Annotated in this window: 61 protein-coding genes and 1 pseudogene (2 of these 62 cut by a window edge); 20 read left to right on the top strand and 42 right to left on the bottom strand. The window is 27.3% G+C overall.

Annotated features, from left to right (window positions below; translation table 11 throughout):
* The 6 genes in view from AC5LG6_RS07210 to nadA are tightly spaced (at most 4 nt apart) and all read right to left on the bottom strand, a layout consistent with a single transcriptional unit that may run on beyond the window.
* On the bottom strand, positions 1-185 hold the 5' end (the start) of the coding sequence (locus tag AC5LG6_RS07210) for a hypothetical protein (protein WP_066221703.1). 268 nt of this gene lie to the left of the window's left edge; 185 of the gene's 453 nt are visible here — the first part of the coding sequence; the start codon lies at positions 183-185; the stop codon falls past the left edge of the window.
* Positions 186-189: 4 nt separating this feature from the next.
* Entirely contained in the window at positions 190-1,101 is a 912-nt protein-coding gene (gene lpxC / locus AC5LG6_RS07205) for a UDP-3-O-acyl-N-acetylglucosamine deacetylase (protein WP_066347820.1), read from the bottom strand.
* Positions 1,098-2,483 (bottom strand): M23 family metallopeptidase, encoded by a 1,386-nt coding sequence (locus AC5LG6_RS07200; protein ID WP_498586093.1) that lies wholly within the window; start codon positions 2,481-2,483, stop codon positions 1,098-1,100. The genes lpxC and AC5LG6_RS07200 overlap by 4 nt, the downstream gene beginning before the upstream one ends.
* The gene (locus AC5LG6_RS07195) at positions 2,476-3,462 is read right to left on the bottom strand and encodes a DHH family phosphoesterase (protein WP_498586092.1); all 987 of its coding nucleotides are present in this window, start codon (positions 3,460-3,462) and stop codon (positions 2,476-2,478) included. Before AC5LG6_RS07195 ends, AC5LG6_RS07200 begins: the two co-directional genes overlap by 8 nt.
* Before the next feature lie 2 nt (positions 3,463-3,464).
* Positions 3,465-4,286 carry a carboxylating nicotinate-nucleotide diphosphorylase gene (gene nadC, locus AC5LG6_RS07190; protein WP_434259127.1) on the bottom strand — a complete coding sequence of 274 codons (822 nt, stop codon included), beginning with the start codon at positions 4,284-4,286 and terminating at the stop codon, positions 3,465-3,467.
* Positions 4,283-5,272: a quinolinate synthase NadA gene (gene nadA, locus AC5LG6_RS07185; RefSeq protein ID WP_120985714.1), complete on the bottom strand. Its 990-nt coding sequence runs from the start codon at positions 5,270-5,272 to the stop codon at positions 4,283-4,285. Before nadA ends, nadC begins: the two co-directional genes overlap by 4 nt.
* A gap of 91 nt (positions 5,273-5,363) precedes the next feature.
* On the opposite strand from nadA, the gene plsY reads away from it, so the two are divergent.
* From plsY to prfB, 4 genes are all read left to right on the top strand, one after another.
* Entirely contained in the window at positions 5,364-5,990 is a 627-nt protein-coding gene (gene plsY, locus AC5LG6_RS07180; RefSeq protein ID WP_148624087.1) for a glycerol-3-phosphate 1-O-acyltransferase PlsY, read from the top strand.
* On the top strand, positions 5,987-6,298 hold the full coding sequence (locus tag AC5LG6_RS07175) for a dihydroneopterin aldolase (protein ID WP_105908967.1): 312 nt from the start codon (positions 5,987-5,989) through the stop codon (positions 6,296-6,298). The genes plsY and AC5LG6_RS07175 overlap by 4 nt, the downstream gene beginning before the upstream one ends.
* 55 nt (positions 6,299-6,353) lie before the next feature.
* Entirely contained in the window at positions 6,354-6,968 is a 615-nt protein-coding gene (locus AC5LG6_RS07170) for a c-type cytochrome (RefSeq protein WP_228280860.1), read from the top strand.
* 94 nt (positions 6,969-7,062) lie between these two features.
* Positions 7,063-8,160 (top strand): peptide chain release factor 2, encoded by a 1,098-nt coding sequence (prfB, locus tag AC5LG6_RS07165; RefSeq protein WP_498586091.1) that lies wholly within the window; start codon positions 7,063-7,065, stop codon positions 8,158-8,160.
* Between the two features lie 73 nt (positions 8,161-8,233).
* Here prfB and rpsR read toward each other — a convergent pair whose 3' ends face one another.
* The 4 genes from rpsR to holA form a co-directional block, all read right to left on the bottom strand.
* Positions 8,234-8,500, bottom strand: coding sequence for a 30S ribosomal protein S18 (gene rpsR, locus AC5LG6_RS07160; protein ID WP_066156531.1), 267 nt, complete (start codon positions 8,498-8,500; stop codon positions 8,234-8,236).
* Between the two features lie 17 nt (positions 8,501-8,517).
* Positions 8,518-9,009, bottom strand: coding sequence for a single-stranded DNA-binding protein (ssb, locus tag AC5LG6_RS07155; RefSeq protein ID WP_066156534.1), 492 nt, complete (start codon positions 9,007-9,009; stop codon positions 8,518-8,520).
* Positions 9,010-9,032: 23 nt separating this feature from the next.
* Complete coding sequence (rpsF, locus tag AC5LG6_RS07150; RefSeq protein WP_066156537.1) at positions 9,033-9,389, bottom strand: 30S ribosomal protein S6; 357 nt, start codon at positions 9,387-9,389, stop codon at positions 9,033-9,035.
* 81 nt (positions 9,390-9,470) lie between these two features.
* Positions 9,471-10,451, bottom strand: coding sequence for a DNA polymerase III subunit delta (gene holA, locus AC5LG6_RS07145; protein ID WP_066156539.1), 981 nt, complete (start codon positions 10,449-10,451; stop codon positions 9,471-9,473).
* Positions 10,452-10,520: 69 nt separating this feature from the next.
* Between holA and fliW the strand changes: the two genes are divergently transcribed.
* Positions 10,521-10,895, top strand: coding sequence for a flagellar assembly protein FliW (gene fliW / locus AC5LG6_RS07140; protein WP_148624095.1), 375 nt, complete (start codon positions 10,521-10,523; stop codon positions 10,893-10,895).
* Here fliW and AC5LG6_RS07135 read toward each other — a convergent pair.
* Entirely contained in the window at positions 10,890-12,746 is a 1,857-nt protein-coding gene (locus AC5LG6_RS07135; protein WP_498586090.1) for an RNB domain-containing ribonuclease, read from the bottom strand. The two genes, fliW and AC5LG6_RS07135, sit on opposite strands and share 6 nt — an antisense overlap.
* A gap of 107 nt (positions 12,747-12,853) precedes the next feature.
* On the opposite strand from AC5LG6_RS07135, the gene ilvC reads away from it, so the two are divergent.
* The 3 genes from ilvC (at position 12,854) to AC5LG6_RS07120 (ending at position 15,913) form a co-directional block, all read left to right on the top strand.
* Positions 12,854-13,876 carry a ketol-acid reductoisomerase gene (ilvC, locus tag AC5LG6_RS07130; protein WP_066156545.1) on the top strand — a complete coding sequence of 341 codons (1,023 nt, stop codon included), beginning with the start codon at positions 12,854-12,856 and terminating at the stop codon, positions 13,874-13,876.
* A gap of 171 nt (positions 13,877-14,047) precedes the next feature.
* Entirely contained in the window at positions 14,048-15,088 is a 1,041-nt protein-coding gene (locus tag AC5LG6_RS07125; RefSeq protein ID WP_498586089.1) for a divergent polysaccharide deacetylase family protein, read from the top strand.
* 42 nt (positions 15,089-15,130) lie between these two features.
* Positions 15,131-15,913: a DNA-processing protein DprA gene (locus AC5LG6_RS07120; RefSeq protein ID WP_498586088.1), complete on the top strand. Its 783-nt coding sequence runs from the start codon at positions 15,131-15,133 to the stop codon at positions 15,911-15,913.
* A gap of 30 nt (positions 15,914-15,943) precedes the next feature.
* On the opposite strand, the gene murC is transcribed toward AC5LG6_RS07120, so the two are convergent.
* From murC to AC5LG6_RS07105, 3 genes are read right to left on the bottom strand one after another with little or no spacing between them, the layout of a single operon-like run.
* Entirely contained in the window at positions 15,944-17,248 is a 1,305-nt protein-coding gene (murC, locus tag AC5LG6_RS07115) for a UDP-N-acetylmuramate--L-alanine ligase (protein ID WP_498586087.1), read from the bottom strand.
* A 1-nt stretch (position 17,249) separates the two neighbouring features.
* Positions 17,250-17,837 (bottom strand): hypothetical protein, encoded by a 588-nt coding sequence (locus tag AC5LG6_RS07110; RefSeq protein ID WP_066360732.1) that lies wholly within the window; start codon positions 17,835-17,837, stop codon positions 17,250-17,252.
* Entirely contained in the window at positions 17,834-19,273 is a 1,440-nt protein-coding gene (locus AC5LG6_RS07105; RefSeq protein WP_066156560.1) for a COG3400 family protein, read from the bottom strand. The genes AC5LG6_RS07110 and AC5LG6_RS07105 overlap by 4 nt, the downstream gene beginning before the upstream one ends.
* 81 nt (positions 19,274-19,354) lie before the next feature.
* Between AC5LG6_RS07105 and tgt the strand changes: the two genes are divergently transcribed.
* The 3 genes from tgt to AC5LG6_RS07090 all read left to right on the top strand — a co-directional run bounded on the left by tgt (position 19,355) and on the right by AC5LG6_RS07090 (position 21,270).
* Positions 19,355-20,476 carry a tRNA guanosine(34) transglycosylase Tgt gene (tgt, locus tag AC5LG6_RS07100; protein ID WP_148570500.1) on the top strand — a complete coding sequence of 374 codons (1,122 nt, stop codon included), beginning with the start codon at positions 19,355-19,357 and terminating at the stop codon, positions 20,474-20,476.
* Positions 20,477-20,633: 157 nt separating this feature from the next.
* A complete protein-coding gene (gene gatC / locus AC5LG6_RS07095; protein ID WP_066168445.1) occupies positions 20,634-20,924 on the top strand; it encodes an Asp-tRNA(Asn)/Glu-tRNA(Gln) amidotransferase subunit GatC in 291 nt (96 codons plus the stop codon).
* 4 nt (positions 20,925-20,928) lie between these two features.
* Positions 20,929-21,270 carry an arsenate reductase family protein gene (locus AC5LG6_RS07090; RefSeq protein WP_066168260.1) on the top strand — a complete coding sequence of 114 codons (342 nt, stop codon included), beginning with the start codon at positions 20,929-20,931 and terminating at the stop codon, positions 21,268-21,270.
* Positions 21,271-21,317: 47 nt separating this feature from the next.
* On the opposite strand, the gene AC5LG6_RS07085 is transcribed toward AC5LG6_RS07090, so the two are convergent.
* From AC5LG6_RS07085 to nusA, 5 genes and pseudogenes are all read right to left on the bottom strand, one after another.
* A complete protein-coding gene (locus tag AC5LG6_RS07085) occupies positions 21,318-22,133 on the bottom strand; it encodes an SH3 domain-containing protein (RefSeq protein ID WP_498586086.1) in 816 nt (271 codons plus the stop codon).
* On the bottom strand, positions 22,123-22,347 hold the full coding sequence (locus AC5LG6_RS07080) for a type IIL restriction-modification enzyme MmeI (protein WP_498586094.1): 225 nt from the start codon (positions 22,345-22,347) through the stop codon (positions 22,123-22,125). The genes AC5LG6_RS07085 and AC5LG6_RS07080 overlap by 11 nt, the downstream gene beginning before the upstream one ends.
* A gap of 39 nt (positions 22,348-22,386) precedes the next feature.
* Positions 22,387-24,822: pseudogene (locus AC5LG6_RS07075) on the bottom strand (class I SAM-dependent DNA methyltransferase); the annotation flags it as partial.
* Between the two features lie 59 nt (positions 24,823-24,881).
* On the bottom strand, positions 24,882-26,285 hold the full coding sequence (cysS, locus tag AC5LG6_RS07070; RefSeq protein ID WP_498586085.1) for a cysteine--tRNA ligase: 1,404 nt from the start codon (positions 26,283-26,285) through the stop codon (positions 24,882-24,884).
* Between the two features lies 1 nt (position 26,286).
* The gene (gene nusA / locus AC5LG6_RS07065; RefSeq protein WP_434253076.1) at positions 26,287-27,456 is read right to left on the bottom strand and encodes a transcription termination factor NusA; all 1,170 of its coding nucleotides are present in this window, start codon (positions 27,454-27,456) and stop codon (positions 26,287-26,289) included.
* Between the two features lie 152 nt (positions 27,457-27,608).
* Between nusA and AC5LG6_RS07060 the strand changes: the two genes are divergently transcribed.
* Genes AC5LG6_RS07060 through AC5LG6_RS07045 form a run of 4 tightly spaced genes read left to right on the top strand, consistent with a single transcriptional unit; the run spans position 27,609 to position 31,376 of the window.
* Positions 27,609-27,851: an HP0268 family nuclease gene (locus AC5LG6_RS07060; protein ID WP_066156580.1), complete on the top strand. Its 243-nt coding sequence runs from the start codon at positions 27,609-27,611 to the stop codon at positions 27,849-27,851.
* 21 nt (positions 27,852-27,872) lie between these two features.
* Positions 27,873-29,177 (top strand): tRNA (N6-isopentenyl adenosine(37)-C2)-methylthiotransferase MiaB, encoded by a 1,305-nt coding sequence (gene miaB / locus AC5LG6_RS07055; RefSeq protein WP_498586084.1) that lies wholly within the window; start codon positions 27,873-27,875, stop codon positions 29,175-29,177.
* A gap of 35 nt (positions 29,178-29,212) precedes the next feature.
* Positions 29,213-29,788 carry a lysophospholipid acyltransferase family protein gene (locus AC5LG6_RS07050; RefSeq protein ID WP_498586083.1) on the top strand — a complete coding sequence of 192 codons (576 nt, stop codon included), beginning with the start codon at positions 29,213-29,215 and terminating at the stop codon, positions 29,786-29,788.
* Positions 29,789-29,801: 13 nt separating this feature from the next.
* Positions 29,802-31,376 (top strand): DUF8569 domain-containing protein, encoded by a 1,575-nt coding sequence (locus AC5LG6_RS07045; RefSeq protein ID WP_498586082.1) that lies wholly within the window; start codon positions 29,802-29,804, stop codon positions 31,374-31,376.
* A gap of 42 nt (positions 31,377-31,418) precedes the next feature.
* Here AC5LG6_RS07045 and mltA read toward each other — a convergent pair whose 3' ends face one another.
* From mltA to AC5LG6_RS06965, 16 genes are all read right to left on the bottom strand, one after another.
* The gene (mltA, locus tag AC5LG6_RS07040; protein ID WP_498586081.1) at positions 31,419-32,546 is read right to left on the bottom strand and encodes a murein transglycosylase A; all 1,128 of its coding nucleotides are present in this window, start codon (positions 32,544-32,546) and stop codon (positions 31,419-31,421) included.
* Positions 32,543-32,845, bottom strand: coding sequence for a hypothetical protein (locus AC5LG6_RS07035; RefSeq protein WP_066168245.1), 303 nt, complete (start codon positions 32,843-32,845; stop codon positions 32,543-32,545). The genes mltA and AC5LG6_RS07035 overlap by 4 nt, the downstream gene beginning before the upstream one ends.
* 11 nt (positions 32,846-32,856) lie before the next feature.
* Positions 32,857-34,740: a molecular chaperone DnaK gene (dnaK, locus tag AC5LG6_RS07030; protein WP_066221484.1), complete on the bottom strand. Its 1,884-nt coding sequence runs from the start codon at positions 34,738-34,740 to the stop codon at positions 32,857-32,859.
* 81 nt (positions 34,741-34,821) lie between these two features.
* On the bottom strand, positions 34,822-35,397 hold the full coding sequence (gene grpE / locus AC5LG6_RS07025) for a nucleotide exchange factor GrpE (RefSeq protein WP_186984777.1): 576 nt from the start codon (positions 35,395-35,397) through the stop codon (positions 34,822-34,824).
* Positions 35,398-35,406: 9 nt separating this feature from the next.
* Entirely contained in the window at positions 35,407-36,198 is a 792-nt protein-coding gene (locus AC5LG6_RS07020) for a heat-shock protein (protein WP_066221478.1), read from the bottom strand.
* 116 nt (positions 36,199-36,314) lie between these two features.
* Positions 36,315-36,965, bottom strand: a complete 651-nt coding sequence (locus AC5LG6_RS07015) for a transglutaminase-like cysteine peptidase (RefSeq protein ID WP_260931494.1) — start codon at positions 36,963-36,965, stop codon at positions 36,315-36,317.
* Positions 36,962-37,687 (bottom strand): tRNA pseudouridine(38-40) synthase TruA, encoded by a 726-nt coding sequence (gene truA / locus AC5LG6_RS07010; protein ID WP_498586080.1) that lies wholly within the window; start codon positions 37,685-37,687, stop codon positions 36,962-36,964. Before truA ends, AC5LG6_RS07015 begins: the two co-directional genes overlap by 4 nt.
* A gap of 2 nt (positions 37,688-37,689) precedes the next feature.
* Complete coding sequence (locus tag AC5LG6_RS07005) at positions 37,690-38,706, bottom strand: LptF/LptG family permease (protein WP_498586079.1); 1,017 nt, start codon at positions 38,704-38,706, stop codon at positions 37,690-37,692.
* Positions 38,703-39,167, bottom strand: coding sequence for a prepilin peptidase (locus tag AC5LG6_RS07000; protein WP_272899959.1), 465 nt, complete (start codon positions 39,165-39,167; stop codon positions 38,703-38,705). The genes AC5LG6_RS07005 and AC5LG6_RS07000 overlap by 4 nt, the downstream gene beginning before the upstream one ends.
* 31 nt (positions 39,168-39,198) lie before the next feature.
* On the bottom strand, positions 39,199-39,885 hold the full coding sequence (locus AC5LG6_RS06995; protein WP_260925308.1) for a di-trans,poly-cis-decaprenylcistransferase: 687 nt from the start codon (positions 39,883-39,885) through the stop codon (positions 39,199-39,201).
* Positions 39,878-41,092: a bifunctional phosphopantothenoylcysteine decarboxylase/phosphopantothenate--cysteine ligase CoaBC gene (gene coaBC, locus AC5LG6_RS06990; protein WP_498586078.1), complete on the bottom strand. Its 1,215-nt coding sequence runs from the start codon at positions 41,090-41,092 to the stop codon at positions 39,878-39,880. The genes AC5LG6_RS06995 and coaBC overlap by 8 nt, the downstream gene beginning before the upstream one ends.
* Positions 41,089-42,393, bottom strand: a complete 1,305-nt coding sequence (gene glmU, locus AC5LG6_RS06985) for a bifunctional UDP-N-acetylglucosamine diphosphorylase/glucosamine-1-phosphate N-acetyltransferase GlmU (protein WP_498586077.1) — start codon at positions 42,391-42,393, stop codon at positions 41,089-41,091. Before glmU ends, coaBC begins: the two co-directional genes overlap by 4 nt.
* 12 nt (positions 42,394-42,405) lie before the next feature.
* A complete protein-coding gene (locus AC5LG6_RS06980) occupies positions 42,406-44,349 on the bottom strand; it encodes an ankyrin repeat domain-containing protein (RefSeq protein ID WP_498586076.1) in 1,944 nt (647 codons plus the stop codon).
* 72 nt (positions 44,350-44,421) lie between these two features.
* Positions 44,422-45,978: a helicase-related protein gene (locus tag AC5LG6_RS06975; protein ID WP_498586075.1), complete on the bottom strand. Its 1,557-nt coding sequence runs from the start codon at positions 45,976-45,978 to the stop codon at positions 44,422-44,424.
* Between the two features lies 1 nt (position 45,979).
* Complete coding sequence (locus tag AC5LG6_RS06970; RefSeq protein WP_066221451.1) at positions 45,980-46,225, bottom strand: type II toxin-antitoxin system RelE family toxin; 246 nt, start codon at positions 46,223-46,225, stop codon at positions 45,980-45,982.
* Positions 46,209-46,403 (bottom strand): hypothetical protein, encoded by a 195-nt coding sequence (locus AC5LG6_RS06965; protein ID WP_081560924.1) that lies wholly within the window; start codon positions 46,401-46,403, stop codon positions 46,209-46,211. Before AC5LG6_RS06965 ends, AC5LG6_RS06970 begins: the two co-directional genes overlap by 17 nt.
* 88 nt (positions 46,404-46,491) lie before the next feature.
* On the opposite strand from AC5LG6_RS06965, the gene trmA reads away from it, so the two are divergent.
* The 5 genes from trmA to AC5LG6_RS06940 all read left to right on the top strand — a co-directional run bounded on the left by trmA (position 46,492) and on the right by AC5LG6_RS06940 (position 50,328).
* A complete protein-coding gene (gene trmA, locus AC5LG6_RS06960; protein WP_498586074.1) occupies positions 46,492-47,622 on the top strand; it encodes a tRNA (uridine(54)-C5)-methyltransferase TrmA in 1,131 nt (376 codons plus the stop codon).
* Positions 47,623-47,682: 60 nt separating this feature from the next.
* Entirely contained in the window at positions 47,683-47,919 is a 237-nt protein-coding gene (locus AC5LG6_RS06955; protein ID WP_081560926.1) for a ribbon-helix-helix protein, CopG family, read from the top strand.
* A complete protein-coding gene (locus tag AC5LG6_RS06950) occupies positions 47,912-48,163 on the top strand; it encodes a type II toxin-antitoxin system RelE family toxin (RefSeq protein WP_260889259.1) in 252 nt (83 codons plus the stop codon). Before AC5LG6_RS06955 ends, AC5LG6_RS06950 begins: the two co-directional genes overlap by 8 nt.
* A gap of 218 nt (positions 48,164-48,381) precedes the next feature.
* Complete coding sequence (locus AC5LG6_RS06945; RefSeq protein WP_498586073.1) at positions 48,382-49,281, top strand: flagellin N-terminal helical domain-containing protein; 900 nt, start codon at positions 48,382-48,384, stop codon at positions 49,279-49,281.
* A 159-nt stretch (positions 49,282-49,440) separates the two neighbouring features.
* Complete coding sequence (locus tag AC5LG6_RS06940; protein ID WP_498586072.1) at positions 49,441-50,328, top strand: flagellin N-terminal helical domain-containing protein; 888 nt, start codon at positions 49,441-49,443, stop codon at positions 50,326-50,328.
* Between the two features lie 55 nt (positions 50,329-50,383).
* Here the strand turns inward: AC5LG6_RS06940 and AC5LG6_RS06935 are convergent, their stop codons facing one another.
* The 7 genes in view from AC5LG6_RS06935 to neuB are tightly spaced (at most 2 nt apart) and all read right to left on the bottom strand, a layout consistent with a single transcriptional unit that may run on beyond the window.
* On the bottom strand, positions 50,384-52,426 hold the full coding sequence (locus tag AC5LG6_RS06935; RefSeq protein ID WP_498586071.1) for a motility associated factor glycosyltransferase family protein: 2,043 nt from the start codon (positions 52,424-52,426) through the stop codon (positions 50,384-50,386).
* A 2-nt stretch (positions 52,427-52,428) separates the two neighbouring features.
* The gene (locus tag AC5LG6_RS06930) at positions 52,429-53,118 is read right to left on the bottom strand and encodes an acylneuraminate cytidylyltransferase family protein (protein WP_498586070.1); all 690 of its coding nucleotides are present in this window, start codon (positions 53,116-53,118) and stop codon (positions 52,429-52,431) included.
* Positions 53,108-54,163, bottom strand: coding sequence for a nucleotidyltransferase family protein (locus AC5LG6_RS06925; protein ID WP_498586069.1), 1,056 nt, complete (start codon positions 54,161-54,163; stop codon positions 53,108-53,110). Before AC5LG6_RS06925 ends, AC5LG6_RS06930 begins: the two co-directional genes overlap by 11 nt.
* 1 nt (position 54,164) lies before the next feature.
* On the bottom strand, positions 54,165-55,181 hold the full coding sequence (locus AC5LG6_RS06920) for a PDDEXK nuclease domain-containing protein (RefSeq protein ID WP_498586068.1): 1,017 nt from the start codon (positions 55,179-55,181) through the stop codon (positions 54,165-54,167).
* Positions 55,178-56,344 (bottom strand): UDP-N-acetylglucosamine 2-epimerase, encoded by a 1,167-nt coding sequence (gene neuC / locus AC5LG6_RS06915; RefSeq protein ID WP_498586067.1) that lies wholly within the window; start codon positions 56,342-56,344, stop codon positions 55,178-55,180. Before neuC ends, AC5LG6_RS06920 begins: the two co-directional genes overlap by 4 nt.
* Positions 56,341-57,390, bottom strand: coding sequence for a PDDEXK nuclease domain-containing protein (locus tag AC5LG6_RS06910; protein ID WP_109158234.1), 1,050 nt, complete (start codon positions 57,388-57,390; stop codon positions 56,341-56,343). The genes neuC and AC5LG6_RS06910 overlap by 4 nt, the downstream gene beginning before the upstream one ends.
* On the bottom strand, positions 57,387-57,671 hold the final stretch of the coding sequence (gene neuB / locus AC5LG6_RS06905) for an N-acetylneuraminate synthase (protein ID WP_498586066.1). 717 nt of this gene lie beyond the right edge of the window; the window shows 285 of its 1,002 coding nt (coding positions 718-1,002); its start codon lies off the right edge, out of view — the gene reads right to left on this strand; the stop codon is at positions 57,387-57,389. The genes AC5LG6_RS06910 and neuB overlap by 4 nt, the downstream gene beginning before the upstream one ends.

Genomic DNA, 57,671 nt, shown 5'->3' with positions numbered 1-57,671 from the left:
AATGAACCAGGTGTATTTACATAAATTATAGTTTTTACATCAAACTCTTCTAATAAATCTTTAAATAAAATTGGCAACTCATCAGATGTTAAACCATTTTGTTCTATTTTTCTTAAAAGTTGTTTATCTTTATAAACACCAATTAAGAGTGGTTTTGAAATAGTTATAACTAAAATTTCTATCAAATTTTTACTCTGCACTCAACTGTTTTGCAAATGCAAGTTCAAAAACTTCAGCTTCACTACTTGCCTCTTCTAAATCAATTATTTCATAATTTTCTTTATCTTCATAAAGTTTTTTTGTCAAAAGATGATTTAAATGGTGACTTCCAGCAACAGCCTCATACTCACCAATCATTGTATACTCTAAAAGCGCCATATCTCCAATTGCATCAAGGATTTTATGTCTTACAAACTCATCTTCATATCTTAAACCCTCTGGATTTAGAATTTTTGTTTCATCCAAAACTATAGCATTTTCCATACTTCCACCAAGTGCTAAACCAATACTTCTTAAATATTGAACTTCATGTAAAAATCCAAATGTTCTAGCTTTTGCAATACTCTCTTTATACTCCTCTATTGAGTAATCAAAATGAAATTTTTGTTGCCCAATTGCAGGATGATTAAATTTAATCTCAAAGTCATACACAATTCTATTTGATGGTTTTAAACTTACTCTTTTTCCATCTTCTGTTGTAACAACAACCTCTTTTTTAATTTTTATTGCTTTTTTTGACTCTTCTTGCTCTTGTATTCCAGCCTCTTCAATTAGCATACAATATCCAGAAGCACTTCCATCTAAAATTGGAATTTCGTCATTATCTAAAACAACTCTTAAATTATCAATTCCATAAGCATAAATTGCAGATAAAAGATGTTCAATAGTAGAAACTACTACTCCATCTTTTCCTAAAACTGTTGCCATTTTTGTATCAACAACATACTCTTTTTTTAAAGGAATAGTAACAGCAGCATCGCTTCTATATATTACTATTCCACTATTTGATGGTAGGGGTTCTAATCTCATTCTCACAGGAACCCCTTTATGAAGTCCTATTCCAACAATTTCGATATCACTCTTTATTGTTCTTTGTTTCATTTTTTATTTCCATCTATAATTTTTATTGCACTATTTATTGTATTTGTAAGATTTAATTTCATCCAATTTGAATCTAACCACTCATTTGGATTTGCTTCAATTCCTTGAATTAAAATTCCAAAGTGTAAATGATCTCCAAATACAGCTCCAGTAGATCCTGTATTTCCAATTTCTTGTCCAGCAACAACCATATCTCCAACATCAACACTTTGAGAACTTGTATGTGCATAAAGAGATGCTATTCCTAAACCATGGTCAATAATAATACTCTCACCATAAATTCCTAAATAACCTCTGAATATAACTTTTCCAGGATTAGTTGTAACAATACTTGCTCTTTTTACACTAGCCCAATCCATTCCTAAATGCCATGCTTCATCTATTTTTTCATTATTATAAAAATAGTGTCTTCGCTCTCCAAACATTGCAAATGTTTTTGCATTTGTCATCCTTATAAAAGTCTTAACATCAAAAGGCATATTTTGACTATCTGCAAAATTCTTGATTACAACATTTCTCATAGTTGCTAGATTTTTCGCTCTTAAATCTTTATTTGCTTTTACAAAGATCTCAGCAGGATTTGTAGGAACCTCCATATTACTAAGTTCTAAAACATTTTTACTAACACTATAAATAAAATCATCACTAATATTTAAATTATCAACTTTTTCTTTAAATCTATCATAATAAAAAGGAACTTTAGCAGAAGCTTTGTTTCCTGCCATATCAATTGCAACAACCTTAACACCTTTAAACTCTTTTAAATCTATTGGCCATGTAATAATAGAGATATAAAAATTCTTTTTGTGAAATGGAAAAAGTTCAAAAATAACTTCATCATTGAATGTAACATAATAATCTTTTAAATTTTCATCATTTATTTCAACAATTAAAATTCCACTACCACCTTGTTTTATCATATATGAATTTGAAATAACACTAGCTTGTGGAGATCTTCTATCAATTATTAAATTTGTATCTTTAATAGCTTCATTTCCATCAAAAAAATTCCAACTACTACTATCTTTAGCTTTTACTCTTAAAATTGCATTTGTAGCTTTAAATCCATCTGTTGCTTTAAAAGGTTTTATTTCAAAAGTCAAAATTCCACTATTTGAATCTTCATTTACTAACTCATTTTCTAAAACATACTCTTTTTGATCAGCTATTAAGATTGTTTCAAAAGATTTTAATTTACTTTTATCTGCAACTTCAACTCTTATTGGAGTTTGTAAATTCCAATAAATATCTTTTTGATTAACTTCTGTTTGAACATAAATATTTGGTTCTTCTCTATCCAGAGTTAAAATAACACCTAGAACAATAACCACAACAACCATAACTGAAATACTTATATATAATAATCCACTTTTTTTATCCATAATATTTTATAACTTCCTTTAATACTAAATTTTTTGCAACTTCAACATCTTTTGTATCTATTGTACATCCTGATGCATTAAAATGCCCACCACCATCAAAAATAGAAGCTATTTTTGAGACATCAAGTTCATTTTTAGACCGCAAAGATACTCTACAAGCTCCATTTGTAAATCGTATAAAAAATGCGACTTGTACTATTTGCATACTCATAATCATATCAAGAGCATCTTCACAATCTCTAGCGTGTGCACCAGTAGTTTTAAACCACTCTTCAAGAGCATAAATAGTAGCTATTTCTCCATCTTTGTGAAGCTCCAAACTATCTAAAACTTTTGGAATGATTCTGTATTTTGCCAAACTATCTCTTCTTAAAAGCTTATTTGCAATAAATGATGGACTAGCACCACACTCAACCAAAAAGTTAACTTTTTTAAAAGTCTCTTCATCACATCTTCCTAAAGAAAATGCTAAGGTATCATCATATATACCGCAATAAAGTGACTGCGCACTATATTTTGATATGTTTAATCCATTATGTTTAAAAAACTCAAAAACAATCTCTGCTGTACTGCTTTTATATGGATCTACTATATTGATTGTGCCAAAATTATTATTTGAAGCATGATGGTCAAAATTTATAAGTGGTACATCTTTTGCTAAATCAAATCCAAGCCTTTTGTAAGTTCCACAATCAACACAAATTGCTAAATCATAAAAAGGTGGTAAAATATTCGTAATTTTATCAAATCTATTTAAAAAATCTAAATTTTTTGGTAAATCAGAACTAATATTAAAAACTTTATGTTTTATTTTGTTCTCTGAAAATAAATTTGATAAAGCCAAAGCACTTCCTATGGAATCTGGATCTGGATTTACATGAGTTATTATTAAAATGTATCTACTTTTTTCTATTAATTCTAAAGCTTTTGGATACAAACTCATATCTATTTTATTGCTCAAAATAAAATCTTTTTTCAAAATCAATCAACTCTCATTGAAAAGTCAAGCCAAGTTGCTTGATGAATTATACTTCCGCTACTAACAGCATCAACTCCTGTTTTTGCATATTCTTGTATAGTATCAAGATTTATATTTCCACTAGCTTCTACTAAAATATGGGGGTATTTTTCATCTCTATATTTTACAACTTCTTTTATTTGTTGGAATGTCATATTATCACACATTATAATATCAGCTCCAGCTTCCATAGCTGTTTCAACTTGAGAAAAAGTTTCACACTCAATTTCTATTTTTGTAACCCAAGATATTCTTTTTCTTGCTATTTTTACAAATTCTGCTAGATTTTCAATAGTTCTAAGGTGAGTATCTTTAAGCATCAAACAATCATCAAGACCCAACCTATGATTTATAGCTCCACCAACTCTTGAAGCATATTTTTCAAAATCTCTCAAATGTGGTCGTGTTTTTCTAGTATCTAATAAAACAACATCAAAACCATCTAGTTTTTCAACAAATTTGCTAGCCATCGTAGCTATTCCACTTGCGTGTTGAAGCATATTCAAAAAAGTTCTCTCGCTTGAAAGTAGTTTTGAAGCTTTTCCTTCTAGTTTAGCTAAAATATCTCCAGCTTGTATTTTATCACCATCTTTTTTTAGAAAATCAACTTTTATTTTCTCTGTTTGAGCCAAAGTTTCAGCATATTTAACACCAGCTAATATTCCATTACTTTTTGAAACAATTTTTGCTGTAAATTTTCCATCAGGAGCAATATCGTAGAATAAATCTCCTCTTCCGTTGTCTTCTGTTATTGCTTGCTTTACAAACCTTTTAATATGAATCATATTTCAAACATCCTTTCAAGAGCTATTTTTGCCCAATATCTTGTCTTTTCATCTACTTTTATCTCTGATAATTCGCTTATTTTATTCTCTTTTATAGATTTTAAAGTTAAATAAACATGCTCTAAAGTTGTCTCATTCATCGTAGGGCACTCTGGTTTTGTTGAGCTTAAAATATATGTATTTTTCTCTCTTAATCTATTAACCATATTAAACTCTGTTCCAACAACAACTTTTTGATCCTCTGGTAGCTCTTTTATAAATTTTATTAATTGTGAAGTTGAACCAACAAAATCAGCTTTATCGCAAACAGATGGATCACACTCTGGATGAACAGCTACAATAATACCTGGATATTTTTCTCTATAAAAATCTATATCATCAATATTAAATTGTTGATGAACACTACAAAAACCGTTATAGCAAATAATATCAGCTTCTTTTAAATTTGTTCCATCCCCAATAACTGCTGATTTCAATCCTAAGCTTTTTGCAAAATTTTGTCCTAAACATCTATCAGGTACAAAAAATATTTTTTTACCAGATTTCAGACCTTTTTCAATTATTTTGTAAGCATTTGAAGATGTACAAACCATTCCACCCATCTCTCCAACTCTAGCTTTTACACTTGCACTTGAATTGATATAAGTAATTGGTAAAATATCGTCATTTGATATTCCAGCTTCATTCATCTTTTTTAAATTTTCTAAAAAATAACCTTCATCAATCATTCTAGCCATTGCACAACAAGCAATTCTTGGCATTAGAACTCTTTTTTGTGGATTTAAAATTTTTGCACTCTCTCCCATAAATCCAACACCACAAAATACAACAAACTCTTTGTCGCTTTCCATAACTTTTTTTGCTAATTCAAGGCTATCACCAGTTATATCAGCTAATTCAAATACTTCATCTCTTTGATAAAAGTGAGCTACAAGTACAACATCTAGCTCTTTTTTTAGTTTTAAAATCTCTTCTTTATAATTCAATAATATTACCTTTTAAAAATTTTATTAAGTGAGAATATATCAAAAATTTAGTTATAATCTCATTTAATTTTAAAAACAACAAAGGTTATTGATGGATTTTTTTACAAATGAAAATATAATTTTTTATCTTTTAGCATATTTAATAGGTTCTATTCCTTTTGGTTTAATACTAGCAAAAACTTTTGCTGGTGTTGATATAAAAAATGATGGAAGTAGAAGTATTGGTGCAACAAATGTTTTAAGAGTAGTAAAAAAAACAAACCCTAGTTTAGCAAAAAAATTAGGTATTGCAACAGTTATTTTAGATGCTTTAAAAGGTACAATTTTACTTTTAGTTGGTATGTTTATTTTTAATTTAAGTGAGCAAACTCTTTGGGCAATGGCAGTATTAAGTGTTTTAGGGCACTGCTACTCTATTTATTTAGGGCTTGAAGGCGGAAAAGGTGTAGCAACAGGACTTGGAGTTTATATTGTTCTAATTCCAATTTCTACACTAATTGGTGCAATTGTTTGGTTTATTTGTGCAAAAGTTTTAAAAATATCATCTTTATCTTCACTTTTGGCACTAATTGCAGTAATTATTAGCTCTATTTTTATAAACGATGGTTTAAATATAGGTTCGAATGCTCCTATGTATTTGATTGCATTTATTATCATATACAAACATATTCCAAATATTATAAGACTTTTAAAAGGTGAAGAGAAAAAAGTGATATGAAAATAGAGATTGAACAACTTACTTTTAAATGTATTATTGGAATTCTTGATTTTGAAAGAGTAAAAAAACAAAAAGTTATAATCAACCTTAGCTTTGATTATGATTTTAGTAAAGATAATTTTATAGACTATTCAGAAGTTGCAAATCTTGTAAAAAAAAGTATGAAAAAGAATAAATTTGAACTTCTAGAAGATGCAGTAAAAACAATAAAAAAAGTTCTAGAAGATAGTTACACAATTAAAAATCTCAAATTAAAAATCTCAAAACCAAATATTTTAAAAGATTGTATAGTAAGTATTTCTTCTTAAAAAAATTTAGTAAAATTATGGTAAAATCTTGCATTTTTAAAAAAAGGATTTTATCTTGAAAAAAATTATTGCTTCTTGTGCGCTATTGTGTGGAGCTTCTCTTTTAGCTGACACTACTATGTGCTTTAAAGAAAACCACCCATCTATGGCAACTATTGAAACTGTTCCTCTAAATGGTGGAGCTTGTGGAGGAAAATACTCTATTAATGATATGAAAAAGAAGGGTTGGGTAGTTGATGATATTAAAATAAATGGTTCTAGTTATATTTATATCTTAAAAACTCAAGATCATGGAAAAACTATGGCTGGCGTTGCACCATCTGGAATTAGCCAAGAACAAATGGAAGCAAATATTCTTGCTAAGCTTGAAGCTAAACAAGAAGCTGAAGAGCAAGCTGCTATTGAAAAAGCTAATGAAACAATGTTAGCTGATGCAAAAGTTTTATACATAAATCAATGTCAAAGCTGTCATGGAGAAAAAGGTGATAAAACAAAAGGTAATTCAAAACTTAAAAATATAAGCCAAAAAGATATGGAACAAGCTCTAAGAGATTATGAATTAGGAATTAGTGAAGAGAAAAGAAGTTCTATTTATGGACCTGCTCATATTAATTTCTTAAATAACTCAAGCATAAAAGGTATAAAAGCTTATTTAGATAGTATTCAATAATTTTAAAGAGCTTATTGCTCTTTAAATGATATTTTATTTACTCACAACATATTTTAAAAAACCTCAAAATAGAAAAACTAAAGGATAAAGCTGTATGGATGCCTATGAATATTCAGAACTTCTAAAACTACTAAATACAAAACTAAACAATATAAAAGGGATTTTGAAGCCTGACTTACTAAATCAAAGATTACAAGAGATTATCGAACTTGAATCAAATCAAGATTTTTGGAATGATATTGACAATGCCACAAAAATTGGAATAGAAAAAAATAGAATTTTAGGAAAATTAAATAAGTTTAATAAAGCTTATGAGTCATTAAATGGTACAAATGAACTTTATGAGATGGCAAATAGTGAAAAAGATGAAGATACTTTAGAACTTTTATATGAAGAAGCTAATGATTTAGAAGATTTAATAAAATCAACTGAAATATCTGTAATGCTTTCAAATCCAGATGATACACTAAATGCGATTGTTACAATTCATCCAGGAGCTGGTGGAACAGAGTCTCAAGATTGGGCAAGTATATTGTATAGAATGTATCTTAGATGGGCAGAAAGAAATGATTTTAAAGTTGAAGTACTTGATTATCAAGCTGGAGATGAGGCTGGAATAAAAGATGTAAGTTTTGTAATACGTGGTGAAAACGCTTATGGTTATATGAAAACAGAAAATGGAATTCATAGGTTAGTGCGAATATCTCCTTTTGACTCAAATGCAAAAAGACATACATCTTTCTCATCTGTTATGGTGAGTCCTGAAATAGATGATAATATTGATATTGTAATAGAAGATAAAGATATTAGAATTGATACATATAGAGCAAGTGGTGCTGGTGGTCAGCACGTAAACAAGACTGAAAGTGCTATTAGAATTACTCATATTGCTACAAATATTGTTGTTCAGTGTCAAAATGACAGAAGTCAACATAAAAATAAAGCAAGTGCTATGAAAATGCTTAAATCAAGACTTTATGAACTTGAGCTTGAAAAACAAAGAGCATCAAAAGATACTGGTGATAAGAGTGAAAATGGTTGGGGACATCAAATTAGATCATATGTTTTACAACCTTATCAACAAGTAAAAGATAGTAGAAGTAATATTGGATATTCAAATGTAGAAGCAATTTTAGATGGAGATATTACAAAAATTATGGAAGATGTTTTAATAGCTACTAGCTCAAACTAATCTTCTTATTAAAAATAAATAAAAAAGGCTAGAAGAAAATCTTCTAGCCTTTTTATATTTTTAAAACAAAATCTTATAAAAATGATTTTGAATATGCACTATCAGATACATTTTGAGTATCTACGATATATGGAACAAGTGCCATATGTCTTGCTCTTTTGATTGCTTTTTCTACCATCTCTTGAGAATTTTTAGAATTTCCTGTAAGTCTTCTAGGCATAATTTTACCTCTTTCACTCATAGAAATTTTTAAAAGCTCAATATTTTTATAATCAATAAAATCTACTTTCATTTCAGTATATTTACAAGATTTTTTTCCGTATTTTCTTCTTTCAGCCATTGTTAACTCCTTATTTTCTAAAACGGTATTTCGTCGTCGATATCGATTTCAGGAATATTTTGCTCAACTCTTGATTGAGCTACTCTTCCTGCGCCTTGATTCGGATTGTACGAAGGTTCATTATATTGCTCTTTTGGAACTTGATTATAAGAGTTGTTTCCGTAAGAACTACCCTCATTTGAACCTTTACTATCCAACATTTTCATCTCTTCAACTCTTAAAGAGTGTCTGCTTCTAGAACTTCCATCTTGTGCAGTCCACTGTTCAAGAACCAATCTTCCTTCTAATAAAACTTTAGAACCTTTTTTTAAGTATTGGTTAGCAACTTCAGCACTTCTTCCAAACATATTAAACTCTAGAAAACAAACTTCTTCTTTTTGCTCTCCTGTTTGAGATTTATATCTGTAAGATGAAGCAATTGAACTTTTAGCAACTGCTGAACCACTAGGTAGATATTTTAATTCAATATCTCTAGTGAGATTTCCAACCATAATTGTCTTATTATACATAAAAGGCTCCTTATTTTAAAGCGTTACTTTGAAGCTCTTTTTATAGCTTCTTCACTCATTTTAGTCCATGAAGAAATCTCTTTTTTAGTTTCATATTTAATAAACATAAATCTAATAAGCTCTTCATTGTTTCTATAATTTCTTTCAATCTCTGCGATTGAATTTGCTGGCGCTTTAAAATAGATTACATAATAGTAACCTCTTTTACATTTTTCGATTTCGTATGCTAACTCTTTAATACCAATATTTTCAGTTGCAACTATCTCTGCACCATTTTTTTCAAATAGAGCCTTAACTCCATCAAGTTGTGCTACTGTCTCTTCTTCAGTTAAAGTAGGCTTTAAAATAAACATTGTTTCATAATGTTTTAATTTTGACATTCGTTCTCCTTATAGATTGTGCCGATTTTCTTTACATTCCCATTTCATCAGCAAGGATATTTTTTTGTAAAGTTTCGGATTTTATCTAAACAAAACTATAAATTTTCTTAAACTTGCTTGTAAATATAAATTTATATTATCAATTTTCTCTGTTTTTATACTCAATTCCAAATTTAAAATATAATCTAACATCTCTAAAAATTGTTTTGGTTTTATATTTATTGCTAGTTTTGATTTTTTTTCCCAAATATTTTTTGGGGGATTATAACCTAAAACTTCAATAGGATTTACAACTGCATAAATTCTAGCATGTGAACTAATCATAAAAAGTTGTTGAATAAATGAACTAATTTGATTTAAAATAAAAACCTCATTTAACCCCTCTTCTAAAAGAAGTGATAAATCATTTGATATATCTTTTGAAGCTATCAAATCGTGTAAAAAATCATCAAAATTTACACTTCCTACACCAAAACAGTGCAAATCTACTAATTTTGTAGTTACTCTTTCATTTAGAAGTGCTAATTTACTTAAATCATTTGTGCTAAGACTAATATTTTGTCTGTGCATAAAATATAGATGACTCAAAGCATTTTCATCATAATCGATTTTTAATCTTTTTGCCTCATTTTGTAAAAAACCTATAGCTTCATTTGGCATTAATGCAAAAAATCTAACTGCACAAGCATTTTGTTTAGCAGTAAAACTACTCTCCATAGATTTAAAATCAGCATCTCCAATACAAGCTAATATAAGTGTGCTATCTTTGTTTATATTTGCAGATTCAACAAGAGCATCTAACTCTTTTTTTGGAATTTTTTTATCTATTTTTATCAAAACTACATTGTTTGATGAGAATAAAGATGACTGAAGAAGTCTATCTTTGGCATATTTAAAATTATACTCTTCAAAATATAGTTTTTCTATCTCTTCATCTTTTGCTATTATTTTTGAGACTAAATAGGCATATTGCTCAACCAAAAACGTTGATTGACCATAAAACATATAAGAACTAAATCTTTTGTTTGCTTTTAAATATTTATCAAATTCACTTTTATACATGGTTAAAATATTACCCTAAGTTTACTTTTATTATAATTTTTCTTATTTTAATTACATAAGGGGTTTATCATGTATAAAGTTGTTCTTCCTATCTTAGGATTTGAAAGTTTTTCAAAAATAGAAGTAGAGAAATTAGACGAGTTCGTTTCTTTTTTAAAGTTTGAAGATGGTTCTAAAATATCTATTATAAATATAAATGTTTTAAACAAAGTTTCATTTGATTTTAAAATCGATGATAAAGCTTTAGAAGCTTTAAAAATAAAATCAAAAGATGATTTCTCTACTTATTTCATTTTGGTTTCTCAAGAACCAGTTGAACACTCAATCATTAACTTAGTTGCCCCAATTTTCATAAATGAAAAAGAGAAACTAGTTGGTCAATATGTTACAAGCGAAAAAGTTGAACCATATTTAGCATCTTTAAATAAGTGTGTAAACTTATAATAATTTAGCAACTATTAATTTAGTTGCTAAATTACTAGAAACTATTTTTACTTTATGTTTTGAAAATAGTTTTTGTCCTTTATAATTTTCTATAGTTAATTTTAATCCAATCATATTTTCATAACAAACACCCTTTGCTCTTTCCATATCAACTATTTTTACTTTTATTTCACCACCAATATTATCTTTTGCCCATCTAGCATATTTTCTATCTTCAAAATCCCAGACAAGTTTATCTATTTTTCTCTCTTGTTCTGAAATATGAGTACAAATATCATCTATATTTTTTGGTAATTTTTTGGTCTTTAAAATTCTATGAAGAACTAAATCAGAGTATCTTCTTATAGGACTTGTAAAGTGTGAATATGATTTAAACCCCAAACCAAAGTGCCCTAAATTTTTTGAGCTATATTTTGCTTGAGTTAAACTTTGAATAACAAGTTCATCTATCTCATCTCTTAAAAATAGTTTATTTGATTCTTCTTGAATATGAGAAATTGTTTCATGTACATTATCTTTTAATTTTGCCTTTACTCCCAAAATATTAACATCATCAATTAATTTTGATATAGCCTTAAAATTTGGCTCTTCATGAATTCTAAAAATTCCCAAAGCTCCAACTTTTTTACTAGCTTCAATATTTGCTAAAAGCATACACTCTTCTATTAATTGATGAGAAGCTGTTGATTTTTCTACTTCAATATTTTCTAATAAACTATTTTTTAATTTAAGTCTATTCTCAGATGTTCTAAAGTCATAACCTTTTTTTAATCTATCTTCTCTAAATTTTTTTGTAATTTCATAAAGAGGAAGAAGATAATCAAAAATTCTCTTTTCATTTTCATTATATTGGTCAAGTTTATTTTCTAAAACTCTATCAATTCTTCCATATGAAAAATTTCTATGATTTTTTATAGTTGCACAAAATAGTTCACTATGTTGCACTTTTAGATTTTTTATGTCTAACTTTAGCTTAAAAACATAAGCATATCTATCTTCATTCTCTTTAAGTGAACACAAATTTTCACTTAAAATTGAAGGAAGCATCGGCAATGTTCTACTTGGTAAATATATTGTTGAAGATTTTTTAAAAGCCAAAATATCAAGTTTACTTCCCTCTTTTACAAAATGAGAAACATCTGCAATTGCTACAAAAAGAGTGCTATTTTCTTTGTCAAAAAAGATAGCATCATCATGGTCTTTTGCACTATTTGGATCAATCGTACAAAATGGTAAATCTCTTAGATCAACTCTTTCTTCTTTTTTAGACTCATCTTCAACAACCTCATCCAGTTCAATTTTCTCTTCATCCCTATAAAGCTCTTCATAAATATACAAACTTATAAATTCATCTATTTTTGCATCATTCAAATTTCCAATAAACTTAATCTCTTTAAACTCTTTGTTATCTATGATTAAAACATCTCCATTTTCATAAGTTTTTGTGTTTTTACTAGGTAATTCTATATTCTCTTTTAATGTAAAAAAAGAGCCATCTTCAACATATACTAAGATTTCAGCTTTTTTTCCTTCAAGTACTTTTATAACTTTAGCTTTGATTTTACTTCTTGGATTAAAAACTCTTTTTGCTAAAATTAAATCATTATTAAATGCTCCATTTAATGCATCCAATTCTAATTTAATATTTTTTATTGGATTTACTAAATCTTCTAAAATAGCAAAATTCTTCTCTATTTTTAAAACTCCAATTTTATATTTTGAATTTATCTCAAAATCTTCACCATTTTTTACTATTATCTCATCTTTTATATAATCTTCTATTATATTTTTTTCATCTTGCGAAAAATTAAATATCTTGTTTTCAATTTTTGTAAATATATTTTTTAGCAATTCTTATCCTTTTATTTGCACTATTATATAGTTTTTCTTTTAAATCTAATATTTATATATATTTTTGTATAATCTTGCTAAATTTTTAAAAAATAGAGGGTAGATAAATGGCAATAAATGTATTCTATGACAAAGATTGTAATATAGAGTTAATAAAATCAAAAAAAGTTGCAATGATTGGATTTGGTTCACAAGGACATGCACACGCTGAAAATTTAAGAGATAGTGGTGTAGAAGTTGTTGTTGGATTAAGAAAAGATGGTAGTTCTTGGAAAAAAGCTGAAGCTAAAGGTTTCAAAGTTTTAACAGTTGCTGAAGCTACAAAAATTGCTGATGTTGTTATGATACTTTTACCAGATGAGAGTCAATCTGAAATTTATGAAAAAGAGATTAAACCAAATCTAAAAGATGGTGCTTATTTAGCATTTGGACATGGATTTAATATTCACTATAAAAGAATTATTCCTTGTAAAAAAATGAATGTTATGATGGTTGCTCCAAAAGCTCCAGGTCATACAGTTAGAAGCGAATTTACAAAAGGTGGAGGAATTCCAGATTTAATTGCAGTTCATCAAGATGCATCTGGTGATACAAAACAAGTTGCTCTTGCTTATGCTAGCGCAATTGGTGGAGGAAGAACTGGAATTATTGAAACTACTTTCAAAGATGAAACTGAAACAGACCTATTTGGTGAGCAAGCAGTTCTTTGTGGTGGAGCAACGGCTTTAGTTCAAGCTGGATTTGAAGTATTAACAGAGGCTGGTTATGAACCAGAAATGGCATACTTTGAGTGTTTACATGAGTTAAAACTAATTGTTGACTTAATGTATGAAGGTGGGATTGCTGATATGAGATACTCTATTTCAAATACAGCTGAATATGGAGATTATGTTTCTGGACCTAGAGTTATCAATGATGAGTCTAAAAAAGCTATGAGACAAATCTTAAAAGAGATTCAAAATGGAGTATTTGCTAAAGATTTCATACTTGAAGGACAAGCTGGATACCCAAGAATGAATGCTGAAAGAGCATATACAAGAGCTTCTTTACTTGAGCAAACAGGTGTTAAATTAAGAAATATGATGCCTTGGATTGCTTCTAAAAAAATAGTAAATCAAGAGACTAACTAATTATTTTAAGAGGTTTTCCTCTTAAAATAAAAATATCTTATGGCAAAAAGAACAAGAAAAAAAAGAAAAATTTCACCTATAAAAAAAACCTTAAGGAAAAGAAATCTTGCAAGAAATTTTATAGTACTTTTATCTCTTATTTTTATACTTCTACTATTTGCTTATTTTTTCTTGAGTAAAAATAATCAAGCAGTAAACTCCTCTTCTAACAATAACATCTTAGAATCTCAAAAACTATATACAAATGATGAAATTATGGAAGAAATTATTCAAAATCTAAATCCTGATATAAAAAATAATATTTTAGAAAAAGATTTAGAAGAAGAAAAAACAAAAAAAGAGAGTTTTGAAGAAGAGCTAAAAAAAGATATTTCCAAAGAGGTTTTTGAAAGACAAAAAGAGATTGAAAAATCAAAAATTGAACAAAAAATCGAAACAAAACAGTCAAAAGAGATAGAAGATGAGATAATTGAAGAAAAATCTCAAATAGAAAAGCCTATAACAAAACAAAAAAAAGATTTAATAACAAAAAAAGATAACTACAAATATGATTTAAAAACTAAACCAAAACTAGTGATTATAATCGATGATGTTGTATCAAAAACACAAAAAGATAAAATCTTAAATATTGGATATCCTATAACTATGGCATTTTTACCACCTAATAGTGGTCATAAAGAATCTGCAATTATTGCCCAAAATTTACCTTTTCATATGATACACTTTCCAATGCAAGCTTCTAAGAACTTTAAAAATATTGAAGTTAATACTTTAAATATATCTGATAGTTATGAAACAATAGAAGCAAGAGTAAAACAACTTAGAGTTTTATATCCAAATGCTACTTATACAAATAACCATACAGGTTCAGTTTTTACAGAAAATTATGAAGCTATGGACAAACTTTTTCGTGCATTAAAAAAATATAATTTTATATTTGTAGATAGTAGAACAACTCCAAACTCTGTAGCAAAAGAGTTATCTATAAAGTACCAAATGCCTTATATTGTAAGAGATACTTTTTTGGACAATGATAGAAGCTTTACAGCTATTCAAAATCAGCTAAAAGATGCAATAAGAGTTGCCAAAAAACAAGGTTTTGCAATAGCTATTGGACACCCTTATGAAGTTACTTTCCAAGTTTTAAAAGAGTCAAAACATCTTTTAAATGATGTTGAGCCAATATTTTTAAACAAACTTCCATATTTATAAAAATTTAGTTAAAATAAATATAAAAATTATCAAGGGGTGATTATGATAAATCAATTTGATTTTAAAATCAAAGAGCTTGAAAATATGAAAAAATACCCGAAAGAACTATATTTTATAGGAAATACTCAACTTTTAAAAAGAAAAAAAATCTCTATCGTAGGCACAAGAAGACCTTCAAATTATACAAAAGAGTTTACATATAAACTAGCTTCAAAACTATCTCAAAATGGAATTTGTATAGTAAGTGGTGCTGCCATGGGAGTTGATAGCATTGCACATAGTGGGGCTGGATTAAACAACACTATAGCGGTTGTAGCAAATGGTTTGGATATAAGATATCCTAGTGTAAATAAAAATCAAATTATTGAGATTGAAAAAAATGGCTTAATTATCTCAAGTTTTAAAGAGGGTGAAAAAGCAAGATTATATAGCTTTGTACAAAGAAATGAGATAGTTGTAGCTTTAGGTGATAAATTAATAGTTACTCAAGCTGATTTAAACTCTGGAAGTATGACATCTGTAGAGTTTGCAATTAAACAAAACAAAGAGATTTTTGTTTTACCACATAGAATAAATGAGAGTTTAGCTACAAACGAACTAATCAAAAAAGGCTTAGCAAAAGCAATTTACGATATTGATGAGTTTATAGAAGATATTGTTGGGGTTGGCCTTTTTGGATTTGAAAATAGTTTTGATGAGATTTTAGAGTATTGCAAAAGTAACCCAATTTATGATCAAGTACTTCTAAAATATCCAGATAAAATATTAGAGTATGAGCTAGATGGTAAAATAGCTATCAAAGATGGAAAAGTTTTTGTGCTTTAGTATAAATATTAATAGATATAAATCTATCTATTAATATCTTAATTGATAAGTTATATCTCCAGCTCCAACACCTAAAAATATACCCTCATCATAAGTTTTTATGATTTTATCATCTTTTATAAGCTCTATTTTACCTTTGTATGAAACTACTCTATCAGCAAAAATTGGATCATAAGAGGCAAACTCTTTTTCAAAATCAATATCTATTTTTTTCTCACCAGCAACTGTCCAAAGTGGAAGAATAATTAACTCATCACATCTTCTAAAACACTTTTTAAAACCTTCAAGATTATCACTTGTTCTACTATATTTATGTGGTTGCCAAAGAACTATTCTATTGTTAAAGTTTGTAAGATTATCATATAACTCAACTGATTTCATAGTTGCTTCAATCTCTGTTGGATGATGTGCATAATCATCAATTACCACAAATTTTTCATTTGATTGAACAATATCAAATCTCTTTTTAATACCTTTATAGTTTAAAAGATTTTTTCTAATAGTCTCAATATCAAGTTCGTTTAAAGCGGCCATTATTGCCAAAGAAGCATTTGATGCTATATGAAAACCAAATCCCCAAACTTCAAAAGTACCATAATCTTTTAAATCAAATTTTGTGCAAGGTTGCCCATCTTTTAAAGTGTAACAAAGATTTTTTATATCTTTTGATGGATACAGATATGTTGCATCCTCAATTTTTAATTTTTGAATATCTTTATCTTCACCATTTACAACTCTCTTTTTTGCCAAACTTAAAAAAGTTTCATACGACTCATAAAATTTATCATAATCATAGTGATAATATTCCATATGCTCAGGCTCAGCATTTGTAACTATTGCACAATATGGATTTGAAAGTAAAAAAGATGCATCGCTTTCATCAGCTTCAAAGGCAACTGTTTTATCTACATATCTAAAATTACTTCCAAACTCTTTTGAAATAGCACCAATTAATGCACTACTTTGTAAAATAGTTGCTAATATTGCTGTTGTAGTAGATTTTCCGTGAGCACCTGCAACACAATAATTTTTCTTATCTCCTAAAATTATAGGTAGTGCCTCTTTTCTTGAAAGAGTTCTGATTTGTTTAAGTCTTGCTTCTATTAACTCAGGATTCTCATCTGTAACTGCTGCTGAATAAATTACTAAATCTAAATCATCACTTATATTTTTTGCCTCTTGCGGACAAGATACTTTTATTCCCTCTTTTTCTAACTCTTTTGTAATTGAAGAACTTTTCATATCGCTTCCACTTACGCTATGCCCATCAAAATTCAAAAATCTAGCTAGTGCAGAAAGCCCTATTCCTCCAATTCCTATAAAATGAACTCTCAAATTATTTCCTTTTTTCGATTAAATGTTTTAAATTTTCATACTCTTTTTGTAAAAACTCTTGGTGATTTTTCAAAAAATCATCTACATCAAAATTAAAAGTTGTAATAAAATACCCATACTCTTCTTTAGATTCAAGCTCATCTTTATCAACAAACTCTTCATAAAAATCTTCAAAATCAAGCTCTTTTGATAAATTTACAATTAAAACTTCCATATTTTTTTTCAAAAAATCATCATTAATACTATTTGCAAGAGTAAAAAAAAGTGCTTTTGCTAATTCAAAATCACTATTTGACCATTTCTCAATAGCAAGTTCATAAAAAGCTCTGATAGTTAAAAAATCAATATTTTCTAGTTTTAATAACTCATTTTTTTCTAATTTTTCTTCAAGATTAAGAGTAGCAACTTTTAAAATCTCTTCATAAATTTTGTTTGTTTTTTCTTCTTCTAAATCTAAAACTAGCATAGTGTCTAAAATTTCATACATCATCTCTATATTTTGATTTTTTATTGAATTTTGCATTGCTGCTTCTAAATATATTAAAAAATCTGGATTTGTTCTAGCTTCGTTTAAATCGTTTTTATTCATTTTTGTACCTGTTCTTCAGAAATTGGAATTAAGATTTGATTAAATTTATTCATATCAAAAGCAACTAAATCACTATTTGTATAGAAGAACTTAATAAATGACCTTTTTTTAAACATTTTTTGTTTTAGAGGTAAGATTTGTAACATCTCTTTTTGTTTTTTTAACTCTCGTATTGGATTTTCAACACCTTTTATAATCTCTAGTTTTTCATTAAAGATTTTTGCCAAATTTTCATAGTGGTCTAGTAAACTTACTTGATTATCTTTTTGTCCTATTGGATCATAATCAAATATTTTTGTTTTTAATTTTAACTGAGTAGCAACATCAAAAACTATTGGAGAAATCTGTTCATAACTTCCACTATCATTTAAAACAACTCCAACATTTTTTGAAGCTTTTAAACTCTCTTCTCCCATTTTAAAAATTGGAATTTTTAGCTCTAAAAGAAAATTTAATTTATATAAATCTTTGAACATAGATTTTGTCAAAATAAGCAAACCAATATTATATTTCCTGCTATCTTCTTTAATTATCTCTTTAAATCCTAAATTCGCATAATCTATTTGCAAAATTATTGTAGGAAAATATTTTAATTCATTTTTGATAAGTTCCATAATTGCTACAGTTGTAGGTCTTGTAACTTTTACAATAAGTAAAGAGTTTTTTAATTTTTCATTTAGATATTTTGCTTCATCAAGAGCTTTTTTTACACTCTTTTCATCTTCTAAATATAGATCCAAATATAAGTAAATTTTACTTCCAAATGGCATAGGAAATTGACCTTGAGTTTTTCCTATAACATTATAAATATTCATCAAAACAGTTGGTTTTCCAATAACCAAAATCAAATCATTTGGTTTTAAAACTAAAGATGATTTTAGATTCATTAATTTTTGATTTCTATAAAGACCAAAAATTCTCCAATCTTTTTGTTCAATAGAGTCAATAGAACGATAAGCATAAGAGCTTCCAAATGGAATTTTTATCTCCATTATTTCACCTTGCTTTAATCCAATATTTTGAGCTAAAACAGGTACATTTGGTAATCTTTCAACCATTCCATTTGCTAAAACATCAATTCCTTTGTAAATACTAACCATTGGGTCTTTTATATTTATTCCCCAATAATCTAAAATAGTAATTTGAAGATTTTTTTTGTATTCTCTAATATTTTTAATAACACTCATCATCTCATCTTTTGAACTAAGTGCCATTAAAACTTCACTATGGATATTTTTGTCAAGAACCATTGATAGTTTTGAATTTGAAGTAGGATCAAATTTATAGAATGTAAAATTTGATGGCTTTTGAATAGGTAAAATCACATCATTCATATATACAACATCATAGTTGTTATCACCTGTATTTGACTCTACAATTCTTTGCAAAAGCTTCTTTGCAACTATTCCATCAAGTATAATTAATATCTTTTTCATGGGCGAAATTATATCTTAAAAAGTTTAATAGTAGATTTTAGATAGAATATAATCTTAATTAAAAAAAGGTTTATAATATTTATGGAATTTCAAATTAACGCAACTTCACAAGGGGCTAGAGCCTGTACAATTAAAACAGCACATAGCACTATTTTAACTCCTGTTTTTATGCCTGTTGGTACTCAAGGAACTGTAAAAGCTCTTGATGCAAACGATATGTTAGAAATGGGTGCAAAGATTATTTTAGGAAATACTTATCACTTATATTTAAGACCAGGAAGCAAACTAATAAAAAAGTTTGGTGGACTTCATGGTTTTTCAAAATTTCCAAACTCATTTTTAACAGATAGTGGAGGTTTTCAAGCCTTTTCACTAAGTGATAATAGTAAACCAGATGAAAATGGGATTATGTTTAAATCTCATATAGATGGAAGCAAACACTACTTTACACCAAAAAGTGTTTTAGATACTCAATATGATTTGGGTAGTGATATTATGATGATTTTGGATGATTTAGTTGCCTTGCCAAATACAAAAGAGAGAATTGCTAAATCAATTGAAAGAACTACAAAATGGGCCAAAGAAGCTATTGAATATCACATGGAACAAAAATCAAAAGGTATTGGGGTAAATCAAAATATCTTTGCAATTATTCAAGGTGGCACAGATAAAGAGTTTAGAAAACTAAGTGCCGAACAACTTTGTGCAATGAGTGATTATGATGGTTTTGCAATTGGTGGATTAAGTGTTGGTGAACCAAATGCTGATATGTACGAAACTGTAGAGTGGACTACACAATTTATGCCAAAAGATAAACCTAGATATTTAATGGGTGTTGGAACACCTGAAGATTTGATAGAAAATATTGAACGTGGTGTTGATATGTTTGATTGTGTAATGCCTACAAGAAATGCAAGAAATGGAACACTTTTTACAAGTTTTGGAAGATTGAATATCAAAAAAGCAGAGTTTAAAGAAGATATTAAACCAATAGATGAAACTTGCTCTTGTTATACTTGTAAAAATTTTACACGAGCTTACTTAAATCATCTTTTAAGAGCTGGTGAGATAACTTATTTTAGATTGGCTTCTATACACAATATATATTACTATTTAGATTTAATGAAACAAGCTAGAGAGGCTATTTTAAAAGATAATTGGATTGAGTTTAAAAAAGATTTTTATGCTAAAAGAGGCAAATAAATCTTTTTTTTGATAAAATAGGCAAAAAATTTAAGAGCAACTCGTTGCTTTCTTTAGGATTTTGCTACTTTTAGTTAAATTTATTTAACGCTAAAAAGTAGTATTTAAATATTTTGGTTACCTTTAAAAGGGTAACCTTTTAAAGGAAAAATTTATGATAACTGTAGATGATAATTTAATAGCAAAATTAGAAAAACTTTCAAGTTTGAAAATAGAAGATGATAAAAAAGAGAAAATAAAAAGTGATATTTCTCAAATGCTTGAGTTTGTAAACAACTTAAATGAAGTTGATGTTTCAAATGTTGAAGCAATAGCAAGTACAGTAAAAGGTGGAACTCCTTTTAGAGAAGATATTGCCGTTTCAAGCAAAGAGATTTCTGATGCAATTTTAAAAAATGCACCAAAGAGTGAAGATAACTACTTTGTAGTTCCAAAAATTATAGAGTAAAAATATGATAAAAGTTTACGGTATAAAAACTTGCGGAAGTGTACGAAATGCTTTGAAGTTTTTCAAAGACCACAATATAGAAGTTGATTTTGTAGATTTTAAAACTACAAAAGTAGATTTAGAAACTGTTAAAAAATGGTCACAAAAAGTTGATATAAATATACTTTTTAACTCAAAAGGTACTAAATACAAAACGATGAATTTAAAAGAGTTAAATCTTGATGAACAAGGTAAAAAAGAGTATCTTGCAAATGAACCTATGCTTTTTAAAAGACCAGTTATAGAGTATGGTGATAATTTAATAGTTGCTTGGGATGAAGAAGAGTATAAGAAGATTTTTTTATAAATCTTTTTTGAGTTGTCAAGTAATACTTGACAACTCAAATTTATTATTTAATTTAGTTTTTTTGTAGATTTCTTAGCAATCCATCCAATTACAGTTTCTTTTCGTTTTTCATCAAAATATTCAACTTGTAACCAATAAGCTTTATTTTCTATTATTAAAAGTTTTTGATTAGGATAAACCTCAGCTATTTTTTTTGATTTTGTATTAGATTGTTCTCTTACTTCTGCATTTTTAGTAACTTCGTAATATTGCTCTTGCTTTAATAATTTAGAAAATTTATTATCTAGCTCTTTTATCATTTCTTGAGTTTTAATATATTCTGAATTATCAGGGAATGAATAAATATACAATGCAAATAATAAACTAATTATTGAAATTATTCTATCAAATGTTATTAAATCTTTTTTAGTAAAATCTTTTTTTTGTTCTATTTTCTTATTTATTTCTTCAATATCTTCATATTTTATATCAAAAGTAAACTTATCATCAATTTTAAGTTTTTTTGAAAAATTATTTAGATCTTCAATAAAATCTTTATCTACTTCAAAATTTTCTTTTAATTGTTTATATGTTTCTCCTAATTCTAAAAAAGTTGAATTATTAAATACTCTTTGAAAAGTTTTTATATTTTCTAAAATAGACTTATCAATTTTAGGTAAATTTATTAAAAATTTATTTTGTTGCATTATATTAGACAATTCCATTTGCTGTTTGATTATTGGAGCAAAAGTATCATTTAAATTTTTAGAAATTTCTAATTGTTTTTTAAAGACTTCATTTAAATCACTATTATTTAGAATTTGAGCTAATGGACTTAATTGTTGACTAATTTCTCCTAAAATTTTAAAAATTCTATTGTTCATTTACATACTCTTCATACAATCCAAATAAAAACTCAATTCTCTCTTTATCGTTTTTAAATAATTTTGAGCCATAGCAGTTATCAACAGCTTTATCTAACTCTTGATGAGCTTTTTTTAGATTTGGTGGCATAGAAAGCGGGTCGTAAAGGTCAGCTAAACTACAATCACTAAATTGTGAACGAATATTTAAAACATTTTGTGCTTTCTCTTCCACAGCTTTTTTTTGTTTTTCACTTACATTTTTTGGAAATGGATAGTTGTTGTAAACCAAATCTTTTGAATATCTATAATCACTTTTTAACCTTCCACAAGTATATTTAACCCATGCCATGTGCATAAGCGAAGTAAGTTGTCCAAATAAAAATAAATCTCCGTTCGGTATAGATAAACAAGTATCACTAACAATATAATTTCTATCAAAAAATCCCATTGGAATATACAATCTTCTTTCAGAAGAAACTCTTGGAACCACAATAAATGTATTTGGTCTATTTCTATCCCTAAATAATGTTGGAGTTAAAGCGTGTTTTTGAGTAGATACAGCAGGACTACTTTCTCTAAAAATTTTAACTTTTTCAACTCTTTCCAAAACAGTTGGCATATTTCTAAGTTCTTTTGGACTTATATTTTCAAGCCATAAACACCATCTTTTTTTATTGTTAAGAAATTCTCTTGCACTTATTAATGATAAAATATAATTTTTTGCATTTGGTTCTTTTTTGAGAAATTCTTCTAATTCTTTATCTTCTATAATTAGATTTCCTCCATCAAGTGGCATATTTCCAAAGTTCATTTTTGGAATTTTACACATTGGATTATTTCTTGATTCTATGATTAAATCATCTCCTTCTACTAAATAAGGATTGATATTTTTTACACTTTTTTCAAGTGCATCACTTTTGATATTTTCATATTCAAATATTTTTTTATTTGTTGTATCAAAAGAGGCAAATCCTACAATTACAACATGTACAGCTGCATTTGATTTTGCTTCATTACTCCAATTGAAAGTTTGGTGTGCAAAGTGGATTTTTATTCCATAGTTTGAAAATAACTCTTTCCACAAAATACCAACTTGCTCACCTTGAACTATTGAATTTGTAGATACAAAAGCCACTTTTATTTTTCTATTTTGAATATATTTTGAAGCTTTTAAATACCAAGCAGCTACATAATCTAAAACTTTTCCATTTTTTACATTTGAAAAAATAGTTTCCATTTCTTTTCGTTGATTTGAATTTAAAAGTTTTGAACCTATAAAAGGTGGATTACCCAAAATATAAGTTAGTTTTTCTTTACTTATTACATCTTCTCAAGATATTTGAAGTGAGTTTGCATGAACTATATTTGCTGATTTTTTCAAAGGAAGTCTTACAAAATATTGCCCAAAATGTTCACTAATAATCATATTCATTTGATGATCAATTAACCACATTGCAACTTGAGCTATTTGAGCTGGAAACTCTTCAACTTCAATTCCGTGAAATTGATCAACATCACACCAAACAATTGAAGATATATCAAGTACATTTTCACTATAAAGAATTTTTAGTATCTCAAGCTCTAAAATTCTTAATTCTCTATAAGCAATAATTAGGAAATTTCCACTTCCACAAGCTGGGTCTAAAAAGTGTAGAGTTGATAACTCTTTGTGAAATTCAGCTAGTTGTTTTTTATTCTTTTTTACTTTTTCAAACTTTTCATAAAGTTCATCTAAAAATAAAGGACGAATTAGTTTTAAAATATTTGCTTCACTTGTATAGTGAGCTCCCAAATTTCTTCTATGCTCTTTGTCCATAATTGATTGAAAAAGTGAGCCAAAAATAGCTGGAGATATTTTGCTCCAATCAAGATAACAGCACTCAAGAAGTATATCTCTCATTTTACTATCAAATGATGGAATAGGTAAAAACTCCTCAAAAAGTTTTCCATTTACATAAGGAAAAGTTGCCAAGCTCTCATCAAGATTTTTTAATCTTTTTTCAAAAGGAGTATTTAAAACTTGAAAAAGTTCTGTTAGTTTACTTCCTAAATCACTTCCATCTTCGCTAGTTTTATTTTCCAAAAATTCAAGAAATGCTCTTTTTTCAAAAATAGATGTATCTTCGGCAAATCCTAAAAATAGAAGTCTTACTAAAAAAAGTTCCAAAGGATGTCCATCGTATCCAACATCTTTTAACTTATCGTGAAGTTTTCCCATCATTTGGGCAGCTTGTATATTTATAGGGTCTTCTGCAACTACTTTATGCTTTGTGTAACCTGCAATAAAGCCAAAAAGATGAACATTTTTATAGAGTTCATTTAGTGTAAATTCATAGTTTTTATCCTCTTCCAAATCATAAAGTTTGAAAGTTTCAAAATCAGAGATAAGTATATATTTTGGAAGTTCAGCTTCTTTAAGTCCTGGAAAATAATCCATTGCTTGAGTATAAGCTTTTGCTAAATCTTTACCTCTTGATTTATGCTCAACTAAAAGTGTACCTTTCCAAAAAAGGTCAATTCTTCCTCTTTGTTCACCTAATTTTTTAACTGGCTCTTCAAAAGATGCTACTCTTTTTCTACTAATTCCAAAAATATTAAAAAAATCATTCCAAAAGCTTTGAGATTCTGCATGTTCTCTTTGCTCTTTTTCCCACTCTTTTGAAAAATTTATTGCCCTATTTTTTATCTCATTCCAACTTAATGCCATTTTGTAACCTTGTGTATATTATGCGTTTTGTTGATAACAAAAAATTTAAACCTAAAAAATTATCTATACTCCCAAACAACTCCCAAAGCTGTATCCATAATTGATATATTCATAGCAGATAACTCATCTCTTATACTATCTGCTTTTGCAAAATCTTTATTTTTTTTCGCCTCTGCTCTTTTTGAAATCAAATCTTCTATGCGTTTTTTTAGCTCTAAACTAACTCCAAATTGGAAATAAGAGAAAGCATCACTTCCACCAAAACCTAGAACTTTTTCAATAAACTCAATATTTGCAACTATCTCTTGTTTTAGACTCTTATCTTTTGGATTTTTATCCAAACTATCATTTGAACTATTTATAAACTCATCAATAAAGCTAAGTGCCAATGATGTATTTAAATCATCATTTAGTGCTTCCAAAAGAGTGTTTTCAAACTTTTCATTCACTTTTGAAGCAGTTACTTCATAAACTCTTTTTTTAACTCTATAAAGTTTATCAAGTCTTTTTTTACTTGCAAGTAAATCCTCTTCGTTAAAGTTTATATTTGCTCTATATGAAGAGCTTAGAAGATAAAATCTTACAACTTCTCCACTATAAGATTTCAAAACATCTTTTAAGAAAAATGAGTTCCCTAAAGATTTACTCATCTTTTCTCCATTTATATTTACAAAACCGTTGTGCATCCAATATTTTGCAAGATTTTGTCCACTTGCACATCTTGTTTGACTAGCTTCATTTTCATGATGAGGAAAAAGTAAATCAGCTCCACCACAATGAATATCAATTTGGAAAGGTTCATCCTTATAAGCTAAATGTTTTTCAATCATAGCACTACACTCAATATGCCATCCAGGACGACCTGCTCCAAAATTTGAAGCAAAAGATACATCACTAGCTTTTTCAAATTTCCAAAGAGCAAAATCTGAACTATTTCTTTTTTGATTGTTTATTTCAACTCTTGCTTGTGAATTTTCATCACTTGCTTGATTTGATAATGAACCATAATTTTTATCTTTTGAAACATCAAAATATACGCTATCATCTGTTTTATATGCGATATCTTTTGAAAGTAAATTTTCTATCATCTCTTTCATAGCATCAAGATTTTCAGTAGCTTTTGGCTCAAAACTATTTGGTAAAATATTTAAAATTTCCATATCATTTTTATAATTTTTTATATAAAAAGTTGTAATCTCTTCTAAAGATTTACCCTCTTCTTTCATCTTTTTGATAATCTTATCATCAATATCTGTAAAATTTTTTGCAAAAACTACTTCATAACCATTTGCTTTTAAAACTCTATGAAGTAAATCAAAAGCAATAGCACTTCTTGCATGTCCTAAGTGAGAATTATCATAAACAGTTGGTCCACACACATATATTTTTGAAATGTTTGGTTTTAAAGATACAAATTCTACTTTTGTTTTTTTTGATGTATCATAAAAATATATCTTTTTCATACTATTTAAATAGTGCCTCTAGGCTTGATGCATCACTTATCTTTTCATCTTTTTTAGTTTCAAGATTTGAAGTTGTTACACCTGTTTCAATCTCAACAATCTCTATATCATATTTTGTAAGCATAGAAGCTAATCTTATATTTAATCCAGCTTTACCTATTGCTTTACTTTTTTGCTCACTATTAATTGTAACAACTGCTTTACCTTTTTCACCATTTTTTGGATGTTCTTCTATTTTTACACTATTTACTAAAGCAGGACTTAAAGCACGAGAAATAAACATCTCTGGAACACTTGAATACTCTATACAATCGATATTTTCTCCATTTAGCTCTTGTGAAACGGCATTTATTCTAACACCTTTTACACCAACAATTGCTCCAATTGCATCTATTTGTGGGCTTGTAGATATAAGTGCTATTTTTGATCTACTTCCAGGAATTCTAGCACTTGCTTCTATAATAATTTTTTCATCTTTAAGTTCTGGAACTTCTAAAGTAAGTAAATTTTCCAAAAACTTAGGACTTGTTCTTGATAACTCTACCATCAAGCCTAAATTTTTATCAATATTTACAGATTTAACAACAGCTTTAAGTGTATCTCCTACTTTAAAATACTCACCTTTTATTCTATTTTTTCTTTGAAGAATACCTTTTATTTCTCCTATTTCAATAAAAGTACTATCATTTTTGTCAACTCTTGTAACAACAGCAGATACAATTTTTCCAACTTTTTCTTTGTATTTTGCCATTATATTTTCTTCTACAAATCTTTGAAGCTTATATTCAAAATTACTTGAAAGAATTGTTGCAGCATTTCTTCCCATATTTTCAAATTCTAACTCATAACTCAAATGATCCCCAAGTTCTAAATCACTATTGATAGCTTTTGCTTCATCTATTGCTATAAAATTCTCTTTATTTATTGGTGTTCCGTCTTCATTTACTAAATCTTCGAATAATCTTTTATCATCATTTGCTACAACTTCTATCTTTTGAAAAAGTGTTAATTTTTTACTTGCTCTATCTACTTTTGCATCAAAAATCAAAGTGTAATCAACCATTTTTTGAGCAGTCTTAATCAAAGCCTCTTTTAAAGCATTTTCTACATCAGTAATTTTAAGACCCTTTTCATAAGCTATTGAGTCTAAAATATCTATTATTTTATCCATAATTATTTCCTATAGTTTTTTTAACATTGAAATGGTAAGTTTGATTTTCAATGCAAGTTTTAGGACAATAGTATATCAAAACTACCTTTTATAGAAATTAAAGCAATTTTTGACTAAAATATACGATTATTTGAAAAAAAAGGTTTAATGAAATGGAATTATTAATTGCTAGAAATGAATTAAATGAAAAGCCAAAAAAAGTACAGTTAGAAAAGATTAAAGATGAGCTAAAAAAAGAGGGTCAAAAAATATTTTACTTTGATAGAGATAACTCTCACAAAGATATGATGGCTCTAGTTGAAGCTTTAGAAAAAGAGGGATTTAATATCTATTTTAGAGAGATTAAATTTGGATTAGCTGATGATGAGTATATGTATGAGGTTCATGCACTTTAATATTTTATAGTGATAAAAAATATGAGCAAAAAACTATTTATACAAACTTTAGGTTGTCAAATGAATGACACCGATAGTAAACATATTCAAGCAGAACTTGAAAAACACAAAGGTTATAGTGCTACACAAAATATTGAAGATGCTGATTTAATTATTATAAACACTTGTTCTGTTCGAGAAAAACCAGTTCAAAAACTATTTTCTGAAATTGGACAATTTAATAAGAAAAAAAAAGATGGTGCAAAAATTGGCGTTTGTGGATGCACAGCATCTCATTTAGGTGAAGATATTATAAAAAGAGCTCCTTATGTTGATTTTGTACTGGGAGCTAGAAATATTTCAAAAATAAAAGATGTTGTTGATAAAAAAGGCTCTGTTGAAATAAGTATTGATAATGACGACTCACAATATGAGTTTGCAATAGCAAATAACAACAATTTTAGAACAAGTGTAAATATATCTGTTGGTTGTGATAAAGAGTGTACATATTGCATAGTTCCTAGTACAAGAGGTGATGAAATATCTATTCCACCAGAAATGATAGTTTCACAAATACAAAAAGCTGTTGATAATGGTGTTGTTGAAGTTGCTCTTTTGGGACAAAATGTAAACTCTTATGGAAAAAGATTTAGTAATAATAGAGATAAATATAGCTTCACACAACTTCTTCAAGATATATCAAAAATAGATGGTCTAAAGAGAATTAGATTTACATCTCCACATCCTCTTCATATGGATGATGAGTTCATAGAAGAGTTTGCAAGAAATCCAAAAATCTCAAAATGTATTCATATGCCTCTTCAAAGTGGTTCTACAAAGATTTTAAAAGCTATGAAAAGAGGATACACAAAAGAGTGGTTTTTAAATAGAGCTTTAAAAATGAGAGAGTTAATTCCTGATTTAAGAATTACTACAGATATTATTGTAGCTTTTCCAGGAGAGACACATGAGGACTTTTTAGATACTTTAGATGTTGTAAATCAAGTAAAATTTGATCAAATTTTCAATTTTAAATACTCTCCTAGACCAAATACTAAAGCACTTGAATTAAAAGATTTAGAAATAGAAGATAGTATTGGAAGTGCAAGACTTGATGAGCTAATAGAACTTCATAAAAGATATTTAGAGAACTCAATGCCTAATATGATTGGAAAAACAGTAAATGTTTTAGTTGAGAGTTTAAAACCAAATGGTGAAGTAAGTGGATATACAGATAATTACTTTTTGGTATTTACAAAAGGAAGTGATGAATTACTTGGGAAATTTATAAATGTAAAAATTACAAGTGCAACAAGAACATCATTAAAAGGCGAAATAGTAAAGTAATGTGGAAGTCAATCAAAAAAAAGTATGCTCCATATTTGTTATATTTAATAACAAAATTTATCTATTCAACAAATAAAAAAGTTTATCATCATCCAAAAGATGACAAAGAACCTTTTGTTTTATGTATGTGGCATGGTGATTTACTTTCACAAATCTTTAATTATCATCACTTTCGAAAAGGCTGGGTTGTAAAAGCTTTAATAAGTGAAAATAGAGATGGAGAGATTATTGCAAAAACAGCAGAACTTTTTAATTGTGGAGCAGTTCGTGGTTCTAGCTCACATGGTGCTTCAAAAGTTTTAATAAGAGCATTAAAAGAGTTAAAAGTTGGAAATGATGTTGCAATTACTCCTGATGGTCCTAGAGGTCCACGATATAGCATTGCAGATGGAGTTGTAATAATTTCACAAAAAAGTGGAAAAAATATTAGATGTTTTAATGCCATACCTTCTAAATATTGGCAGTTTAACTCATGGGATAAATTTGTATTACCAAAACCTTTTGGTAAAATAGATTTTTATATAAGCGAACCTTTTAGTGTAAAAGATATGGAACTAGAAGATGCGAAATCTTTAATAAAAACAAAGATGTTACAACACTCTTTAATATAAATTAGGAAAAAAAATGTTTAAAAAAGAGACTATGTTTATAAATGTTGTAAAACAAAACAACAATCTAAAAGTTGAATATAAAAAATATATAAATAATAAAGAAATAAGTGAAGACAACTCAACATTTCTACTAGATGGGGATATTCTTCCAGATAATATTGTTCAAAAATTAAACAATCTACAAAATGAGAATGATTTAAGTTATATATCAACTCTACTTTTAAGTGATACTACAAAATTAATTCCAAAATCAATATCACCAAAAGTAAAAGATTGTGAAATTATTAATTTCAATGAAGCTTACGATATTGTTGTATTAAAAACAACACTATTTGAAACACAAAATTATTTTGGAAAAACTGGAATTGATTATATATATTCAGCTTTTCATATAATGAATGCTCATATTCAAAAACAAAGCTCAAAAAATGAACTTCTATTTTTTATATACAATGACCGAGCTTATATTTTAATAGTAGATAAAAACAGTAAGATTGTTTACAATGAAGTTGTAGATTTACTAACTTTTGATGCTGTAAAAAGAACACATTTTTATGAAGACAATTTGGAGGGTCAAAAACTTTTTGATGAACTTTATTATCTTGAACTTAGTGAACTTTTACAAAAAATTCTAAAAAATTTTCATGAGTCTCAAAAAGAGATTTTTATACAAAAAGTATCTTTTTTGTTCGCTTTAAGAAATCTTACAAAAGAGCAATTAACAAACCTAAGTCTGGAATTAATGCTTAAGGTAGATGACTACAGTGTTGATATTCATGATGAACTTTTTAGCTTATCACGAAATCCAAATGTTTTAAAAAGTTTTGTAGTCCCAAGAAAAAAGAAGAAAAAGAAAGATTCTAGATATATTTTTGTATTTATTCTTTTTGCTATGATGTTTTATGGTGGGTACAAAATATACAATATGATAGATTTTAGAAAAATTGCAATAAACTTAAATTTAATAGAAGCAACTAAAACTATAAATCTTGAAAAACTTCCTGATCATATTTTAAATAATAGTAAAATTGAGCATAGAATAAAAGCTATTTTTAATACTACTCCACAAAATGTAATGATAAATGAGCTTATTTTAAAAAATAAAGTATTAGAACTAAAAATTACTGCAAAAGATAATGAGAATCTAGATTTACTAAAACAGTCTCTAAATAAAATATATCAAACTGTTGAGACAAAAAAATTAGATGAAAAACAAGAGAGTAATTTTGAAGCAATAGTTGTAGCAAAAGATGAATTAGAGATTAAAGATGTTGTGTATGGAATATTTACTCAAGAATATTTACAAGATGAACTTTTTGATAAAGAGAGTATAAATGAACAGTTAAAAATTCTCTTACCAGAACACTCTATAATAAAATATATAGAAACACTTAATGCAAACAAAGTTGAGATTTTCAGTTTTAGTGTAAATACTATTGTAAAAGAACCTAAAGATTTATTTAATATATTTACAAATATAAATAGTGAGTTATACTCAATCAATATTTCAAAACCTATTTTGATGAAAAATACAAATTTAGGAATTGAAGTTGATTTTATTATAGAATTTAATCAACTAAAAAATTAAAAGACATCTTTATTTTATATTTTAAGCTAAGTTGTTGTTCTTTTAGTACTTTGGCTTTAGAACATACAACTTACCTTTCTCTTTCATTCTTCCAGCATAATTTAAAGCTTCAGGACCAAATCCCCAGAAAAAGTCAGCTCTTATTTCTCCTTTAATTGCACCACCAACATCTGCTGCGACTGTGAGTTTATTTATAGGTTCTTTTGAAATAGGATTTTGTGTATTTAAAAAAACAGGCATTCCTAATGGAATATATGTTCTATCAACTGCTATATTTCGTTTTGGAGTTAAAACAGTATTTAAAGCTCCTGTAGCTCCTTGATCTGCAACTTTAAAAAAAACATAACTCTCATTTATATTTAAAATGTCATCTATTTTTGAAGGATTTTTTAGTAAGGCTTCTTTTATTGCTTGAACACTTATATCTTCTTTTGAAATTATCTCATTATCTATAAAATATCTTCCAATACTTTTATATTCTCGTCCATTTTGTCCAGCATATCCAACATTTAAAATCTCTCCAGTATCAAGTTGTATTTTCCCACTTCCTTGAACTTGTAAGAAAAATAGGTCTATTTTATCATCTACATAAGCTATTGCTTCAAGATTTTTATTGTTTGGATTTTTTTCTATAGAAGCTCTTGTATCATAAGGAACAATTTTTTTACCAACTTTTTTGCCAATATTTTTATACCCTTGTAAACTATTTGTATTTGAAAGAACTAAATCTTTTGGAATTTTATAAACTGGATATTTATACCTTTGAGTTTTTTTTAAACTTCCGTATAATAGTGGTTCATAATAACCTGTTATCATTCCCTCATCATTTGAATTATTATCATAAAGTTTATATGCTTGGAAGTTTGATACAAAAAACATAGCTCCATCATTTGTATGTTGTGCTTTTTGGCAAACATTTTTTAACTCTTCATACCTTTGTGATTTTTGGCAATCTTTTTTAAAAACTTCTAATGCATGATTTAAATCATCATCAAAAAAACCTTTTATTTGAGAAAAAGGAACTTTTTCCATTTTATTTAAAATCTCTTTTTCATATTTTGATTCAAGACTATTTTGTGAATATTTTTTTTCTATACTTATATTTTCATCTTTTTTCGAACAAGCCGCTATTAAAAAAATAAGTGAACTTAAAAATATTAAATTCTTCATATATTACACTCCATTTGAGAATTTATTGAATGTATCTCTTTTAAACCACAACTTGTACATAAAAACTCTACATCTTTTATACCAGAACAACCATGATATTTTAAAACAGTTGTTTTGATTACATCTTGTGTAAAATTTGTATTACTATTTTTATCAAAAAAAACTTTTCTTGTCTCTAAACAACTAGGACAACTACCACTTAATAGCGAAAAAAGATGATTTTGTTTTGATTTAAAAAAGATATATATTAGGAGTAATACTACTATAAAAAGAATAAAAATATAAATAAGTGTTTGCATAAGGTAGAGTTTTACTCTACCTCAGCATCGATAACATCGTCATCTTTTTTTGCTTGTTGGTTTGCTTGTCCACCTTGTCCTTGCTCACCATCTTTTTTATACATAGCTTCTGCTAATTTATGAGATTTTTCAGTTAAAACTTTTAACTTCTCTTCAATTTGCTCTTTTGTAGCATTATCATCTTTTAAAGTCTCTTCAAGATCTGCCGCTGCATCAATAATTCCTTTTTTATCTTCTTCACTAATAGAACTTTCATTCTCTTCTAATGTTTTTCTTGTAGAGTGAAGCATTGCATCTGCTTGGTTTCTTGTCTCAATTAGAGCTTTTCTTTTAGCATCTACATCTTTATTTGCTTCAGCTTCTGCAACCATTTTTGCAATCTCATCATCACTTAATCCAGAGCTTCCAGAGATTGTAATTTTGTTCTCTTTTCCAGTACCTTTATCTTTTGCACTTACATTTAAAACTCCATTTGCGTCTATATCAAATGTTACTTCAATTTGAGGAACACCTCTTGGAGCTGGTGGAATATCTGAAAGTTCAAACATACCTAAAGATTTGTTATCTCTTGCAAACTCTCTTTCACCTTGAGAAACATGGATAGAAACAGCTGGTTGGTTATCATCTGCTGTACTAAATACTTGAGATTTTTTAACTGGAATTGTTGTTCCTTTTTCAATAAGTTTTGTCATAACTCCACCTAAAGTCTCAATTCCTAAAGATAGTGGTGTAACATCAAGTAATAATACATCCTTAACATCACCTCTTAAAACTCCAGCTTGAACAGCAGCTCCAGCAGCTACAACCTCATCTGGGTTTACACCTTTATTTAAATCTTTTCCAAAGAACTCTCTTACAACTTGGTTTGCTTTTGGTAATCTAGTACTTCCACCAACCATAATAATTTCATCAATATCACTTTTACTTAAATTTGCATCTTTTAAAGCAACTTTTATATGCTCTAAAGTTTCATCTATTAACTTCTCAGTCATAGATTCAAATTTAGCTCTTGTTAAAGATTTTACTAAGTGAATTGGCCCTGCATTTCCCATTGAGATAAATGGTAGATTAATCTCTGTTGATTCAGCCGATGATAACTCTTTTTTAGCATTTTCAGCAGCATCTTTTAATCTTTGAAGTGCCATTTTGTCATTTTTAACATCAAAACCATTTTCAGCTTTAAACTCATCTGCTAACCAATCAATAATTTTATTATCAAAATCATCTCCACCTAGGAAAGCATTTCCATCTGTACTTAAAACTTCAAAAGTTCCATCTCCAATTTCAAGAACTGTAACGTCAAATGTTCCTCCACCTAAATCGTAAACTAGAACTTTCTCTTCACCTTTTTTATCAAGTCCGTATGCTAGTGATGCTGCTGTTGGCTCATTTATAATTCTTAAAACATTAAGACCTGCAATTGTTCCAGCTTCTTGAGTTGCTTTTCTTTGTGCATCATTAAAATATGCAGGAACAGTAATAACAGCATCTGTAACACTACTTCCTAAATACTCTTCAGCATCTGCTTTTAATTTTCCTAAAATTTTTGCTGAAATTTCTTGAGGAGTATAAACTTTTCCAGCAATTTCAACAGCAGCTGCACCATTTCTATCAACTATTTTATATCCAACTTTACTTTGAGCCTCTTTAGCATTTGGCTCATTCATCATAAGTCCCATAATTCTTTTTATAGAATATATAGTTTTTTCTGGATTTGTAATAGCTTGTCTTTTTGCAGGATCTCCTACAAGTACTTCACCTTTATCCGTAAAAGCAACAATAGAAGGAGTTGTATTTTTACCCTCTTTATTTGGAATAATTTTTGCTTCACCATTTTCATAAACTGCAACACAAGAGTTTGTTGTTCCTAAATCTATACCAATAACTTTACTCATTTTTTCTTCCTTTTATTAAATTTTCTTTTTAATTTGTAAATAATCTTAAATTCTATAGTTTAATGACATTTCGGTCAAATTTTAGTTTGCTATGCTAACCATTGAAGGTCTAAGCAATCTATCTTTTAACATATACCCTTTTTGTAACTCACTTACAATTTGTCCAGTTTCATGATCAGGACTATCAACTTGCATAACTGCATTATGAACATTTGGATCAAACTCACAATTTGTATCAACTTTTGTAATATTGTGCTTTTCAAATGTTGTAATAAAACTTTTAATTGTAAGCTCTATTCCCTCTTTTAGTTTTGGAAGTAACTCTTCAGCACTCAAATTCGCATTTGCTGAATTTAAAGCCATTTCCAAAGTATCAAGAGGAGTTAATAGATCTTTTGCAAACTTCTCACTTGCATAATCTATTGCTTGATATTTTTCTCTCTCTAATCTTTTTTTAATATTTTCAAAATCAGCATGAACTCTTAAAAATTTATCTTCACTCTGTTTTAATTCATCTTCAAGTCTAGCAATAACATCTTCTAAACTCTCCTCTTTTTGTTCCTCTTTTCCTTCACAACACTCTTTTGAACTTTCGCAACAACTTTCCGTTTTTTCTATCTCTTCATTTAAAACTTCATCTTGTTTTAATTCACTCATCTTATCTCCTTAAAAATTTATAATTTGTTCAAAAAAATATTCATAATCTTTTGATAATTCACCAACAACAAACATTTTATAATCTTCGTTATTGATTTTGCAGAATTTACAAACTCCTATATAACTTTGTGGTAAAAAACCATCAAAATATAGACCCTCTTTTAGCTCATCTAAAATTGTGCCTTTTAGAAATTTATTAATTGTAAACTCATCAAAATCAAAATTTAATGCCAAAGATAAAAACTCTTTGTAATTAAAAATATCAAAATCACTACTTTGTAAAGTATAGTTTATAGAGCTATAAAGCTCGTAAGCACCAACATCTTTTGAAATTTTTAAAATATCCTTTAAAGAACTTTGTAAAAAATCACTCAAAAACTTATATAAAGCCGGATTAAACTTTATATTTACAACAAAAGTTGTAAACTCTAAAATTATATACCTGTTTTCTACATTTATTATATTTTGTAAAATATCACTTTTCTCTTTTTTTAAAAAAACTGTTACTCCAATTTTATTAGCCAAAAACTCAATAGCTTTTATATTCACACCAGAAATAGAGAAATTTAATTTTCCTATCCAATACTGTTTTAAAGCTTCATTTGTGGGTGTTCTTCCACTACTTATATGCTCTTGAGCTAAAAAACCTTCATCTCCTAGTTTTTTAAAATATCCACGAATTGTTGCAGGAGAATAATCTAACTCATACATAGATTTAAGCTCTTTTGAACCTATTGGTTCTAAATGTTCTATATATGCTTTAATAATAGATTGTAATAAAAACTCTTTTTTATCTATCATAAAATCCTGCTCTTTCTAAACTTTAGCACTCTATCATATAAACTGCTAAAGAATTATATCTTATTGAGTCAATGTTTGTCAAGTATTTATTCTACAAATTATAAATATAGATATTTTCACTCATTTAATTTATAAACTCTATTTAATACTCTATCCCATTTATTGTTATTTTGCCAATCAATAGTTACAAGTTGTGTAAATTTATCTTTTGTAAATTCATATGCATTTAACTCATTGAAAGCTACAACAGGAGTTAAATCATCTCTTTTTGAAAAAGGAAGAACTCTAAAACTAAGATTATCTAAAACTAGTGGAGATGAGTTTTTATTTTCAACATATAATAAAACCATATGTGTTCCAGCACTAGCTTTCACATTTACAACAGCTAAATACAGACTCTCTTTTTTTACTCCAAGTTCCAAAAGTGTAAAATATTTTGCTATTGCATAATCTTCGCAATCTCCAAACCCTTTAATAAAAAACTCTTTTGGTGTCATCCAATAATCATCTATTCCAACACTTTGACTATCAAATTCAGGTAAAGTTTTATTTATAAAAAAATTGACTTTCCCTAATTTTTTATTAATATCAAGATTTTTTGTCTCATTTTTAAATTCACTATATTTTTCTAATCTTTTTAAAATAGCACTTTTTTGTTTTGAGTTATTTATTAAATTTTTATCTTTTGAATTTAGTGCAAATTGATATGCAAAGCTATTTGTAAAAAATAGAGAGCTTAATATAGTTAAAAAAATCAATTTTCTCATTTATAAAAAATCCTAGCTAGATATAAACCATTTGGTGCAATTGGTATTTTAAATATATTTTTTTCACAATTTAACTGTCTTTTTAAATCTTCTATTGTTAACTTTTTATCATTAATTGCTATTAAAAATCCTACCATAAGTCGTATTTGAGTTCTTAAATAAGAGTTTGCACAAAATTTAAAAACATAAATATCTTTATATTTATAGAATTTTGTATCAAAAATCTCTCTTTTTGTATTCTCTTTTTCACTTCCTGTTTTATGAAAATATTTAAAATCATAAACTCCAATAAACTCTTTTATGGCACTTTTTAAAAGTTCTTCATCTATATTTTTTATATAAGTTACAAATTTATCATTAAAAGGAGTTGTTGTTTTTGAAGTTATTATATATCTATAAACTCTCTTTTTTGCACTAAATCTTGCATGAAAATTATCATTAACTTCTGATATTTTTTTTATTTTAATTGCTTTTGAAAGTTTATTATTTAAAATCTCTTTTAGTTTTTCTAAATCTTCCCAGTAATCTGGAATAAAAGAGTTAAAAACTTGACCAGTAGCGTGAACATCTCTATCTGTTCTTCCACTTAAAACTATCTTTGTATCAATATTTATATTTTTAAAAGCTTTTAAAAGTTCATCTTCAACTGTGTTTTTATTTGGTTGCTTTTGACTTCCAAAAAAAGAGCTTCCATCATAAGCAATTTCAAACTTTAAATTCAAATTTAATACTCTTTTTTAATAGTTTTAGAATATAAAATATAACTTGCAATTATCCAAATAGTTGGAATTATATACAAAGAGTGTAAAAATAATCTCTCTCCAATATATTTAATCAATATAAAATAGATAACAACTGCTAAAACAGAGTATGCAACAGCTCTATTTTTTTCATATCTTGGATTAAAATAACCAAAAACTATAACTAAAAATAGAGATATTAAAGGAAAAATAGATGATAAAATGAAAAATGAAAAATCATCAATATCTCTATTCTTTTTCAAATTATCTTTCCAAAAGTTATAAGATGTATCAAAATTTACTACATCAACATTTGAAACAGAATCATTTATATACATCTCTTTGTAATCAATCTGATTAAGCTCTTTGTCATCGATTGCAAAAACTTTTCCATTTATCAATTTAAAACTTAAATTACCTTTTTCATTTTCAAGTACAGCTTGATCACTTACTATAAAGTTTTCTGAACTCTTTTCACTCTTAAAAAGTGTAACTTCTTGATAAACATTTTTATCTTTTCCATTTATATAAATTAACCAATCACCAAATTTTTGTCCAAACTCACTCTCTTTTATATTAAAATTTGCCTCTTTTTTCTTAATTTCAGAGAAAGTTTTTGTTAAATATTTTGTTTTAGGAATAAGACCTAAAGATATTACGAGTAAAAAAATAGTTAATATAGTTGTTAAAGGCAAGAAAATTTTAATTATATTTAGTGGGTTTAAACCATAAGATGTAATAACAACCATCTCATATTCACTTGATAACTTTGACAAACAAATTGTTAATGATATAAAAAAAGATATTGGTAATGTATAAAATATAACTTGTGGAATTGAATAGATATAAAGCTTTAAAAGCTCAAAAGATGTCATTGTTATCACAGATGTAAGGCTTGCAATTTTAACCAAAAAAACAACAGAGGTTATAAAAAAAAGTCCTAAAAATATAGGAAAAAAGCTAATAGCTAATTGTGAGTGTAAATAGTTACTTAATCTCAATAAAAATCCTTAAAAATATTTGATAAATTAAAAAAATACTCCAATAAAAAACCAAAAACTAGAAATGGAATAAAAGGTATTTCAATTTCATTTTTTCTATTTTTTAAATAGATTGCATAAAACATAGCTACAATTGCACTTAAAAATATTGCAATAAATGTATTATAAACTCCTAAAATAACACCAAAAGATGCAATCAAAGGAATATCTCCCTCTCCTAGTGCTGTTTGAGTCTTTAAACTCTCATCTTTTAAAAATCTTGATTTTATATTTTGTATATAAAAAGTAACCAAAAAATTTAATATTACAAAAGCTCCAGAAATTATAAATGCACTTTGCAATGCTTCAAAAATATCAAGCTTTGTAATAAAAAAAGATGAAAAAAATGCAAATAACAGAAGATAATCAGGAACAGCTTTATATTTAAAATCATACAATGATAAAACCACTAAATTTATCAAAAATAGTGTAAAGAGAACATTTTGAAAAATACTAAACTCCACCAAATCTTCTTTGCCTTTTATTAAAATCTTCTATTATATCATCTAGCTCTTTAACACTAAAATCTGGCCAGAGTGTTTGTGTAAAAAACATCTCTGCATATGCATTTTGCCACAATAAATAGTTTGAAAGTCTAATCTCTCCACTTGTTCGTATGAGCAAATCAACATCTCCAAATTCTGCTGTATCAAGACATGATTCAAAGTTTTTTTCATTTATTTCAAGATTTTTCTCATTTAATTTTTTTATAGCTCTAATTATCTCATCTTTTGAACCATAATTAAGTGCTAAAACTTGAGTAAGTCCTAAGTTTTTTGATGTTTTTTCTTCAATATCTTTTATAGTTTTTTGTAAACTCTTTGAAAACTTACTTAAATCACCAATAGCTTTAAACCTAATACTATTTTGCATAAATGTTTCCAGCTCATTTTTTAAATATTTTTCTAAAAGTTTCATAAGATATTCAACTTCGAGTTTTGGTCTTGTCCAGTTTTCAGTAGAAAAAGCGTATAAAGTAAGGTATTTAACCCCCAATTTTGCACAATGTTTTGTAATATTTCGAACAACCCTAGCACCTTCCTCATGACCAGCCGTTCTTTTAAGATCTCTTTGTTTTGCCCATCTTCCATTTCCATCCATTATTATTGCAATATGAGATGGGGGATTTGAACTACTCATTTGTAAACTCTTTTTCAAATCTATTTAAAATTTCTAAAGAGATATTTAGTTTATTTCCATAAAAATCAAAACTTTTATCTTTTAAAATAAGCTCTATTTTGTTTGTATCACTTCCAAAACTATTAGCTTCATCTAAAATATTTAGGCAAACTGCATCAAGATTTTTATTTTTTAGCATATTTTGCGCATTTGATTTTGCCTCTTTTTTATCCATCTCTGCTTTAAAACCAATAGAAAAAATATCTTTTTTATCTAAATTTGCCAATATATCAATATTTTTACTAAGCTCTAAACTCCAAGTTTCTCCAAGTTTCTCTTTTTTTAATTTCCCATCAAATTTTTCTTTTGGAATATAATCACTAACTGCTGCTACCATAAATAAGAAACTCTTTTTATCTAATTTTTTATCTAAAGCTAATTTCAAATTTTCAAACATCTGTTGTCCACTAGTTGAAACTCTCAAATCTATCTCATAAGGTATATTTTCAAAACCTCTGCTTGATACTAAAGTGACATCTGCACCCAAATAGTAAAGAGCTGTTGCTAAACTTGATGCCATTTTCCCACTTGAAAAATTTGAGATATATCTTACATCATCAATTTTCTCTAATGTTCCACCACCACTTAAAACAGCTCTTCTATTTTTCCAATATAAAGTTTTTAAAAGTTCTTTGCAAGTTTTATGAAAAATATCTATTGGCTCAAGCATTGCACCATTTCCAACATCTTTACAAGCTAACTCTTTTGTTTGAGTTTTTAAAACTTCAAATCCTAAATTTTTTAAGTTATTTATACTTTCAGTAGTAATAGGATTTTCAATCATATTTGTATTTGCAGCAGGTGCAATAATAATTTTCTTTTTACAAGCAAGCACTGTTTGAAGTAGTAAATTATCAGCAATACCACAAGATATTTTATTTATAGTATTTGCAGTTGCTGGAGCAATTAGTAAAATATCAGCCCATTTTGTTATATCTATGTGATTATAGTTTTGACTTTTATCCCAGCTTTCACTACTCTCATCTAAAACTCTGTTTTGAGAAATTGCTTCAAATGTTATTGGATTTATAAATTTTTTTGCACCATCACTTAAAATTACTTTTACATTTGCACCAGCTTTTATAAAAAGTCTTATTAGCTCTAAGCTTTTATATATTGCAATTGAGCCAGTTACTGCTAAAAGTATATTTTTATCTTTTAAAATCACGATTTTTTCTTACTTTCAAAGTGTCTATAAAAATAACCATCAATAGTTTTTGCTTTTGCTCGTGTCAAATACAATTCACCTTTTTTAACATCACCAGTAACTGTTGAACCAGCTGCTATTAAAACATCATCTTCTATCTTTACAGGTGCAACAAATTGTGTATCACTTCCAACAAAAACATTTTTTCCAATAATTGTTTGATGTTTATTTACCCCATCATAATTACAAGTTATTGTTCCACAACCAATATTTGTCCCCTCATCTATAACACAATCTCCAAGATATGATAGATGACCTGCTTTTACACCATTTAATTTAGCTTTTTTTGTCTCTACAAAGTTTCCAATATGTGTCTTATTCAGTTCACTATCTGGTCGTATTCTTGCCATTGGTCCAACATCACTATCTTTTATGATTGAATCTTCAACTACACTATTTGTTTTTATATGTGAGTTTATAATTTTTGAGTTTCCAAGAAGGCTTACACCATTTTCAATGATACTTTCACCTTCAATAGTAACTCCCTCTTCTATATAAATAGTATCAGGTAATCGAAGAATTACTCCAGCTTTCATAAACTCTTTTTTAATTCTATTTTGATGAATTACTTCAGCATCTGCAAGTTCTACTTTTGAATTTACACCTTTAAAATTCTCTTCATTTACAATCAAAGGTTTTAACACTTTTCCTTGATTTATAGCCATTTCTACTAAATCTGTTATGTAGTACTCTTTTTGTGCATTATTGTTATTTAGTTTTGGTAAGTTTTCAAGTAAGAACTTTGAACAAAACTGATAAATCCCTGCATTTGCTGTTGTGATTTTCAGTTCATTCTCTGTTGCATCTTTTTGCTCAACTATCTTTTTAACATCTCCATTTTCAATTATTACTCTTCCATAACCATCTGCACTTTGTAGCTTCAAAACTGACATTACAATTGTTGCATTTGGAATATCAAATTTTTCTAACTCACTTGCTTGAATTAAAGGCATATCACCATTTAAAACTAGAACTTTCTCATATTTTGGAGTAATTCCCATAACAGCCCCACCAGTTCCAGGGTAGTTTTTATGATCTTGAATTATAAAATTTATATTTGAAAAATATTTTTCAATTTCAGTTTTAACTTTTTCAAACTGATGATATAAAACAACCGTTATATCATCACTCAATTTTAAAGCCTCTTTTATAGAGTAGTAAAGCATTGGTTTTCCAGAAATTTTATGTAAAACTTTTGGTGTATCTGATTTCATTCTTGTTCCTTGACCTGCTGCAAGGATTATTATAGATTTTTGATTCAAAAAAATTCCTTATTATTTTTTAAGTAAAGCTTCATTTATCTCTTTTTTAAAGTTTGTAACAACTTCAATAAGAGCATTTTTCATCTTACTATCACTAATATCTTCTGCTGCAACTAATTTATCAAGTATCTTCTCTTTACTTTTGAAAAATTCAGCTACTTTTTTATTTTTTGGATTGTTATTGTACATCAAAACTCCAGAAGAGATAAGAGTTATTACAAGTCTAGTATGTCCTAAAATTGCGGCATAATTTAATATATTAAAGCCACTATTATCAGGTTCATTCATATTTGCACCTGCTAAAATCAACCATCTTGCTATCTCATAGTTTCCTTTCCATTGAGTGTGATGAAGAGCAGTTCTTCCGTGATTATCTTTTATATCAAGATTTGCTTTTTTTATCATTAATTTTTCAACCACAAGCAAATCATCTGCTATTACAGCTTTATGAATAACTGTTCTTCCATCTTTATCTTGGATATCCATATTTATTCTATATTTTAGAAAATTTTGTAACCTTTTTATAAAATATGCTTTCAAAGTTCTATCTTCTATTCTTAAACCCTCATCAACCATATACATTAAAGGAGTATTTCCATCAAAATCTCTATGATTTAAATCTACTTTATGCTCAACCAAAATATCAAGAATATCGAAACTATCATAAGGAACTAAATCAAAAACTATATTCTTTCCATCGACTCTTGTATAACTTATATCAGCTTCATAAACTAATAATTTTTTTAATAAAATATCAAATCCACCATCTTCTTGTATATATTCATCTAAACTTGGATTTCTTGGTTTTTCACCTTTTGAGATTAAAATAAGTTCTATAAGATTGTCTATAATTGTTCTAAAATATTTATCTCTTTGATTTAAGTTTGCACCTTTTTGGATTAAAAAATCTATTATTTTATTGTTTGAATAACCCTTTAAAACCTCTATATGAAACAAACTTCTATGGTGTTCATCAAAAATATTTAAACTAGCCCCACAATTTAATAAAAACTCTGCATTTACAAAATTTTTTCTCTCTAACTCTTTTTGTAAAGCAGTTTTTCCATATTTATCTAAAGTATCAACTTTAAATCCTAGCTCAACAATTTGAAGAGCCAAAGATAAGTAATCATCTTTTGGATTTATAAGCATATATCTTTTATCTTCAATATCTTTGTCATATTTTTGTAAAACCATTATGTAAAAAATTTCATCTAAAATAGATTTATCTCTATTATCAATTACATTAAGATTTATTCCTCTTTTTGCTAAATGCTTTAGAAGTATCTCATTTTTAAAACCTTGCAAAATCGTGTTATATAAAACATTTTGACCATTTTTATCTAAAATATTTAGATTTATTCCTATATTTATCAAAGCCAAAGCGAGTCTTAAATCATCTTTTAAAACAGCTTCAAAAAGTGCTGTTTGTCCATTTTTATCTACTGCATTTATATCTTTTACATTGTCAATAACTTTTTTCAAAGTCTCAAAATTCCCATTTTCTATGGCATCAAAAACTACATTTCTTCCATTATTGTCTTTTATATCAAAATCCAAATTGTAGTTTAAAAGTATTTGAAAAACTTTATCATTTCCTAAAAGTACGGTATCTTGTAATACTGTTCTACCAGAAGAGTTTTTTCTATTTCCATCAAAACCATTGTCTAGTAAAAATTTTATCATCATAAAATCATATTTTTCACAAGCCTCACTTAGTACTGTTTTACCAAGCTTATCCTCTTTGTACATATCTATACCAAGGCTTATCAAAACTCTCATTGCAATAAAATTTTTTTTAGAAGCAAAGAAAAAAAGATAATTTCTTCCCTTTTCATCTACTCCATTTATATTTACACCGTTTGCAATATATTTTTTGAGTTTATCAATATTGATATTTGAAGACATCAACTCTTTTAAAAATGCATTTTCATCGGCCCTAAAAAAACCTAGCACCATACTTTCCTTATTCTAAATATTCATCTTTACATTCATCTTAACTATGCATATATTCTATCAAAAAATATATTAAACTCTTTTTCTTCTTCTAGAATAAAAATTATTTTTTCTATCTTCTTTTCCTCTATCTTTATAAAAAGGTTTTTCATCTCTTTTTTCATCTATCAAAACACCTTTTAAAGATTTCTCAATAAATCTATTAAAAGATTCTCTCAAAATAAAAGCCTTATCATGGTCAGGAAATAAATCAGGCAACTTATACGAAAGCCAAAGATATAAAGATATTTTTTTTACCTCATCTTCAACCAAAAGCAAATCTTTTTGTGTAATTGCTTTTTTTGGTAAAGTAATTGATGGTTTATAGTGATTTGGTCTTTTTTTAATCACACTTGCAATATATGAGTTAAATGCCTGAACTATAATAGTTGATTTTGTAGTAATTGGAGCTTGTGCCAAAAGATATTTCTCTTCTAAACTCAAACCATCTTTGCTATCAACAATTCTTGAAGCTTCAAGCATACTTGACAGATTTGCAGCTTCAAAAGGACCAGCAAATTTCATATTTAAAGCAAAAAAGTTTAAAACTTTTGTAAGTGATTTTGTCTTTAAATGCATTGAAAGATTTTCTAGTTGAGAGTTGTTTATCTTTACTTTAAATGGGGGTTTTATAGTTTTTATTGGTGCTTCAAACTCATCTTTGATATATTCTAAAACATCTCTTCGTGTAGCTCCTAAATATCCAGCTTCAAAAAGTCCAAATCTTCCAGCACGACCTGCTATTTGAACTATCTCATTTACACTTATTTTTCTTTTTGAAATACCATCAAATTTTGTATCAGTTGTAAAAAGTATTGTTTTAATTGGAAGATTTAACCCCATACTTATAGCATCTGTTGCAATTAAAATTTGAGTTTGCCCATCTCTAAATCTTCTGGCTTCATCTCGTCTTACTTCAGGTGAAAGATTTCCATAAATTACAGATACGGAATATTTTTTTTGCAGTTTTTGTTTAAGTTTTAAAACTTCGGCTCTTGAAAAAGCTATTAAAGCTGTTCCATTTTCAAGTTTTTCAAGTGGTGTCCACTTTTGCAAAACCAATAAAGGATTTTTTCTTTTATGTCTTACAACTTCTAACTCTTCATCTAAATATTGAACTATCTTTTTTACAGCTTCAAGAGCATTTACACTTCCAGTCATAATAACTTTTTTTGCAGGAACTCCAATAATAGCGTTTACCCAAGCCCAACCTCTATCAATATCTTCAAGCATTTGAACCTCATCGATAATGGCAACATCAACTTCAAGGTCAAAATCCAACATCTCAATAGTTGAGCAAATATGAGCTGCTTCTTCATTTAAAATCTGCTCTTCACCTGTGATTAATGAGGCATCAATATTTGACTCTTTTAAATCCTCATACCCTTCAAGTGCCAAAAGCCTTAAAGGTGCAAGATATAATCCACTATTTGCCTCTTTTAACTTTTTCATAGCATTATATGTTTTTCCACTATTTGTTGGGCCAACATAAAATTCTAATTTTCGATTCATACTTCTTGCTAGTGGATATAGTGTTTTTAAATCACAATTTAATAAATCTTTTAGTTGTTCTTGCCAATTTTCTTTCATATTATAAATAACTCTCTTTTCTGTGTAAAACTCTACCAATTATTAAATTATCATCTTCAATATCAAAAAGAACTCTATAATCTCCAATTCTATATCTATATGCTGGTTCAAAATTTGTTAATTTTTTAATATTTGTAAGATTTGGAAATTTTTTAAGCTCTAATATTTTTTTCTCAATTTTTGTTTTAAAAGGTTCGCTAATAGATTTTAAATCTTTTATAGCGCTACTTCTAATTACAATTTTCATTTTTTAAATACTCTTCAAAATCTATTGTTTCATCTTCTCTTGAAGCTTTTAAAAGTTTTAAATCATCTAAATCCTCTTTAGAAACTATCTCTAATCCATCATTTTTAAAATGTTCTAAAAGCCATAAAACTTTATCTTTTAAACTTTCATCTTTTATATTTATTACAAATGAGTTCATAAAGTCTCCTTTTTTAAAATTCCTAAATTATATCTACTTTTACCAATATTTCCATATAATACAAACTTTAAAAAAAGGATAAAATCTTATGAACTGTAAATATTTTGGCTCTTGTGCTTCTTGTACACTTTATGATAAAAATTATGATGAACAACTAAACTACAAAATCCAAAGAGAAAAAAATAGATTTTCAAATCTTACAACTTGCGATTTTGATATTATAAAAAGTACTCCAAAAAAATTTAGAAATAGAGCTGAATTTAGAGTTTGGTGGGAAAAAGATGAGCAGAACAACAAAGATATTTTAACTTACGCTATGAACGATTTTAATAAAGAGATTCTAAAAATCGATTCATGTGAGATAGTAAACGAAGATATAAAAAATCTTATGCCAAAACTCTTAACTGAGCTTGAAAAATCTATGATTTTATCTTTTAGGCTTTTTGCTATTGAGTTTTTGGTTAGTTCAACTTCTGATATGCTTGTAACTTTGATTTATCATAAAAAACTTGAAGATGAGTGGATAAATTTAGCAAAACAAATTGAGCAAAAATTAAATATAAAAATAATAGGAAGAAGCAGAAAACAAAAAATAGTTTTAAGTAGCGATTTTATAAATGAGAGCTTAAATATAAATAGCAAAGAGTTCAAATTTGCCTATGAAGAGAATGGTTTTACTCAACCAAATACTTCTGTAAATATAAAAATGATTGAGTGGGTTTTAAATAATATAGAAAAGTCAAATAAAGATTTATGCGAACTTTATTGTGGTGGTGGAAACTTTACAATTCCTCTTTCAAAAAAGTTTAATAAAGTTTTAGCAACAGAGATTTCAAAAACATCGATAAAATCAGCTTTGAGAAATTGTGCTTTAAATAATATTGAAAATATAGATTTTATAAGAATGAGCTCAGAAGAGTTTGTTGAGGCTTTAAATAAAGTTAGAGATTTTAATCGACTTAAAAATATAGATTTAGATAGTTATGATTTTGAAACTATTTTTATGGATCCTCCAAGAAGTGGATTAGATGATACAACTAGAAATTTAGCTAAAAACTTTGAAAATATCATATATATTTCGTGTAACCCACAAACTTTACATAGAGATTTAGAAGAATTAACAAAAACACACAAAATAGTAAGATTTGCCCTATTTGACCAGTTTGCTTTTACAGAACATATTGAAAGTGGAGTTATTTTGAAAAAGATTAAATTTTAAGTAACTTTTTATATATTTTGTAGCAAAATGTATCTACATATATATACAAAGGTTTACAAAATGAAAAAAGCAATAAATATAAGAATAGATGAAGCACTTTTAAAAGAACTTGATAATTGTGCAAATGAACTAGATAGAACTAGAACCTATCTGATAGAAAAGGCTATAAGTAGCTATTTTGATACTTTAGATGAAATGATAAGTGACAAAAGAATAGATGATATAAAAAATGGAAAATCTGAACTTATAACTCTTGAAGAACTAGCAAAAAATTTAGGATTAGACTCAAATGTTTAAGCTAATAATTCCAAAAGATATTGAAAAAGATATGAGAAATTTTCCAAAGGAGAAAAACATACTCATTTTAAAAAAAATAGAAGAGTTAAAAATTGGAAACTTCACAAACGACAAAGCTTTAAAGGGAAAATATAAAGGCAAGTTTAGAAAAAGAGCTGGAGATTATAGGATTATATATTTAAAAGAAAATAATATTTTACTTATAACTTTGATTAGAATAGCCCACAGAAAAGAAGTTTATTAAAGTAGTATTTTGTTTTGAAAATATTAAAAATCTCAAATAATTTAAACTAAATTTAAGAAAAGTTATATAATACTTCGTTTATAAATTTAGGGTTGAATTCAATCCGAAGAGAGTAAAAGAGATTTTACAATCTATGCTAGGTAAAACTAGAATGTTTTTAGGCTTGGATATTTTTTAAATATTCATAAAATATTTTACAAATTCACAAAGGATTTATTATGAGAATTAATACAAACGTATCTTCACTTGGTGCTCAAGAAGCATCACAAATAACTAATAAAAGTATAGCTAGTTCTTTAGAAAAACTAAGTACAGGTCTAAAAATCAATAAAGCTAGCGATGATGCTTCTGGTCTTGCTATTGCAGATAAACTTAGAACTCAGGTTACTTCTATAAACCAAGGTATATCAAATGGTAACTCAGCTATTGCATTACTTCAAATTGCTGATAAATCTATGGCTGAGCAATCAAAAATTCTAGATACTATTAAATCTAAATTAATTCAAGCAAATACAGATACTACATCTCAAGCTGGTAGAACTGCTATTGCAAAAGATGTTACAAAACTGCTTGATCAATTAAATAATATTGCAAATCAAACTAACTATAATGGTACTGCATTATTACAAAAAGGTGTGGGTACTGCTGCTTCATCTAAAAACTCTCAAACTGGACTATCTTTCCAAATTGGTGAAAGTACAGCTGATATGATAAAAACAAAATCAATTAAAGCTAATGTTGCTGGTTATAGTTTAACTTCTTTAAAAACTCAAGTTTCTGCTGGTGCTAAACTTTCTGCTGGTGCTACGAAATCAGCAACTGGTGCATTTACAAGATCTTTTGCTTCTGCTGGTCAAAAAGCTGTTGATAGAGCTATAACTGTATTAAATGGTTATAGAGGAGATATAGGTTCTACTCAAAACCAAGTTGAATCAGCAGTTAGAAACTTAATGACTCAATCTACAAATATCAAAGCAGCTGAGTCTATTATTAGAGATGTTGATTATGCTGAAGAGAGTGCAAACTTTAATAAATTAAATATCATATCTCAAGCTGGGTCGTATGCGATTAGCCAATCAAATGCAACTCAACAAAATGTTCTTAGATTACTTCAATAGTTAAGTAGTTTTAGTTCTCTTTTATTAAAAAGTGGAGATTTTTCTCCACTTTTCTTATTTTTAATTTTTATTTAAACTAATTTTATGAATTAGTTTGCAATAATTATGTCATTAAGTTTTATTTACACTGTGAAATAAATCAAAACTAAGGACAAACTTATGAAAATTAACACGAATATATCTTCTTTAACTGCTCAAGAAGCGGCAACAAATACAAATAGAAGTATAGCTAGTTCTTTAGAAAAACTAAGTACAGGTTTAAAAATCAATAAAGCTAGCGATGATGCTTCTGGTCTTGCAATTGCCGATAAACTTAGAACACAAGTTACATCTATAAACCAAGGTATATCAAACGGTAACTCAGCTATTGCTTTACTTCAAATTGCTGATAAATCTATGGCTGAGCAGTCAAAGATTCTTGATACTGTAAAAGCAAAACTAATCCAAGCAAATACAGATACTACATCTCAAGCTGGTAGAACTGCTATTGCAAAAGATGTTACTAAATTACTTGACCAATTAAATAATATTGCAAAACAAACTAACTACAATGGTACTGCTTTACTTCAAGAAAGTGCTACAAATGGAGCTGCTAAATCTGCCCTATCTTTTCAAATTGGTGAAAGCACAGCAGATTTGATTTCAACAGCAACTATTCAAGCAAATATAACTGGATTTAGTCTTGTTTCACTAAAAGGTCATGTTTCTAATGGTGCTGCGCTTTCTGCTGGTGCTACTGCCGGTACTACTAATGCATTTACAAGATCTTTTGCTTCAGCTGGTCAAAAGGCTGTAGATAGAGCTATAACTGTATTAAATGGATATAGAGGAGATATAGGTTCTACTCAAAACCAAGTTGAAAGTGCAGTTAGAAACCTTATGACTCAATCTACAAATATTAAAAATGCGGAATCAGTTTTAAGAGATGTTGATTATGCGGAAGAGAGTGCAAACTTTAATAAGCTAAATATAATTTCTCAAGCTGGATCATATGCTATTAGTCAATCAAATGCAGTTTCTCAAAATGTTCTTAGACTACTTCAATAAAAAAGCAACTTTATAAAATATTTTAAGATTACTTTAATTAATTAAAGTAATCTTATTAAATAACTCTTTTTAAACATAAAAGATAATCTTCAATAATATCCGTAATTTGTCTTATAGATATCTCTTGTATTTTCTTAACCTTTTTACTTTCATCTTTTATTTTTATATCATTAAAGTGATACAATAAATACGGTGCACTAATTTGGAAATAATTTACTAAAATTTGGTATAAAAGGTCGCAATTATTAATATCCAATGTAGTTAATATTGAATATTCATCTACAAGAAGTTCTTCAAAGTTTTTATATTTAGTTTTCTTTATTTTATCTATAATTTCTATAATATTTTTTTCAATAAACCCTATCTCTTTATTAATAATTTCTTTTGATTTTGATGAGATTCCTGTTAAAGAGTAGTATTTTAATTTTTTTATAAGCTCATCATATCCAAACTCTACCTTTTTTAATTCATTAAGGTTGATATCTTCTTGTTTTACTGGAATTACTCCATTAAAAAATGCCCCATTTGTAGATAAGTTGTAAATTACTACATCTTTAGATTTTATTTTTACTTTTTCTTCAAGGCTTTTTATTGAACTAAAAAACATTGGGGTTGTATATACATACTCTCTATAATTACCTTTTACCTTAATTAAACTTTCTCTTGCACTATAGGTATCTCTATTTATTTTTTCATTTAAATTTAGTTTAGTTGTAGCAGAATTTGAATCTTTTGAATGGCTTTCACCAGTTTCTTGATTTAGTGCTAAATCAAGTCCTATTAAATAAAGCTCTTTTATATTTAAATCTAATAAAATATTAAGAGTTATTTCTCCAACACTAAAACCTTGAAAAACTATATTATCCTTATGAAGTTTACTAAAAACTTCGTATAAAAATAGATTATCTTTATTAAATTTTTTTAGTATATTTTCATTTGTCATATTTGAAGCAAAGATAATAGTATTTTTAGAAATTTTTTCCACACTTTCATCATCAAATTGTTTTTCATTTAAAGCTTTAAAATCTTGATCTAACGTAGATATAATATCAATATGTATATCATTTGCTAAAAGCTTTTTATAAGCGGCTCCAATAGTTACTATAAAAAAATTATTATGATTTTTCTTTATCCAATCTATATTATCATCTAATGATGGTCCTGCTGCAATATATAAGACAGGAATATTTTTTAATAAATTTAAACTCTTTTTTGTTTTATTAAAAAGCAAAAATTTATATCCATCTTTAATATATTTTGTTGCTCTATTAAAATGAACATAAAGCATTCTATTATAGTCATAAGCAACAGGATTTAATATATGTAAACTATTTAAAATATTATCTATATACTCTTCTATATTAATCGTTGTTGTTGAGAATTTAATTAGATAATTCTCTAAATAATTCATTTTAAAAAACCTACTAATTTTAGTTTCCGTATCAAATACATTATCCATAATAGAAAAGGTTACATGTTTTTTTGCAAGAATTGTATAATCAACAGTAAAAAGAGACAATCTAAATATTTCTAAATTTCTTTCTAAAACTAAATACATATTTGCATCTATATTTTTTGCAATTTTTGGTATATGCCTTCCTAAAAGCGTCCCTAAAAAAATAAATTTTTTTATATTTTTTAATCTTTTTTTCTTGTTATCAATATAGTCTCCAATAGCATTTAGATACTCCCAAGCATTATTTACACTTAAAGTATTAAACTGAGTCATATTTTCAAACTCAAATCTATTTGTTTTATCAATAATAGGTACACCTTTATGAATAGGAGAAAAATGTTCTGCTAAATCCAATATATAATTTCCTTCATATTGTTCAGATTTTCTTAGTAATTCACTATTAAATTTTTTTGGATTTTTATTGTACAAATATTTATCATTTAAAATATCATAAATATCAAAGTCACCATCATTCATATTAAATTCTAGTGCATATTTCTCTTTATATTCTCCTCTTTCTATCATTCTTGATAACTCATCTACTCTATGATAGAGTTCATTATCATATTCACTTAAGAAAGCAAGATTTGCTAAAAATGTAGTTGTAAGTGCATTTTGTAACTCTATTTGTTCTTTTGTCATTTTTATATTCCTATTCTCTCTTTAATTAAAATTTCAGCTAGTTTAAAATCAATATCTTCATCTATATCTATTGAATATTTTTTATCCATTTTATATGAAAAAATATTATCTTTTAAAAAGAATGTTTTATTTTTAAGTAATTTATATGTTTTACAAATATAAATAGCGCCATTTAATCTATAATATTTTTCTAAATCTTGACTTCGTTTATTTAAAATTTCTTCTCTTAGAAAACCTCTCATATTTCCATCTTTTGGCAAAGTATTACTCCAAAGTGGACTATGATCCATTTCACAAACACTTACTATTGCATCTGCTTGTTTTTCTTCTAAAAGTTCTATTGCTTCATCTATATGTTTTTCATTTCGAAGTGGGCTTGTAGGTTGAAGTAAAACTATATAATCATAATTTTCAAAATTATCAATAGTATGTTTTACAGCATCAAAGGTTGTTGCTGTATCATTTGCTAATTCATATGGTCTTTTTATTATATCTGCTCCAAAATTTGATGAAATATTTAAAATCTCTTCATCATCACTGCTTACAACTACTTTAGAAATATATTTACTTTTTAATGCAGCTTCAATACTCCAAGATATTAAAGGTTTACCACATAAATCCAATATATTTTTTTGAGGAAGTCTCTTGCTTCCACCTCTTGCTGGAATTATTGCCAAAAATCTATTTTTCATTGAATATCCTAAAATATTCATTTTGAGCTTGTTCAAAATCACTCATCCTACCAATATCTAACCAATATTCATGAATAGGAAAAGATAAAACTTTTCTCTCTTTTTCCACTAATATATTAAAAAGAGTTGGCATATCAAAGAACTCATTTTTTGGAATAAGCTCAAAAATATTTGAAGATAAAACATAAATTCCTGCATTTACAAAGAATTTTTTTATAGGTTTTTCTTCTATTGCTATAATATTATCATCTTCTGTCTGTACTACTCCATATGGTATTTGATACTCATACTCTCTTACACACATTGTAGCATTCGCATTTGCGAAAGAGTGAAAATCTAATAAATTTGAAAAATTTACATCTGTTAATAGATCTCCATTCATTACAAAAAAAGGCTCGTTTGGTTTATCTTTTAGAAGACTCAAGGCTCCAGCTGTTCCCAATCTATTATTTTCTTCAATATAATCTATATTTACTCCAAAATCACTTCCATCTTTGAAATAATCTTTTATAATATCACCTTTGTAGTTTAAACTAATTGTAATATTTATAAACCCGTGACTTGCAAAATTTTTAATAATTGTTTCTAAAATAGGCTTATTCCCAACTTTTAACATAGGCTTTGGAGTATCTTCTGTAAGAGGTCTTAATCTTGTTCCGAGTCCTCCAGCCATTAAAATCACTCTATTTCGTTTATTTGTAGTTTTAAGTAAAGTTGCTAAATTTACTATATCAACTAAAATATTATTTTCATCTACAATTGGAATTTGATAAATCTGATTTTTTATAGCTTTTTGTATTATTTTATCTTTTGTCTCAGTATTTAAAGAGGTAATAGGATTTTTAAAATATAAATCATTTATAGTATCATCTAAAGTATAATTTTTTAGAAGTCCCCTTCTTATATCTCCATCTGTAAGAGTTCCTACTAATCTATCATTTTCATCTACCACTAGTGCTATTTGTATAGCACCTTGGTTAATTATTTGTAATGCCTCTTTTATAGTTGAATTTGTTGTTAATTTTATATTTTCTATGTTTTTCATTTTATTTAATCTTCTCCTTGAGTTCTTCTTTACTTGGTAATATATTTTCAAACTCTTTTGGCAATGTTTCTCTTATAGTATAAGTAGATACGCCCATAGGTTGTTCAAGATTTTGGAGAGCATATTCTACTTCTAATCCATCTTTATCTGTACATAAAATTATTCCTATAGAAGGGTTTTCATGTTGCATTTTTACTTTATCGTTAAGTATATTGAGATAAAAATTCATTTTACCTGCATATTCTGGTTTAAATTTTCCTACTTTTAGTTCTACAGCTACTAAGGCATTAAGCTTACGATGAAAAAACAAAAGGTCAATAAAATACTCATTTTCACCTAACTCTAGTTTGTACTGATTGCCAACAAAACTAAAACCGTATCCAAGCTCTAGTAAAAAGTTTTTTATATTCTCAACAAGTTTGTTTTCTACTTGTCTTTCGTAAGTATCTTTTGCAACCTCTAAAAATTCTAAATTGTATTCACTTTTTACTATGTCTTGGGCTAACTCTGAAAGTTCAGATGGAAGTGATAATTCAAAGTTATTAGATTTATTTTCTAATTTGTCTCGTTCAAAAAGATTTGTTTTGATATGGTGCATTAGGACATTACGATTCCAGCCATTTTCAATAGTGTTATTTATATAATATTCTTTTTCAATATCATCTTTTATTTTTTCAAATATAATAATATTTTGTCCCCAAGAAATTTCTCGCACAGACTGTGCGAGTTTTGAATTGTCTTTATATGCCAAGTAAAAGTTTCTCATTCTCCAAAGGTTTGAACTTGAATATCCACTTTTTTCACCAAATTCATCTTTTAAATCTTGAGACATTTTTTCAACTATAGATTTACCCCAATCCAAAGCTTCTTGCTTGATAACTATTTCTTTTCCTATCTCAAAATAAAGCTCTATCATCAATCTATTTGCAGATAATATCGCTTTTGATTTTGCACTATATATTTTTGTTTTTATCTCTTTTAGAAAAGTAGCAAAAGTATTACTATCAATGTTTTTCATGATATTTCCTTCAAATCATAAAAAGATTTTTTAAGTATATTTTTTAAATCTACACTTTTTAAAATTTCAACTATTCTTTTACTTGCACATCCATCACCATATGGATTTATTGTATCTTTTAGGCTTTCCTGAAACTCTTTTGAATAAAGTTTTTCAAAAGATTTTAAAATAGAGTCTTTATTTGGTTCACAATCAATCACGCTAGAGGCTTTAATTCTTCCTTTTTGTCTATCTCCAATATTTATAGTTCCTATTTTAAAACTTGGTGCTTCCGCTAAACCACTTGAGCTATTTCCTACAACTGCATCAACATATTGTAAAGCACTTAAATATCTTAATTGTCCCAAAGATGTGAATCCTATAGATTTATGAGAATTTTTAATTACATACTCATCAATCATTTGATTTATAACTCTTCCATCTGTATCGCTATTTGCTTTTGTAAAAATTATATTTGTATCTTCTAGTTCATCTATTGCATCTAGCAACTCTTTAAATTGTTCTTTTGCTGTGCTATTTTCTAAAGTTACAGGATGAAAAGTAACTAAGATATTTTTATAATTTAGTTTAAACTCTATTGATTTTTCAAACTCTTTTTTATTTAAAAGTTCTATTTTTTTTATATTTTCTATTCCCATACCACCAACATTAAAAACTCTAGAAGGATCTTCACCTAGCTGAATTACTCTATTTTTATACTCTTCTGTAGCAGTAAAGTGAAGATGACTCATTTTTGTAATACTATGTCTTATTGATTCATCAAACGCACCCTCAGTTTTTTCTCCACCATGAATATGAGCAATAGGAATTCTTGCTATCATAGCTGCACTTGTTGCACTAAATATCTCATATCTATCGCCTAAAACCACTACAATATCTGGTTTTAGTTCATCATAGCTTTCCGCAAAACTTATTTGTGCTAATCCCATTGATTTTGAAATACCTACCGAAGTATCAGAAGATAAAAGCATCTCAATTTTTTTATTCACACTAAACTCTTTTTCTATTTCCTTATAAGTTAAACCAAATTCAGGGCTTAGATGCATTCCTGTAACTATAAGTTGAAGTTGAAGTTCTTTATCTGCTTCAATTTCTTTAAGAAGCCAATAAAGAAGCCCATATTCAGCTCTTGTTCCTGTTACTACACAAACTTTTCTTTTCATATCAACTCGTCTTCTTTATAATTTTTTATTTTGTACTTTTGCTTTGCATTTTCTATTGCTCTATGAAGTCGTTTTTCAAACTTATCTTTTGGAGGTAAAACTGTAAGATATTTTGCTATATGAATATCGCTTTCTCCTAGTTCTAGCAGCTCTATTTGTTCTTCATTTTTATCACTACAAAGTATTATTCCTAAAGGTCTGTTTTCATCATCTTCTTTTTCATGTTTTTCCAAATATTTCAAATAAAGTTCCATTTGTCCTTTGTACTCTGCTTTAAATTTACCAAGTTTTAAATCAATAGCTATCAATCTTTTTAGTTTACGATTATAAAAAAGTAAATCTATATAAAAATCATCATTTCCTATTTGAACTCTTTTTTGTCGTGCTATAAAACTAAAGCCATTTCCAAGTTCTAATATAAAATTTTCAATATCTCTTAAAATCGCATCTTCTAAATCTTTTTCTAAATACCTATCGTTTAACTCTAAAAAATCTAAAATATATGGGTCTTTTAAAATAATATTTGGAGTTACAACACCTTCTTTTAATTTTTCTATTTCATAAGATATTAATTCATCTGGTTTTTTTGATAATACTGTTCGTTCATAAAGCATTGAATCTATTCTATCATTTAGTGTTCTTGTACTCCATTTATCAAGTTTTGTCATTTCTATATAAAATGTTCTTTTTAGCTCATCTTCTATATAAATTAAAGTTTTTAAATGAGTCCAAGTTAATTGTGTACTCAGCGAATGCACTATCTTTTCATCATTAAAAATTTTATAAAATCTAATCATATTTATAACATTTCTCTTAGAATAACCTCTTCCAAACTCTTGAGTTAATTGTGTACTCACTGAATGCACAATTTGTTCTCCATAATTGGCTCTTGAGTTTTTAAGTATGTCTTCTTCTATTTTTTTACCAATATTCCAATAAAGTAGAGTTAAAGATGAATTTACACTAATAGCTACTTGCTCTTTTGTAGCTAATATAATAGTTTTTAGGTCTTCTACTAAAATTTTATTGTCTATTAATTCTTTCATATCAACTCATCTTCTTTGTAGTCTTTGAGTGCAACACTTCCAACAATTTCATCCCATCTCATAGGACTTATTCCATTTCCTGGTCTTTTTATCGCAAGATTATTTTCGCATAAAATCTCACCTTTTTTAATATCACATTTTGCAACTATAGATTTTCTAGCTATTGATTTATTTTTTAACTCACTATTTGATGGTTTTTTGACACTACTTCCTAAAGCTAATTCTATATTTCGAATAGCTTTTACCATAGCTTTTAGTTCGTCTGGTTCTAAAGAAGCTTT

It is taken from the genome of Arcobacter thermotolerans (assembly GCF_983172305.1).
The sequence above is the reverse complement of the archived record's forward strand: the minus strand, read 5'-3'. Positions and strand labels throughout refer to the sequence as shown.

Excerpts from the sequence above, each read along its gene's own strand:
- lpxC (WP_066347820.1), bottom strand. The coding sequence starts at position 1,101 with ATGAAACAAAGAACAATAAAGAGTGATATCGAAATTGTTGGAATAGGA.
- AC5LG6_RS07200 (WP_498586093.1), bottom strand. The coding sequence starts at position 2,483 with ATGGATAAAAAAAGTGGATTATTATATATAAGTATTTCAGTTATGGTT.
- nadC (WP_434259127.1), bottom strand. The coding sequence starts at position 4,286 with ATGATTCATATTAAAAGGTTTGTAAAGCAAGCAATAACAGAAGACAAC.
- plsY (WP_148624087.1), top strand. The coding sequence starts at position 5,364 with ATGGATTTTTTTACAAATGAAAATATAATTTTTTATCTTTTAGCATAT.
- AC5LG6_RS07175 (WP_105908967.1), top strand. The coding sequence starts at position 5,987 with ATGAAAATAGAGATTGAACAACTTACTTTTAAATGTATTATTGGAATT.
- prfB (WP_498586091.1), top strand. The coding sequence starts at position 7,063 with ATGGATGCCTATGAATATTCAGAACTTCTAAAACTACTAAATACAAAA.
- rpsR (WP_066156531.1), bottom strand. The coding sequence starts at position 8,500 with ATGGCTGAAAGAAGAAAATACGGAAAAAAATCTTGTAAATATACTGAA.
- ssb (WP_066156534.1), bottom strand. The coding sequence starts at position 9,009 with ATGTATAATAAGACAATTATGGTTGGAAATCTCACTAGAGATATTGAA.
- rpsF (WP_066156537.1), bottom strand. The coding sequence starts at position 9,389 with ATGTCAAAATTAAAACATTATGAAACAATGTTTATTTTAAAGCCTACT.
- holA (WP_066156539.1), bottom strand. The coding sequence starts at position 10,451 with ATGTATAAAAGTGAATTTGATAAATATTTAAAAGCAAACAAAAGATTT.
- fliW (WP_148624095.1), top strand. The coding sequence starts at position 10,521 with ATGTATAAAGTTGTTCTTCCTATCTTAGGATTTGAAAGTTTTTCAAAA.
- ilvC (WP_066156545.1), top strand. The coding sequence starts at position 12,854 with ATGGCAATAAATGTATTCTATGACAAAGATTGTAATATAGAGTTAATA.
- AC5LG6_RS07120 (WP_498586088.1), top strand. The coding sequence starts at position 15,131 with ATGATAAATCAATTTGATTTTAAAATCAAAGAGCTTGAAAATATGAAA.
- AC5LG6_RS07110 (WP_066360732.1), bottom strand. The coding sequence starts at position 17,837 with ATGAATAAAAACGATTTAAACGAAGCTAGAACAAATCCAGATTTTTTA.
- AC5LG6_RS07105 (WP_066156560.1), bottom strand. The coding sequence starts at position 19,273 with ATGAAAAAGATATTAATTATACTTGATGGAATAGTTGCAAAGAAGCTT.
- tgt (WP_148570500.1), top strand. The coding sequence starts at position 19,355 with ATGGAATTTCAAATTAACGCAACTTCACAAGGGGCTAGAGCCTGTACA.
- AC5LG6_RS07090 (WP_066168260.1), top strand. The coding sequence starts at position 20,929 with ATGATAAAAGTTTACGGTATAAAAACTTGCGGAAGTGTACGAAATGCT.
- AC5LG6_RS07085 (WP_498586086.1), bottom strand. The coding sequence starts at position 22,133 with ATGAACAATAGAATTTTTAAAATTTTAGGAGAAATTAGTCAACAATTA.
- cysS (WP_498586085.1), bottom strand. The coding sequence starts at position 26,285 with ATGAAAAAGATATATTTTTATGATACATCAAAAAAAACAAAAGTAGAA.
- nusA (WP_434253076.1), bottom strand. The coding sequence starts at position 27,456 with ATGGATAAAATAATAGATATTTTAGACTCAATAGCTTATGAAAAGGGT.
- AC5LG6_RS07060 (WP_066156580.1), top strand. The coding sequence starts at position 27,609 with ATGGAATTATTAATTGCTAGAAATGAATTAAATGAAAAGCCAAAAAAA.
- miaB (WP_498586084.1), top strand. The coding sequence starts at position 27,873 with ATGAGCAAAAAACTATTTATACAAACTTTAGGTTGTCAAATGAATGAC.
- AC5LG6_RS07045 (WP_498586082.1), top strand. The coding sequence starts at position 29,802 with ATGTTTAAAAAAGAGACTATGTTTATAAATGTTGTAAAACAAAACAAC.
- mltA (WP_498586081.1), bottom strand. The coding sequence starts at position 32,546 with ATGAAGAATTTAATATTTTTAAGTTCACTTATTTTTTTAATAGCGGCT.
- AC5LG6_RS07035 (WP_066168245.1), bottom strand. The coding sequence starts at position 32,845 with ATGCAAACACTTATTTATATTTTTATTCTTTTTATAGTAGTATTACTC.
- dnaK (WP_066221484.1), bottom strand. The coding sequence starts at position 34,740 with ATGAGTAAAGTTATTGGTATAGATTTAGGAACAACAAACTCTTGTGTT.
- grpE (WP_186984777.1), bottom strand. The coding sequence starts at position 35,397 with ATGAGTGAATTAAAACAAGATGAAGTTTTAAATGAAGAGATAGAAAAA.
- AC5LG6_RS07020 (WP_066221478.1), bottom strand. The coding sequence starts at position 36,198 with ATGATAGATAAAAAAGAGTTTTTATTACAATCTATTATTAAAGCATAT.
- AC5LG6_RS07015 (WP_260931494.1), bottom strand. The coding sequence starts at position 36,965 with ATGAGAAAATTGATTTTTTTAACTATATTAAGCTCTCTATTTTTTACA.
- AC5LG6_RS06995 (WP_260925308.1), bottom strand. The coding sequence starts at position 39,885 with ATGAGTAGTTCAAATCCCCCATCTCATATTGCAATAATAATGGATGGA.
- AC5LG6_RS06975 (WP_498586075.1), bottom strand. The coding sequence starts at position 45,978 with ATGAAAGAAAATTGGCAAGAACAACTAAAAGATTTATTAAATTGTGAT.
- AC5LG6_RS06970 (WP_066221451.1), bottom strand. The coding sequence starts at position 46,225 with ATGAAAATTGTAATTAGAAGTAGCGCTATAAAAGATTTAAAATCTATT.
- AC5LG6_RS06965 (WP_081560924.1), bottom strand. The coding sequence starts at position 46,403 with ATGAACTCATTTGTAATAAATATAAAAGATGAAAGTTTAAAAGATAAA.
- trmA (WP_498586074.1), top strand. The coding sequence starts at position 46,492 with ATGAACTGTAAATATTTTGGCTCTTGTGCTTCTTGTACACTTTATGAT.
- AC5LG6_RS06955 (WP_081560926.1), top strand. The coding sequence starts at position 47,683 with ATGAAAAAAGCAATAAATATAAGAATAGATGAAGCACTTTTAAAAGAA.
- AC5LG6_RS06950 (WP_260889259.1), top strand. The coding sequence starts at position 47,912 with ATGTTTAAGCTAATAATTCCAAAAGATATTGAAAAAGATATGAGAAAT.
- AC5LG6_RS06945 (WP_498586073.1), top strand. The coding sequence starts at position 48,382 with ATGAGAATTAATACAAACGTATCTTCACTTGGTGCTCAAGAAGCATCA.
- AC5LG6_RS06940 (WP_498586072.1), top strand. The coding sequence starts at position 49,441 with ATGAAAATTAACACGAATATATCTTCTTTAACTGCTCAAGAAGCGGCA.
- AC5LG6_RS06935 (WP_498586071.1), bottom strand. The coding sequence starts at position 52,426 with ATGACAAAAGAACAAATAGAGTTACAAAATGCACTTACAACTACATTT.
- AC5LG6_RS06930 (WP_498586070.1), bottom strand. The coding sequence starts at position 53,118 with ATGAAAAATAGATTTTTGGCAATAATTCCAGCAAGAGGTGGAAGCAAG.
- AC5LG6_RS06925 (WP_498586069.1), bottom strand. The coding sequence starts at position 54,163 with ATGAAAAACATAGAAAATATAAAATTAACAACAAATTCAACTATAAAA.
- AC5LG6_RS06920 (WP_498586068.1), bottom strand. The coding sequence starts at position 55,181 with ATGAAAAACATTGATAGTAATACTTTTGCTACTTTTCTAAAAGAGATA.
- neuC (WP_498586067.1), bottom strand. The coding sequence starts at position 56,344 with ATGAAAAGAAAAGTTTGTGTAGTAACAGGAACAAGAGCTGAATATGGG.
- AC5LG6_RS06910 (WP_109158234.1), bottom strand. The coding sequence starts at position 57,390 with ATGAAAGAATTAATAGACAATAAAATTTTAGTAGAAGACCTAAAAACT.